Source organism: Streptomyces cellostaticus, assembly GCF_001513965.1.
GTDB lineage: Bacteria > Actinomycetota > Actinomycetes > Streptomycetales > Streptomycetaceae > Streptomyces > Streptomyces cellostaticus.
On sequence record NZ_KQ948018.1, the window covers coordinates 1 to 54,943 of the forward strand.

Below are 54,943 nucleotides of genomic sequence, written 5' to 3' on the forward strand. Positions count from 1 at the left end.
GGGTCCTTTAGGGTCGAGGCATGCGCTATGACCTGATCATCTTCGACAACGACGGCGTCCTGGTGGACAGCGAGCCGATCTCCAACCGGCTGCTGGCCGCCTATCTGACCGAGCTGGGGCACCCGACGTCGTACGAGGAATCGATCCGGGACTACATGGGCTCGGCGATGCACCGGATCCACGACCTCGTCCTGGAGCGGACCGGGCAGCGGCTGCCCGAGGACTTCGACGACGTCTTCCATGCGCGGGTCTTCGCCGCGTTCGAGCGGGAGTTGAAGCCCGTGGCAGGCGTAGGTGACGTGCTGGAGAAGCTGGCCGCGGACGGGGTGCCGTACTGCGTGGCCTCCTCCGGGAGTCATGAGCGGATCCGGGTGGGGCACCGGACGACGGGACTCGACCGCTGGTTCGCGGCGGAGAAGGTCTTCAGTTCGCAGGATGTGGGGCGGGGCAAGCCGGCGCCCGATCTCTTCCTGTACGCGGCCGAGCGGATGGATGTCGCTCCGGAGCGGTGCGCGGTCGTAGAGGACTCGCCCTTGGGCGTGCAGGCGGCCGTGGCGGCCGGGATGGACGTGTACGGGTTCACCGCGATGACGCCGGCGGAGCGGCTCGCGGGGGCCAGCCAACTCTTCTGTGGCATGGAGGAGTTGGCTGACCTGCTGGTATGACCCGCGCCATCCGGGTGGGGCTGACATTTGTCATGCGGACCACCGGACGATCGTTTCTGGTGGCCGACCCCGCCCGGCGGCGAAGCTAAGGGCATGACGAAGAACACGGGGATCCAGGGCCGCAGCAACGACCAGAAGCAGAACCCGAGCGTGCTGGACAACTTCAAGCCGCTGCTCGTGGATGTGGCGGTGCCGCTCGGCTCGTACTACCTCTTCAAGGACGCCTTCGGGATGAGCACCTTCGCGGCGCTCGCCTGGAGCAGCGTGGTGCCGGCGGTGCGGACCGTGTGGGGGCTGGTCAAGGAGCGGAAGACCAACGCCCTGGCCGGGCTCATCCTGGTCGTCAACCTCGTCTCGCTGCTGCTGAGCTTCGTCTCCGGGGACCCGCGGCTCATGCTCGCCAAGGACGGCGGGGTCAGCAGCACGGTCGCCATCGGGATCCTGGTCTCCGTCGTACTCGGCAAGCCGATGATGACCGCGGGTATGAAGCCCTTCCTGGTGAAGGGGGACGCGGCCAAGGAGGCCGCCTGGCAGCGGCTGACGTCCGGGGCGGCGGCCGGGTCCGCGGCCTTCCTGCGCAAGGAGCGGGCGTTCTCCGTCGTGTGGGGTGTGGCGCTGCTCGCCGAGTGCATCGCGCGGGTCGTGGGCGCGTACACCATTCCCCTGGACACCATGGTGTGGCTCGGCACGGTCTTCCTGATCGGGGCGATGGGGATCGGCTTCGTCGTCGGCGGTGGCCTGGCCGTCGAGCCGATGGAGAAGATGCTCGCCGCCGAGGTCGAGGCCGAGGCCGGCAAGGCCGAGACGCCCTCGGCCGCCGCCGTCGCTGCCTGAGTCGTCGCTCGGTGAAGCTGAAGGAAATTCATCTTTGGCTGGATCTACCCACAGGTACCCCGGGGCCCTACGCTCGCCGCCATGACTGATGTGCTGCGGCGCGGTAGGGCCTCGTTGGCGTTCAGCTTCTTCGCCCAGGGCGCCGCCTTCGCGCTGCTCGTGACGCGCATCCCGGCCATCCAGGACCGGTACGGCATCTCGGACGCGCTGCTGCCGGTCTTCCTGGCCGCCGTGCCGATCCTCGCCGGGGCCGGCAGTGTGACGACCGAGCAGCTGGTCAAGCGGGTACGGCCCAGCCGGCTGTTGCGCTGGTCCCAGCCGGTGGTCCTGCTGGCGCTGCTGGGCGTGGGGGCGGGCGGGCAGCTGGCCGAGCTGGCCGTGGCCCTTGGTGTGTTCGGCCTTGCGGTCGGTGCGCTGGACGCCTCGATGAACATGCTCGGGGTGAGCCTGCAGCGGACGTACCGGCGCAGCATCATGCTGAGCTTCCACGCCGCCTACAGCCTGGGCGGGATCGTGGGGGCCTCGCTGGCGTGGGTGGGGGCGCACTGGCATCTGGCGCTGTGGGTGTCGTATCTGCCGGTGGCGGCCGTACTGCTGCCCGCGGTGCTGGTGGGGAGCCGGTGGTACGTCGACGGGGATCCGGCGCCGGTGGCCGAGGAGCAGGGGGCGGGCGGGGCCGTCGTCTTCAGGCTGCTGCTGCCGCTGTGTCTGGTGATGACCTTCGCCTACATCGGGGACTCGACGGTCTCCAACTGGAGCGCGAAGTATCTGAAGGACGTGCTGGGCAGTTCCGAGCAGCTGGCGACCGTGCCGTACAACGTGTACATGGTGACCACGCTGGTGGGGCGGGCCATCGGGGACTTCGGGGTACGGCGGTTCGGGGCGGCCGCGGTCGTACGGCTCGGGGCGCTGGTGGCGGCCGGCGGGTTCGCGGTGGTGAGCGTGGCGCCGGACGCGTGGGTCGGGATGCTCGGGTTCACCCTGCTGGGGCTGGGGCTGTGTGTGCTGGTGCCGCAGACGTTCGCGGCGGCGGGGCGGTTGTTCCCAGGGGCTTCGGATGCGGCGATCGCGCGGCTCAACATCTTCAACTACGTGGGTTTCCTGGTCGGTTCGCCGTTGGTGGGGGCGCTCGGGGATGCGTGGAGCTATCGGGGGGCCATGCTGGTGCCGATGGTGTTGGTGCTGGTGACGCTGGTGTACGCCAGGTCGTTCGCGGCTCAACCGGACCGATACGGTGGCGGGCATGAGCGGCCGCGCACAGCTGATGTGGGACGAGGCAGTAACGGGCTATGACTTCGGGCCGGACCATCCGATGGATCCGGTTCGGCTGGAGCTGACCCGGAAGCTGGTGGGTGCCTTCGGGCTCGACCGGGAGATGGAGGTCGTCGCGGCGAAACCGGCCGGGGAGTCGACGCTGCGGCTGGTCCACCGGGAGGACTACATCGACGCCGTGAAGGCCGCGTCGGCGGATCCGCGGTCGGCCGACGGGTCGTACGGGCTCGGTACGGTGGACGATCCCGCGTTCGCCGGGATGCACGAGGTGTCCGCGCTGATCGCGGGGCAGTCGGTGGGGGCGGCGGAGGCGGTGTGGCGGGGGGACGCCGATCACGCCGTGAACTTCGCGGGCGGGCTGCATCATGCGATGCCCGGCGGTGCGTCGGGGTTCTGTATCTACAACGACGCGTCCCTGGCCATCGCGCGGCTGTTGGAGCTGGGCGCCGAGCGGGTCGCGTACGTGGACGTCGACGTGCATCACGGGGACGGGGTGCAGGCCGCGTTCTGGGAGGATCCGCGGGTTCTGACGATTTCGCTGCACGAGCATCCTCGTACGTTGTTCCCGCAGACCGGGTGGCCGCAGGAGACCGGGGCCGGGGCGGGCGAGGGGGCGGCCGTGAACGTGGCGTTGCCTGCGGGGACCGGGGATGCGGGGTGGCTGCGGGCGTTTCACGCGGTGGTGCCGGAGCTGCTCGCCGAGTTCCGGCCGCAGGTGGTGGTTTCGCAGCATGGGGCCGATACGCACTTCGAGGATCCGCTGGCGCATCTTGCGGTGTCGTTGGATGCGCAGCGGGCTGTGCAGGTGGCGTGTCATGAGCTGGCGCATGAGCATGCGGGTGGGAAGTGGGTCGCGTTGGGCGGCGGCGGATATGCCGTGGTGGATGTGGTGCCGCGGTCGTGGACGCACCTGGTGGGGATTGCCGCGGGGCGGGAGGTCGCTCCCGAGGCGGTGATTCCTGAGGGGTGGCGGCGGGACGTGTTCGCCCGGACTCGGCAGTTGGCTCCTCAGCGGATGACTGATGGGCGGTGGCCGGTGTCCTTTGCTTCCTGGGAGTCGGGGTACGACCCCGCTGATCGCTTGGATCAGGCTGTGCTGGCTGCTCGGCGGGCTGTGTTTCCGATGCGAGGTCTGCTGCCGTGAGCGTCAGGGGGCTCCGCCCCCTGTACCCCCGTTTCCCACTGGCCCACCCGTCTCGGTCGGCTTGAGAAGGCGCCCCATTAGGCCAACCGTGCGGTGTTCCCCCGTTCTCGCCCCGGCCCCGCCCCCAATGCGTCACCATCGCAACCGTGTTGACCGCCGATGCCCTGCGAGCGCATCTGCTGGCTGTCGGGCTGGCCGGGGAGGTGGCTACCTCTCGGGAGGACAGTCTTCGTAGCTATCGGCTGTTCGCGGCTCGGGATCCCCGGGTGCTGATCGGGATTGATCCCGAGTGGCGCTGGGGGCAGCGGGATCTGCTTGAGCTGATGGCGGAGAAGTGCGGGGTTTCGGCCGATCCTCGGCACACTTCGGGGCCGGATGTGATCGATCCGGAGCGGACGCTGGCCGCGCTGGACGCGTTCGCGGAGCGGATCCGGAGTGCGGCCCGGCGGGGTGCGCCCGTGCTGTTCGGCACCGGGCATCCGCATCGGCTGCTCGGGTTCTACGGCGGCTTGGCGGACGCGCTGTCGGCGGTGGGGTGTGAGGTGCTCACCCCGGCGCAGGGTCGCTGTGTCGACATATTGACCCGGTTCGGTCTACGCACGCACCGCCTCGACTACGTACGAGGTGTTGCCTTGGTGCGAGAACCGGGGGTCGAGCGCCCCGGTTGTGAGCCGGGTGTGCACAGCCATTCGCCGCTGCCGGTTCGGGTCGCTCTGGCGGCTGCGGCCGAGGCCGGCGGGCCGCTGCCCGAGCTGGTGATCGGTGACCATGGCTGGGTCTGCGGTGCAGGTCAGCTGGGGTTCGAGGCGATCGGTCTGGCAGATACGGATGATCCCGCGGTGTTCGTGGGGGAGGCGGAGGGGGTCGTGTCCGTCGCCGTTCCGGTTGATGATGGCGTGCGGTCTGCTTACTACCGGCCGATGACCCGCTACGTACTCAATCGAGCGTGTCTGTCACAGTAGGCCGCCGATGGGTGCACCTCTTCCCCACTCGCATCACCCGCCCCTACATTGGGGAGTGAGCACGCAACGACGAAGAGTCACCGGAAGGGGAAGCCGGTGTCCCGTCGAGTGCGGAAGGTTCAGGTGTGTCATGGCTGCTGACGAGAGGCCTCTGAACGAGGTTGTGTTCCTTACCGTGGCGGAGGTCGCTGCGGTGATGCGAGTGTCGAAGATGACCGTGTACCGGCTGGTGCACAGCGGTCATCTGCCCGCGATCCGGGTGGGGCGGTCCTTCCGCGTCCCCGAGCAAGCGGTACACGAGTACCTCCGTGAGAGCTATGTGGGGGTGGAGACGGCCTGACGAACGTCCTCGATTACAACCTCAGCGCTCGGGCGGGTAGGCTGGCCCCTCGTAGGTCGTATGGGCCCATGGCGCCCAAACACCGAGTGATGAGAAGTGAGCGAGGGTAGTCGTGGGCTCTGTTATCAAGAAGCGGCGCAAGCGGATGGCCAAGAAGAAGCACCGCAAGCTGCTCAAGCGCACGCGCGTTCAGCGCCGTAACAAGAAGTAAGCGGCGCCGCGAGAGCGTGTTCCTGTGGCCTCCCATCCAAAAGGGTGGGGGGCCACAGGTATGTCCGGGGGTACCTGGCATATTCCGATCAGGGAATTTCTGTCGCCTCGTGCATCAGGCGGTCATCACAGCGCAACAGCGAACCGCTAGGTTGGCCGTACACGGGGACCGCGGGAAGGAAGGCGCTGATCTTGGGGAAGGTCGTGCTCGTCACCGGAGTGGCCCGGCAACTGGGCGGCCGGTTCGTGCGGCGGATCCAGCGGGACCCGGAAGTCGACCGGGTGATCGCCGTGGACGCGGTGCCTCCGGCGCACCATCTGGGCGGGGCCGACTTCATCCAGGCCGACATACGGCAGCCCACGATCGCCCGGGTGCTCGCCGAGACGGGCGCCGACACGGTCGTCCACCTGGATGTGACCGGCACCGCGCTGGGCGGCGGCAGCCGGGCCACGGTCAAGGAGACCAACGTCATCGGCACCATGCAGCTGCTCGGCGCCTGTCAGAAGTCGCCGACCGTGCAGCGGCTGGTGATCAAGTCCAGTACGAATGTGTACGGGTCCGCGCCGCGGGATCCCGCCGTGTTCACCGAGACGACCCCGCCCAAGTCGCTGCCCAGCGGCGGCTTCGCGAAGGACGCGGTGGAGGTCGAGGGGTATGTGCGCGGGTTCGCCCGGCGGCGGCCGGACGTCGCCGTGTGCGTGCTGCGGTTCGCCAACATCCTCGGGCCGACCGCGGACACCCCGCTCGCCTCGTACTTCGCGTTGCCCGTCCTGCCGACCGTGTTCGGCTACGACCCCCGGCTGCAGTTCGTGCACGAGGACGACGTCATCGAGGTGCTGCGGATCGCCTCGCACGAGCCGCGCCGGGGCACCCTCAACAGCGGCACCTTCAACATCGCCGGGGACGGCGTCCTGCTGCTCTCGCAGTGCTCGCGGCGGCTCGGGCGGCCCACCGTGCCGCTGCTGCTGCCCGCGGTCACCTGGGCCGGTTCGCTGGTGCGTACGCTGGGCATGACGGACTTCTCCCCGGAGCAGATCCGGCTGCTCACGCACGGCCGGGTGGTGGCCACGGACCAGATGCGCGAGACGCTGGGATTCACGCCCAAGTACACGACGGCGGAGACGTTCGCGGACTTCGCGCGCAGCGAAGGACCCGGGCTGCTGCCGCCGGAGGCCCTCGCAGGGGCCGTGGACCGGATCGCCGCGCTTGCCGCGAAGGGCGGCGGGCACCTCCCGACGCACAGCGCCAACTGAGGAGCGCAGCAACGATGGCGGACGCCAAGGTCATTCCGTTCGACGACGACCGGTCCCGCGGGGGTGCCGCGCAGCGGCCGTCGCGGCGCCGGAGCGCGGGCCGGCGCGGCGCGGCCGGTGAGTCCGCGCCGGTCGGCGAGGTCCAGCCCCTGCCCACCAGGACCGTCCCGCAGGACGATGTCTCCGTGACCCGGGAGGAACAGCCGTTCGCCGAGCCACCCGGCGACGGCGGCCTCGAACGGCGCATCGCGGGCGGCCTGGCCTTCCTGCGCCGCCGGCTGACCGGGGAGTACGAGGTCGACGACTTCGGCTACGACGAGGAGCTGACCGACCAGGTCCTGATGTCGCTGCTGCGGCCGGTGTACGAGAAGTACTTCCGGGTCGAGGTGAAGGGCGTCGAGAACATCCCGGCCAAGGGCGGGGCGCTGATCGTCGCCAACCACTCCGGGACGTTGCCGCTGGACGGCCTGATGATGCAGGTCGCCGTGCACGACCACCACCCCGCCGACCGGCATCTACGCCTCCTCGCGGCCGACCTGGTCTTCGTCCTCCCGGTGGTCAACGAACTCGCCCGCAAGCTGGGGCACACCCTCGCCTGTGCGGAGGACGCCGAGCGGCTGCTGGGGCAGGGAGAGCTGGTCGGGGTGATGCCGGAGGGCTTCAAGGGCATCGGGAAACCGTTCGGCGAGCGCTACAAACTCCAGCGGTTCGGCCGGGGCGGTTTCGTCTCCACCGCACTGCGCCAGGGCGCGCCGATCATCCCCTGCTCGATCGTCGGGGCCGAGGAGATCTACCCGATGATCGGCAACTCCAAGACCCTGGCCCGGGTGCTGGGTTTCCCGTACTTCCCGCTGACGCCGACGTTCCCGTGGCTCGGGCCGCTCGGGGCGATCCCGCTCCCCACCAAGTGGACGATCCAGTTCGGCGAGCCGATCCCGACGGACGGCTATCCGCCGGAGGCGGCCGAGGACCCGATGCTGATGTTCAACCTGACGGACCAGGTCAGGGAGCAGATCCAGCACACGCTGTACAAGCTGCTGGTGCAGCGGCGGTCCGTGTTCTTCTGAGTTCTTCCGAGTACTTCCGACCGTCCGGGTACGGCGACGGGGGCGCCCCAGCTCGGAAAGGGCGCCCCCGCTGTCGTAGGCGTGTGGTGGCTAGTTGGTGTCCTCGCTGTTGATGCCCAGGCCGGGCAGCAGGCCCGGGAGGAGCGGTGGGACGGTGACGTCCGGTGCGCTCGTGGGCGGTTTGCTGGCGGACGGGGAGCCGCTGGTGGAGCCGATCTTCGGCGGGTCGAGCAGACCGCCCGTGTTGCCCCCGATCAGGCCGCCCCCGCTGTCGCCGGAGGCCGAGCCGCTGGGGCTGCCGGAGCCCGTGTGCTTACCGGCGGACGGCGTGCCGCCGGTGCTGGGCGCGGTCGCACGGTGGGTGCCGGAGGAGCCGGTGGATGCCGAGCCGGAACCCTGCCGCTTGCCGTCGCCGGTCTGGGCGGGCTGCTGCGGCAGCAGGGACTGCAGCGGGGCGACCTCTTGGTCTATGGCGTCAAAGACCGACGAGACCTGTTTGGTGACGTCTCTGAGCTGCACCGGCAGCTTGTCGCTCAGTGCGCTCCAGGCCTCGCGGTGGACCCGGGAGAACGTGGAGAGGGCCTGGATGGGGCCCAGGGACTCGGGGTCGCGCTCATAGGCCGCGTGCAGCAGGCGATGGCCTTCGGTCACGTCGTGCTGCATGCCGGACAGGGTGCGGCGGATCTCGCCGATGGACTCGTGGTCGAGGTGGCCGCTGCGGCCGCGCTCCATCAGCCGACGGGCCTCGCTCAGCCGGGTGGAGGCCTGGTCGAGGTACGTCTGGCCGCGCTCGTCGTCCCCATCGCTCAGGTAGTTGAGTCTGAAGTCCTCGATGCCGCGCTTGAGGCCGTACAGCGAGTCGCCGGGCAGGGCGTCGGAGCTGGCGGCGGCGACCCCGCCGAAGGCCCCGGCGGCCACACCGACGCTGAGCCCGCCCGCGGCGAGCCCCTTGGTCAGGCGGGAACGCGGTCGCAGCTTGCCCAGCGGGCTCGCCCGGTGCGCACCCCGGCCCTTCGAACGCTGCTCGGGCACCGAGGTGTCCGTCGCCCCGCCCGCCGTGCCCTCCTGGAGCATGGCCTCCATCGCCGCCACCAGTTGGGCGCGCTGGACGACCTTGACCTCGGGGTCGAGCTGCGGCCTGGGCAGCGCGTCGAGATCCGCGGTGAGGGCCAACAACCGGCCCTGCTCGGTGCGCTCCTCGGTGGTCGGCGGTGCTTCCGCCGGTGCTGCGGACTGCTCGGCCGCCGTGTCCCGGTCGGACTGCTCCTCCAGAGCCTGGGCGAAGGCGTTCGCCCGCCGGTGCGCCGATACGTTCGCGATCACTGGCGGCACCTCCTCTCGTCATGACGGTCGACTCCCCAGGGGGTCCTGAGGGTTGCACGCCCACGACCACTTCACACGATCGAGCGATCGGGGGCGGCCAGGACGTGACCACAGGGAGCCTGTATCCCGCACAACGACTGGCGCGGCACTTGGGTTACGGACGGCGGATGATCGGGTCAGAAAGGCAACAGGCTCTCACGGAACGTGAGTTGGATGTCGCCCACGGTGGCGCACGGTCAGCGTGCGTCGTCCGGGAGGAGCCGGGCGAGGGTGCGCACGGCCCGGTACTGGAGGGTCTTGATGGCGCCCTCGTTCTTGCCCATCACGCGGGCGGTCTCGGCGACCGAGAGGCCCTGGAGGAAGCGGAGCGTCACACACTCCTGCTGCTGGGGGTTGAGCCGGCGTACGGCGTCGAGCAGCGCGGCGTTGGAGAGGGACTCCAGGACGGAGTCCTCCGGGGAGCGCTCGACCTCGTTGGCGTCGAGCATCTCACCGGTGGTGACCTCCAGTCGGAAACGGCTGGACTTGAAGTGGTCGGCGACGAGGTTGCGGGCGATCGTCACCAGCCAGGCGCCGAAGTCGCGGCCCTGCCAGGTGAAGGTGCCGATCCTGCGGAGCGCCCGCAGAAAGGTCTCACTCGTCAGGTCCTCGGCGGTCGCCTTGCCGCCCACCCGGTAGTAGATGTAGCGGTACACGGTGTCGCTGTATTGGTCGTAGAGGCGGCCGAAGGCCTCGGCCTCGCCGGACTGGGCGCGCTCCACGAGGTCCATCATCCGGGCGCTGTCACTGTCGGCGGCCGGCCGACGGGCGGTGGGCGCGCCGGCCGCGCGGCTGCGTCTGCCGACGGCCGCGCTGCCCTCGGCCAGTGCGTAGCACGGGCCGACGGGCGCGGCGGCGGCGAAGGCGGGGACGGCGTACGCGGTGGGGACGAAGCCACGCAGCGTCTCTTTGACCGTTGCGACCGTTGCGCGCAGCGTAGCCAGGCCCGAGGCGTCAACCCCGACGTGTGGGTACACGGGACTCCCAGAGGCAGAGCTTCCATCACGTGCAGTGCGGGACCATTCACCCGTCGTAGCGACGGAGAGGTACCGGTTTGCGTCTGAGGAGAATAACGCTTCGTGCAGGCACTGCTACACCCAGTTGCTCAAATCATCGATTACGTCGCTTCTGTAACCGATTGATGCCCCTTCAAGTGCCTTAGGCTGACCGGTTGTTGATCGGAAAAGGGCGGGTTTCGGTGAAGTGTGGGGCGTGTTGGGGGGAGGCAGGCATAATCCGGCGGCAGGCGACACGTTTCGGCATCGGTGGGCACATGACAGATGCGGGGTCGGTGACAAGTGGCCCGTGCTGTTGCCGGGCGGGGACGGGGACGCTTGCCGGCGCCGGCAGGGTGCCGCTGCGCCCACCCGTGCCGCCCCAGCGGCACGACTGCCCGCAGCGGGGGCGGGACTATCGCCGACGCCGGCTCAGTGCGATCGCTGCCGCAGTGCCACCGGCGACCGCGCCCACGCCTGCCGCTGCCGGGATGCCGACCTTCGCTGCCTTGCGGCCCGTGCGGTAGTCCCGCAGGCGCCAGTCCTTTTCGCGGGCGTGTTTGCGGAGCTTGGCGTCCGGGTTGATCGCGTAGGGGTGGCCGACCAGGGAGAGCATCGGGATGTCGTTGTGGCTGTCGCTGTACGCGGCGCACCGGGAGAGGTCCAGTCCTTCGGCCGCGGTCAGCGCCCGTACCGCCTCCGCCTTCGCCGGGCCGTGCAGCGGCTCGCCGACCAGCTTGCCCGTGTAGACGCCGTCGACGGACTCCGCCACCGTGCCGAGCGCGCCCGTCAGGCCGAGGCGGCGGGCGATGACCTGGGCGATCTCGACCGGGGCGGCCGTGACCAGCCACACCTTCTGGCCCGCGTCCAGGTGGGCCTGGGCGAGGGCCCGGGTGCCCGGCCAGATGCGGTCGGCCATGTACTCGTCGTAGATCTCCTCGCCGATCGTCTCCAGCTCGGCGACGCGGTGGCCCTTGACGATGGAGAGTGCGGAGTCGCGGGCGTCCTGCATGTGTTCCGGGTCCTCGACGCCGGCCAGCCGGAACCAGGCCTGCTGCCAGGCGAACCTGGCCAGGTCGCGCGTCTCGAAGAACTTCCGCTTGTACAGGCCCCGCCCGAAGTGGAACAGGGCGGCACCCTGCATCACGGTGTTGTCGAGGTCGAAGAAGGCGGCCGCCTTGTCGTCGCCGATGACGGGGAACTGCGGTTCCTGCTCGGCGACCTCAGGGGTCTCCTGTGCTTCCTGTGCTTCCTGCGAGGATTTGCGGGCAGCCTCCGCCGAGGCCTCGCCTGCCAACACGCTCCGCGCCGTGGCGGAGCGCCTACGGGGAGTGAGCCATCCGAGAGCGGCCATGGCGTGAGCATAGCCAGTTTGTTCGGGGGTTCCGGAGTCGAGAGGTTGGAAGGGTGTGAACTCTGCGCGGCCGCGTCGTTAAAGAGGCGCGAGAATGGCCGACATGAGTCCCCTCTTCCGGCGTAGGGCCGCCCCTCAGGAGCGGCTGGTGACCCTGATCCGCAAGCCCGGCTGTCATCTGTGTGACGACGCCGAGGCCGTGATCGAAAAGGTCTGTGGCGAGCTCGGTGTTCCCTGGGAGCGCAAGGACATCACCGAGGACAAGGAACTGCACGACCAGTACTGGGAGCAGATTCCCGTCGTCCTCGTCGACGGCAGGCAGCACACCTTCTGGCGGGTGGACGAGGGTCGCCTCCGCAAGGAACTGACCGAGTAGTACAACGCGATGCCGAACGTCCCTTAGGATCGACGGCGGTTTGGTCTCGGGGGCGGGATTCGCGAGGAGTGTGTCGGTTTTGCCCCTAGGAAGGGCCCAGGAATGACGCGCGTGACCCCGGTCACGTTGGCCGGGCAAATCGGACACCATCTTTGTGCACGCGTTCACAAAGACATAGCCTGCTGTCGACGGGGCGGTCTGGGGACGTATGACCGCCTGCAGCCCCGCTCTACCCGCAGGAGCACCGTGGCAACTGGCCGAACACACCGACCGGCGACCCGTAGCCGAGGGATTCCCGAGGCCACCGTCGCCCGGCTTCCGCTGTACCTCCGAGCCCTGACCGCACTGTCGGAGCGCTCGGTACCCACGGTCTCCTCCGAGGAACTGGCCGCGGCGGCGGGGGTCAACTCCGCCAAGCTGCGCAAGGACTTCTCGTACCTGGGCTCCTACGGAACGCGCGGTGTCGGCTACGACGTGGAGTATCTCGTCTACCAGATCTCCCGTGAACTCGGCCTCACCCAGGACTGGCCGGTTGTCATCGTCGGTATCGGTAACCTCGGCGCCGCCCTGGCCAACTACGGCGGCTTCGCCTCCCGTGGCTTCCGGGTGGCCGCGCTGATCGACGCCGACCCGGCGATGGCCGGAAAGCCGGTGGCGGGCATCCCCGTCCAGCACACCGACGACCTCGAGAAGATCATCAAGGACAACGGGGTCTCCATCGGCGTCATCGCCACCCCGGCCGGTGCCGCCCAGCAGGTCTGCGACCGGCTCGTGGCCGCCGGTGTGACCTCCATCCTGAACTTCGCGCCGACCGTGCTGTCCGTCCCGGACGGCGTCGACGTGCGCAAGGTCGACCTCTCCATCGAGCTGCAGATCCTCGCCTTCCACGAGCAGCGCAAGGCCGGCGAGGAGACCGCCGCGGGCGACGGCGCGCTGACCGCGGCCGCTCCCCGTGGCGCAGCCGCCGACCATTCCGCCGACCAGGGGCCCGACGGGGACGTACCCGCCGTGATGCCGGCATGAGTCTCCTCGTCGTCGGGCTGAGCCACCGCAGCGCACCCGTGAGCGTGCTGGAGCGGGCCGCGCTGAGCGCGGACGCCCAGGTCAAGCTGGTCCAGGACACGGTCGCCGCCGAGCCGGCCACCGAGGCCGCGGTGCTCGCCACCTGCAACCGCATCGAGCTGTACGCCGACGTGGACAAGTTCCACGCCGGTGTCGCCGAGCTGTCCACGCTGCTCGCCCAGCACAGCGGGGTCGGCCTGGAAGAGCTGACTCCCTACCTCTACGTGCACTACGAGGACCGGGCCGTCCACCACCTGTTCTCGGTGGCCTGCGGTCTGGACTCGATGGTCGTCGGCGAGGGACAGATCCTCGGCCAGATCAAGGACTCCCTGGCCCTGGCCCAGGAGCTGCACAGCGCCGGCAAGCTGCTGAACGACCTGTTCCAGCAGGCTCTGCGGGTCGGCAAGCGCGCCCACTCCGAGACCGGTATCGACCGGGCCGGCCAGTCGCTGGTCACCTTCGGTCTGGAGCAGCTGGCCGCGGGCGGCGACGTCCAGGACTGGGCCGCGGGGCGGAAGGCGCTGGTCATCGGCGCCGGGTCCATGTCCTCGCTGGCTGCTGCCACGCTGGCGCGTGCGGGGGTGGCCGAGGTCGTCGTCGCCAACCGCACCTTCGAGCGCGCCGAGCGCCTCGCCCAGATACTGACGGAGGGCGACGAGACGGCGGTGGCCGCCCGCGCGGTACGGATGGATGCCGTGCCGGGCGAGCTGACACGTGCCGACGTCGTCGTCTCCTGCACCGGGGCGACGGGCCTGGTGCTGACGGCGGGGGCGGTCGCCCAGGCGGTCGAGGGCCGCACCGGGGAGCCTGCCGCCGAGACCGGTCCCACGGCCGTGGAGCCGGCGACCGCGCTGCCGCCCACCAGCGTCGGCACCGAGGACAGCTGCCCGCTGGACCTGGCCGCCGTGCAGGGTGCGACCGGCTTCTCCGTGCTCGGCGAGGCCGCCGTGGCCGGCATGGACGCGGCCACCCTGGAGCAGCACGCGGCCTGGGTGGACAACGGCACCGTGGACCGCCGTGAGGCCGCCCGGCGCAGCCCCGAGGCCGACGCCGAGCTGATTACCGCGCTCGCCGCGACCGCCGCCACGGTCGGCCGCATCCCCGAGCGCCGCAAGCCCGAGCCGGTCGCCGTGATCCCACGTCCGGCTCCGGCCCTGTTCCTCCTCGACCTTGCCATGCCCCGCGACATCGACGCGGCCGTGCACCGGCTGGCCGGGGTGCGGCTGGTGGACATCGAGTCCCTGGCCGAGGCCTCCGCGGGCGCTCCGATGGCGGCCGATGTGGACCTGGTCCGGCGTATCGTCTCCGACGAGGTCGCGGCCTTCGGCGCGGCGCAGCGGGCGGCGCACATCACGCCTACCGTGGTCGCGCTGCGCACCATGGCCGCCGACGTCGTCGCCAGTGAGATCGCGCGGCTCGACGGCCGCCTGCCCGACCTGGACGAACGCCAGCGCGGCGAGATCCGCCAGGCCGTGCACCGGGTCGTCGACAAGCTGCTGCACGCGCCGACCGTACGCGTCAAGCAGCTCGCGGCCGAGCCCGGCGGCGCCGGGTACGCGGACGCGCTGCGCACCCTGTTCGACCTCGACCCCGAGACGGTGGCCGCCGTCTCCCGGGCCGGGGACAGCACAGACAAGAAGGACCGACCGGCATGACTGAGAGAGCACTGAGACTGGGGACCAGGCGAAGCAAGCTCGCCATGGCCCAGTCCGGGCAGGTGGCGGAAGCCGTGAGCCGGGTGACCGGCCGGCCCGTCGAGCTGGTCGAGATCACCACGTACGGCGATGTGTCCCGCGAGGCCCTCGCGCAGATCGGCGGCACCGGCGTGTTCGTCACGGCGCTGCGCGACGCGCTGCTGAAGGGCGAGGTGGACTTCGCGGTTCATTCGCTCAAGGACCTGCCGACCACGCAGCCCGAGGAGCTGGTCCTGGCCGCCGTACCGGTGCGCGAGGACCCGCGGGACGTGATCGTCGCCCGGGACGCGCTGAAGTTCACGGACCTGCCGCGGGGCGCCCGCATAGGCACCGGCTCCCCGCGCCGCATGGCGCAGCTGAACGCGTACGCGCGCGCCCACGGCCTGGACATCGAGACGGTCCCGATCCGCGGCAACGTCGACACGCGGATCCGATACGTCCGCGACGGCGAACTGGACGCCGTCGTGCTGGCCGCCGCCGGACTGAACCGGATCGGCCGCAGCGACGAGGTCACCGACTTCCTGTCGGTCGACACGGTTTTGCCCGCCCCCGGTCAGGGGGCCCTGGCGATCGAGTGTGCCGCGGACCACGCGGACCTCATCGCGGCGCTCGGTGAGCTCGACGACCCGTTCACGCGGGCCGCCGTCACCGCCGAGCGATCACTGCTCGCCGCCCTGGAGGCCGGCTGCAGCGCCCCTGTGGGCGCGCTGGCCGACCTTCTGGCCGACGGGCAGATTGTCAAGGAAATGCGCCTGCGCGGCGTCGTCGGCACGACCGACGGCACTCGCATGGTGCAGCTGTCCACCACCGGTCCCGTGCCCCAGACGCACGAGCAGGCGATGGCACTCGGGCGCGAACTCGCCACCGAGATGCTCGCCCAGGGCGCGGCCGGTCTGATGGGGGAGCGAGCACATTGAGCCCCACCACCCTTCCCACCGGCCTCGAACACGGGCACGTCACCTTCCTCGGTGCCGGACCCGGGGATCCGGGACTGCTGACTCTGCGCGCCGTGGAGGCGCTGTCGAAGGCGGACGTCCTGGTCGCCGAGCACGACGTGCTCGACGTGATCCGGACGCACGCCCGACAGGGTGTCTCCGTCGTGCCGATGGACGCGGTCTCCTCCTCGGATCCGCTTCCGGGCACGGGCACGCCCCAGCTGACGGTCGTTGACGGCACGTCAAAAACCACTGCTGTCCCGCCCGTGCGGGATGCCGCTCATCTTGTCATGGAGGCTGCGCGGAGCGGCAGGCGGGTCGTCCGTGCGGTGTCCGGGGACCCGGGACTTGATACGTACGCGGGCGAGGAAATGCTCGCCTGCGCCGCCGCCGGTGTGCCCTTCGAGGTCGTACCGGGTGTGGCCGCCGCGGTCGGCGTGCCCGCGTACGCGGGTGTGCCGCTGCGGGACGCACAGGGCGCGGACGTCCGGTTCGTGGACGCCCGTACCGCCTCCGACCGCTGCTGGACGGAGGTGGGCGCGTCCGACGGCACGGTGGTGGTGTCGACGACGCTGGACTCCGTGGCGGCGGCCGCGGGCGAACTCGTCTCCGCGGGCCGCAAGCCGGACACCCCGTTGACGGTCACCGTCGCCGGTACGACGACCCGTCAGCGGACCTGGACGGCGACGCTCGGCACGATCGCGCAGACGCTGAAGCAGGCGAAGGTGCTGCCGTCGCCGGACGGCGGCCGGCCGGTGATAGCCGTGGTCGGTGAGCGTTCCGCCGCCGCCCAGCGCGACCAGTTGTCGTGGTTCGAGTCCAAGCCGCTGTTCGGCTGGAAGGTGCTCGTGCCGCGTACGAAGGAGCAGGCGGCGTCGCTCTCCGACCAGCTGCGGTCCTACGGTGCCGTGCCGCACGAGGTCCCGACGATCGCCGTCGAACCGCCGCGTACGCCCCAGCAGATGGAACGTGCGGTCAAGGGGCTGGTCACGGGCCGGTACGAGTGGATCGCCTTCACGTCGGTGAACGCGGTGAAGGCGGTACGGGAGAAGTTCGAGGAGTACGGCCTCGATGCGCGGGCCTTTGCCGGCATCAAGGTCGCGGCCGTGGGCGAGCAGACGGCCAAGGCGCTGGTCGCCTTCGGTGTGAAGCCGGATCTGGTGCCTTCGGGTGAGCAGTCGGCCGCGGGTCTGCTGGAGGACTGGCCGCCCTACGACCCCGTCTTCGACCCGATCGACCGGGTGTTCCTGCCCCGTGCCGACATCGCGACCGAGACGCTGGTCGCCGGGCTCATCGAGCTGGGCTGGGAGGTCGACGACGTCACGGCCTACCGGACCGTGCGGGCCTCGCCGCCGCCGGCGGAGACGCGGGAGGCGATCAAGGGTGGTGGCTTCGATGCCGTGCTCTTCACGTCGTCTTCCACTGTCCGGAACCTGGTGGGTATCGCGGGCAAGCCGCACAACGTGACGGTGATCGCCTGTATCGGCCCGGCTACGGCGAAGACTGCCGAGGAGCACGGCCTGCGGGTGGACGTGATGGCTCCGGAGCCGTCGGTGCACAAGCTGGCGGAGGCGCTGGCGGACTTCGGGCTGAAGAGGCGGGCTGCCGCCCTGGAGAACGGGGATCCGGTGACTCGGCCGAGCGAGCGTCGGCCGGGCGCTCGTCGGCGCCGTACGACGACTTGATGTGTGGCGGAGCGTTCCCTGCCGGGGCACTCCGCCGGACTGTCGTTGACGATCTCTTGCCGGACAACTGGGCACCGGTGCGAAGCGGCCGGGTGCCGTCTCCGGCGAAGCCTGGTATGTGCTGCACAGTGACGGGTTCACCCGGCCGAGTGATGGCCGGGTGAACGTGCGGTGGAGTGTCATACGTGTGTGTACGTTGGGTGATCGTGAAGCTGGTGGTGCAGATCAGGCTGCTGCCGACGCCCGTGCAGGCGGCGGCACTTGAGGCGACCCTGAGCGCCTGCAACGAGGCGGCCACTTGGGCCAGCGGCGTGGCTTTCGAGAAGGATGTGAAGAAGAACTTCGCGCTGCGCGAGCACACCTACGGCGAGATCAAGGCCCGGTGGCGGCTGGGTGCCCAGGCTGCCCAGCACGTGATCAAGAAGACCTGCGACGCCTATGTCGTGCTGAAGGCGAACCTCAGGGCCGGGAGCCTGGGCGCGCCCAGCTCGAAGCGGTACCGGAAGGCCACTGGGAAGCCGATCGCCTTCCGGACGCAGAGCGCGCAGCCGTACGACGACCGGATGCTGTCCTGGCAGATCACCGAGCGTCGGATCTCGATCTGGACGGTCTCCGGGCGGATGAAGGACGTGGCGTTCACCGCCTCCCCGGAGCAACTGGCGACGCTGGCGCTGTACCGCAAGGGCGAGTCCGATCTCGTGTGCCGGGACGGCATGTGGTTCCTGTTGGCCACCTGTGAGGTGCCCGAGGCGCGGCTGAACACGGATCCAGTGGACTTCCTTGGCATTGACCTGGGCATCGTGAACATCGCTACCACCAGTGACGGCGAGATCATGGCCGGGCAGGCGCTGAACCGTATCCGGGTACGCGAGCGGAAGCTGCGCGCCAAACTCCAGAAGAAGAACACTCCGTCAGCCAAGCGCCGCCTGAAGAAGCGGCGGCTCAAGGAGGCACGGCGGGCCAGAGACATCAACCACAAGATCGCGAAGCATGTGGTGGCCGAGGCTGAACGCACCGGTCGCGGGATCGCCCTGGAGGATCTGACGGGCATCCGCGAGCGGGTACGGCTTCGTAAGCCCCAACGGGCCACCCACTCCAGCTGGTCCTTCGCCCAGCTGGGGATGTTCATCGCGTACAAGGCCCGCCGGGCCGGAGTGCCGGTGGTGTACGTCGATCCGGCGTACACCTCCTGCACCTGCGCCGAGTGCGGGCACATCGACAGGGCGAACCGGGTCAGTCAGGCCTTGTTCGCGTGCCGGTCCTGCGGATTCGTTGATCACGCAGATCGGAACGGCTCCCGCAACATCCGCGCCCGTGCGTGGGAGTTGTGGCGATGCGGGGCCCCGTCAACGGCCCCTGCCTTGCCACCGCGCCAGCGGGGTGGGGTTGGACGCAAACGCAGCGCCACAGCCAGTGGTGCCCGTTGTGCAAGCCCGGGACTTCCAGCCCCGGGTAGTTGACGGCTATGAGGTCGTTGTGTCCTCCAACTCGTACATGGTCATGCTGAGCGTGCTGGTGGCCGAGTCGATGAAGTCGTAGATCGTGGGCTGGCCGCCGGTCGGGGCGAAGGTGGCGCGTGCATGGCACCACGCGTAGAACGCTGGGAGGCGGGCGGATTCAGGGATCGCCAGGGGAGCGCAAAGACTTTGTATGACGGCGTCGCTATGCCCGTGAATGGCGCGAATGAGCTGTCTGTGGGCCGCCTGTAATCCGGTCAGCGGGCCGACAGGGCGTCGGCAAAGGCGGGGGCCGGGCGGGCGTAGCGTAGAGGGATGACGAAGTACGGATCATTCCCCGGTACGCGTCCCCGGCGGCTGCGGACCTCGCCCGTCATGCGGCGGATGGTCGCCGAGACGCGGTTGCATCCCGCCGACTTCATCCTTCCGGCGTTCATCCGGGAGGGCGTCAGCGAGCCCGTGCCGATCGCGGCCATGCCCGGCGTCGTCCAGCACACCCGGGACAGCCTGAAGAAGGCCGCTGCGGAGGCGGTGGAGGCCGGGATCTCCGGGATCATGCTCTTCGGTGTGCCGGAGGAGTCGAAGAAGGACGCGTTCGGGACCCCGGGTACCGATCCGGACGGGATCCTTCAGGTCGCCATCCGGGATGTGCGGGCCGAGGTCGGCGACGACCTGCTCGTCATGTCCGACCTGTGTCTCGACGAGACCACCGACCACGGGCACTGCGGAGTGCTCGACGCGCAGGGGCGGGTCGACAACGACGCCACCCTGGAGCGGTACGCCGAGATGGCCCAGGTGCAGGCCGATGCGGGGGCCCATGTGGTGGGGCCCAGCGGGATGATGGACGGTCAGATCGGCGTCGTCCGCGATGCGCTGGACCAGATCGGCCGCGAGGACGTCGCCATCCTCGCCTACACCGCCAAGTATTCCTCCGCCTTCTACGGCCCCTTCCGCGAGGCCGTCGCCTCCTCCCTCCAGGGTGACCGGAAGACCTACCAGCAGGATCCGGCCAACTGGCGGGAGTCCCTGCGGGAGCTGGAGCTGGACCTGGCCGAGGGTGCGGACATGGTGATGGTCAAGCCGGCCGGACCGTACCTCGACATCCTGGCCAGGGTCGCCGACAGCGTGGACGTGCCCGTCGTCGCCTACCAGATCTCGGGCGAGTACTCGATGGTCGAGGCCGCCGCCGAGAAGGGCTGGGTGGACCGGGACCGGGCCATCTTCGAGACGCTGACCGGCATCAAGCGGGCCGGGGCGCGCACCGTCCTCACGTACTGGGCGACCGAAGTGGCGCGGAAGCTGCGCTGAGGAACACGGTTCGAGATCGGTCCGGTACCGAAAGGGTGCCGGACCGGCTTCTGTGTGCCTTCGGTTCGGAAACGGAATGAACTCGGTTTCGGGAACGTCCGGTAGCTGCCCCCGGAACACCCTGTGATCATGGGCGGATCTGTCCTGAAAACGATGTTTGGCGCCTGCCACAACGGGAATGACGTGCTCTCACCAAACCCCTAATCTCTGCGCCTGGCCTGATCCGTTCCGGAGGGTCTGGACGTCGATCCCTGGGGGGTTGCCATGAGCTGGTTCATCGAGGCACTCAAGAAGTACGCGGTCTTCAGCGGGCGTGCGCGCCGCAAGGAGTACTGGCTGTTCACGCTGTTCGCGTCGATCATCTACGTCGTGCTGGCGGCCGCCGGCGCCGCGGCCCACGCGCCCTACATCGTCGGCATCGCCGTGCTCGGCCTCCTGCTGCCGGCCTGGGCCGTGACGGTGCGCCGGCTGCACGACACGGGCCGCTCGGGCTGGTGGATCCTCTTCGGGATCATCCCGCTGATCGGCTCCATCGTCCTGCTGGTCTTCTACTGCACGGACGGCCAGGCGGGCACGAACAAGTACGGCCCGAACCCGAAGGAAGCCCCGGCGGTCGCGTAACACCGCGCTCGCGCAGCTGCTGTACCGAGGCCGCCCGGCCGTCGTCCGGGCGGCCTCTGCTCGGTGGGGGCCCGTCCCTGGCGGTGTCCGGATCCCGGAATTACGCATGTAGGCGGCACTTACCTTTCCTAGGCTGCGGGCAGCACAGATGGTCCCCGCAGTTGAAGGAGCCGTGTCATGACCGTCGCCGAGCCCGCGCCGCCCCGCGCCCCCGTTCCGCCGCTCGCGGCCCGCGCCCGCAGCGTGGGAGGTTCGCCCGTACGGGACATCCTCGCGGTCACCGCACGCCCCGAGGTGATCAACTTCGCGGGCGGTCTGCCTGCTCCCGAGCTGTTCGACCGGGACGGCATAGCGGCCGCGTTCCGGGACGTGCTGGCCGAGACCCCGGCGCAGGCGCTCCAGTACTCCACCACGGAGGGCGAACCGGCGCTCCGCTCCGGGCTGGCGGCCCGCATCACCGCGTCCGGTCTGCCCACCGCCCCCGACGACCTGCTCGTCACCACCGGCTCCCAGCAGGCCCTGTCCCTGCTGGCGACCGCGCTGATCGAGCCAGGCGACACAGTCCTGGTCGAAAGCCCCTGCTATCTGGCGGCCCTTCAGGTCTTCGGGCTGGCAGGGGCCAGAGTGGTGCCCGTGCCGGGAGACGAGGCGGGAGTCGACCCGGCGGCCCTGGAAGAGGCGGTGCGGCGCGAGCATCCGAAGCTGCTCTACCTCGTCCCCACCTTCCAGAACCCCACCGGCCGCACGATGCCGACCCCGCGCCGGGAGGCCGTCGCCGCCGTGGCCGCCCGCCAGGGGCTGTGGGTCATCGAGGACGACCCGTACGGCGAACTCCGCTACGACGGCACCCGCGCACCCTGGATCGCCGCCTGCCCCGGCGCCGAGGACCGTGTCGTCCTGCTCGGCTCCTTCTCCAAGGTCATGGCCCCCGGTCTGCGTCTGGGCTGGCTGCGCGCCCCCGCGGACCTGCGGCGGGCGTGCGCGGTGGCCAAGCAGGCGGTGGACCTGCACACCCCGACCCTCAACCAGCTCGCCGCGGCCCGCTACCTGGACGTCCTGGACGCCCACGTCGCCCGCGTCCGGGCCGTCTACGGCGAACGCCGGGACGCCATGCTGGCCGGCCTTCCCGAGGCCCTCCCGGAGGGCTCCGCCTGGAGCCGGCCCGAGGGCGGCATGTTCCTGTGGGTCCGCCTGCCGGACTCGTACGACACCACGGCCCTGCTCCCGCGCGTGGTGGAGCAGGACGTGGCCTACGTCCCCGGCGCCCCCTTCTACGCCGCCGACCCCGACCCCGCCACCCTGCGGCTGTGCTTCGTGACACAGACGCCCAAGGAGATCGCGGAGGGGCTGCGCAGACTGGGCCGGGGACTGAGCCGCTGAGCGCACTGGGACCGGCCCTAGGGGGTCAGTCCCACCAGAAGTACCAGGTGTGGTCGCCGACGAGGTCCTTGGCGTAGGCCTGAAGGCCGCCCGAGCCCTGGGTGATGTTGTCCGGGCAGAAGGCGAAGTGTTCTGCGGCGAGGGCCTCGGCGTCGGTGAGGGTGGTGGGCGGGGCCGCGACGGACACGACCAGGGTGTCGAAGCCGAGGCCCACCACGCGTATCCCGAAGCGGTCCTCCCAGGAGCGGAGGATCGTGCAGAGACGGGCCACGTCGTTGTCGTAGTTCAGCGGGCCGGTCCACCCGATCGCCGCGGGGATGTCGGCGGACCGGCGGGCCGGTACCAGGGCGAGCCGCGGCTCCTTGAACCAGCTCTCGGTGCCCTCCGCCAGCGAGTCCGCGACCTGCGCCGCACGGGTGTCCGGGTCGGCGGTCGCGGAGCCGGCGGGCGCGAGGCCGGGCCACTCGAACCCGAACGGCTCGATCTCCTCCGCCAGTTCCTCCTCCGCGCTGTCCTCCCAGTACTCCGCGAGGAGCTCTTCGACGTCGTGATCACCCGGATACGACATCAACTCGGGCATCAACCGCCAGTCCACCGGCCCGCCCTGGGCCCCGCCCACGTCCACGAGCACCGGCAGCAGCCCGGCCCGAGCGGCCGGCGTGCCCAGCGCCTTCCACGTGCCGCCGGCGGCCGCCTTGTCCGCGTGCCACAGCAGCGGCTCGTGCCAGGGGCCGTCGTCCGTCACGTCGATCAGTCGGCCCGGCGGGAGCTGAAGCCCGAGGGTACGGCCGCTGGGGTCGGTGGCCAGCTTCGGCAGTGGGTTGGGAAGAGTCGCCATGACGCCGACTGTAAGGGACCCCACTGACAACGCCGTTGGCCCTGTACACCGACGATCGCTACCGGAGGATCAACCGGGCCCCCTCCGGTGCGTCCTCGACCCGATAGCGGGCAGCCAGCTCGGCCAAGGGCTCCCCGACGCACTCGCCCGGCACCGTCAGTTCGGCGAGCTTGCGGTCGGCGCAGGGCACCAGACGCACACCGAGCCGGTCGTCCCCCTCCGCCACGATCTCCGCCAGCGCGATGATGTGTCCGTCCTCGTCGAATGCCGCCTGTACGCGCATGGTTGTACCGTCCGTTCCGTTCAGGGGGTGACGAGGACCATCGAGAAGAAGAAGTCGGAGTTCCCGGTCGCCCGGAGCGTCAGGCCCCCGTACGGCGGAACGGGGTCGTCGCTGTCCGTGAACGCGTACTCGGACACGTACTCCAGGGTGGCTTTCGTGTCGCTGAAGGAGATCTGGTTCACGCACGGCCGGATCCAGGAGCCGGCGGCCACGGTCTTGCGGAAGTCGTAGGCGAAGCCGCTCTGTTGCCCGTTGGCCAGGAACAACTCGCCGCTGTACTTGATCTCCAGCCCTGCCATGAAGCGCCGCCTCCCGAAATCCCGCGTCCTGTCCCGGAGTTCCCGGCAACAGGGTGGGGCGGCACGGTGGAGGCGGTGAAGGGCCGGTGCGCGGAGGTCACCCATATGGCCCTGGATGTTGGGGCGGGTGGGACCCGGGTGACAGGGCTGGATCGGTCAGACGAGCGTCGTGATGCAGAACGGGTGGCCGGCGGGGTCGAGCAGAACCCGCCACCGGTCGGGAGCCGGCTGGAACTCGGGCTTGGTGGCGCCCAGGTCGAGCAGCCGCTTCTCGGCGATGTCCAGGTCGTCCACGCCCAGTTCGATGTGCGCCTGCTTCTCCTGGGCCGGGTCCGGCCAGGTCGGCGGGCGGTAGTCGGCCAGGCGGTTGAAGCCGAGGCCGGCCGCGCCCTGCCGGCCGAGCAGGACGAAGTCGTCGGTGGAGAAGAGGGCCGGGAAGCCGAGCAACTCGCCGTAGAAGCGGGCCATTTCGGCGGGGTCGGCGCAGTCGAAGGTGACGGCGGCGTAGCGGAACGCGGGTGCGGAAGTGGTGTCCGTGCTCATGGGGACGACGTTAGGACATGACCAGGACAGTTCCGGTCCTGGTTGTGCCACACTTCTGCGTGTGATCAGCGCCTCCGCCCGCCTGCTGCGGCTGCTGTCCCTGCTGTCCTCCCGGCCGTCCTGGACCTGCGCCGAACTGGCCGAGCGCATGGAGGTCACCGACCGCACGGTCCGCCGGGACATCGCCCGGCTCCGGGAACTCGGCTACACCGTCGACTCCGACGCCGGCCCCTGGGGCGGATACCGCCTCCGCGCCGGATCCCGGGTGCCCCCGCTCATCCTCGATGACGAGGAAGCGCTGGCCGTGGCGGTCGGGCTGCGCGAGGCGGCCCTGAGCGACGCGCTCGGCGGAGACCAGGCGGCCCTGTCCGCACTGCTGAAGCTGCGTCAGGTGCTGCCCCGGCGGATCGCGGACCGCCTGGGGGAGATGGACGACGCCTTCGTACGCCTCCCCGGAGCCGACGGGGCGCAGATCAGGCCCGGCCTGCTGCTGGAGCTGGCAGCCGCGTGCCGGCGAGGGGAGCGGGCCCGGCTGTCGTACACCGACGGGGAGGGACGAACCACGGCCCGGGACGTCGACCCGTACCGCCTCGTCCACACCGGACGGCGCTGGTACTTCGTCGCGCGGGACGTGACCCGAGGGCAGTGGCGGACGTTCCGGGCCGACCGGGTCGACCGCCTCCAGTCCACCGGACGGCCGGTGCAGATCACCGACCCACCCGACCCGGCACTGCTGGTCTCCCGCAACATCGCGAACGGCCCCTACCCCCTGTCCGCGACCATCCGCCTCCCCCTCCCCGTGGAGGAGGCGCTACGGATCATCCCGGCAACGGTCGGCACCCACCGCCCCGACGGCCCGGACGCGACCCTGGTCGACATCGGCGGCCCCGACCCGGACGGCCTGGCCCGCTACCTCCTGGGCCTGGGGACGCCCCTACGGGTCCTCGCCCCGAACGAGGTACGACAGGCCCTGCTGTGCCGTACCCGGGAACTGCTCCGGGAGAACGACGACGGCCCGCCCTCGTAGTGAGGGCGGGCCGTCCCGGTACGGCTTCGTCAGAGCTTCTCAGGCGTCCTGATGCCCAGCAGCGCCATGCCCCGGTGCAGCGTGCGGGCCGTGACGTCGCACAGGAAGAGGCGGTTCTCCACCTGCTCCGGCGTCTCAGCCTTCAGCACCGGGCACTTGTCGTAGAACGACGTGTACAGGGACGCCAGCTGGTACAGGTACGCCGCCAGCTTGTGCGGGGCGTACTCCGACGCCGCCTCCGCCACCGTCTCCGCGAAGGCGTCGACGTGCAGGCCGAGGGCGCGCTCGGCCTGAGCCAGCGCCAGCTCCGGGTGGGCCGCCGGGCGGACCTCGCCCGCCTTGCGGAGGATGGACTGGATACGGGCGTACGCGTACTGGAGGTAGACGGACGTGTCGCCGTTCAGCGAGACCATCTGGTCCAGGTCGAACTTGTAGTCCCGGATCGCCGACGTGGACAGGTCCGCGTACTTCACCGCACCGATGCCCACCTGGGCACCCCGCTCGGCGATCTCCTCCTCGGACAGGTCCTGGGCCTTCTCCCGGACCACGGCCGACGCGCGCTCGATCGCCTCGTCCAGCAGGTCGACCAGGCGGACCGTCTCGCCCTCACGCGTCTTGAACGGCTTGCCGTCCTTGCCAAGGACCGTGCCGAAGGCCAGCTGGAAGGCCTTGACGTCGTCGTTCAGCCAGCCCGCCCGCCGCGCGGTCTCGAAGACCATCTTGAAGTGCAGGCCCTGACGGGCGTCCACCACGTACAGGAGCGTGTTCGCCTTCAGGTTGAAGACGCGGTCACGGATCGCCGACAGGTCGGTCGCCGCATAGCCGTAGCCGCCGTCCGACTTCTGCACGATCAGCGGGACCGGATTGCCGTCCGGGCCCTTGACGTCCTCGAAGAAGACGCACAGGGCGCCCTCGGAGCGGACCGCGACGCCCGACTCCTCCAGCAGGCGGCAGGTCTCGGCCAGCATGTCGTTGTAGCCGGACTCGCCGACGATGTCGGGGTCCCGGATCTCCATGTCCAGCTTCTCGAAGACCGAGAAGAAGTAGATCTTCGACTCGTCCACGAACTTCTGCCACATGGCGAGCGTGTGCGGGTCGCCGGACTGGAGGTCCACCACCCGGCGCCGGGCCCGCGTCTTGAACTCCTCGTCGGAGTCGAACAGCTTGCGCGCGGCCTTGTAGAGGCGGTCGAGGTTCGACATCGCCTCCTCACCGGTCACCTGGGCAGCCTTGTGGTCCAGCTCGTGCGGGTGCTCGTCCAGGTATTGGATGAGCATGCCGAACTGGGTGCCCCAGTCGCCGATGTGGTGCCTGCGGACCACGTTCTCACCGGTGAACTCGAGGAGCTGGACGGCCGAGTCGCCGATGACCGCGGAGCGCAGGTGGCCTACGTGCATCTCCTTCGCCACGTTCGGCTGCGCGTAGTCGATCACCGTCGTGCCCGGGTTCGCGGCGGACGGCACGCCGAGGCGGCCCGTCTCGTCCGCGTACCGCGCGGCCAGGTTCTCGGTGATCGCCTTGTCCGTGATCGTGATGTTCAGGAAGCCGGGGCCGGAGACCTCGACCTCCTTGATCACGTCACCGGTCACCACCTGGGAGACGACCTGGGTGGCCAGCTCCCGCGGGTTCGCCTTCGCCTTCTTGGCGAGCGCCAGGATCCCGTTGGCCTGGAAGTCGGCCCGGTCGCTTCGTCGCAGCAGCGGGTCGGCACCGGCGGCCTCCGGCACAGTGGCCGAGAGGGCGGACGCGAGCTGCTGCTGGACGGAGTCGCTGAGGGACGTGACCGAGGCCATAGGAAGGGGTGCCGTTCTCCTCGTGGGGATGGATAGACCCGGCCAGTATCCCACGGGGGGTAAAGCGAATTTTCCCGTCCGTGAGTGAACGCGGGCGAGGGGCGCGCCGTCCAACGCGTTGAAAAGGCGTTTTCGTGGTTGTGGTCCCAACTGGGACAATGGAGCGTCAGCCGTGTGACCGTACCGGCTGCCCATGGAGAAAGAAGGACGTGCCGATCGTGGCTCAGAGCACCGAGACCACCGACTGGGTCTCCCGTTTCGCGGATGACGTCATCGAAGAGTCGGAGCGCCGGGCCCCGGGCAAACCGGTCGTGGTCGCGTCCGGCCTGTCCCCCTCCGGCCCCATCCACCTGGGCAACCTCCGCGAGGTCATGACCCCGCACCTGGTCGCCGACGAGGTCCGCCGGCGCGGGTACCAGGTCCGGCACCTGATCTCGTGGGACGACTACGACCGGTACCGCAAGGTCCCGGCCGGAATCGCCGGCATCGACGAGTCGTGGGCCGAGCACATCGGCAAGCCGCTGACCTCCGTCCCGGCCCCGAAGGGCTCCGCGTACCCGAACTGGGCCGAGCACTTCAAGGCCGCGATGATCGAGTCGCTCGCCGAGCTCGGCGTGGAGTTCGACGGGATCAGCCAGACCGCGCAGTACACCTCCGGCGTCTACCGCGAGCAGATCCTGCACGCCATGAAGCACCGCGGTGACATCGACGCGATCCTCGCCCAGTACCGGACCAAGCCGAAGGCCAAGAAGCCCCAGCAGAAGGCCGTGGACGAGGCCGAGCTGGAGGCCGAGGAGGGCTCGGGCGCCGCGGCCGAGGACGACGGCAGCTCCGGCTCCGCCGGGTACTTCCCGTACAAGCCGTACTGCGGCAACTGCGACAAGGACCTGACGACCGTCATCTCCTACGACGACGACACCACCGAGCTGGCGTACACCTGCACCGCCTGCGGTTTCGCCGAGACCGTCCGGCTCAGCGAGTTCAACCGCGGCAAGCTGGTCTGGAAGGTCGACTGGCCGATGCGCTGGGCGTACGAAGGCGTCGTCTTCGAGCCCAGCGGTGTCGACCACTCGTCTCCGGGGTCCAGCTTCCAGGTCGGCGGGCAGATCGTCGGCATCTTCGGCGGCAAGCAGCCCATCGGCCCGATGTACGCCTTCGTGGGCATCTCCGGGATGGCGAAGATGTCGTCCTCGCGCGGTGGCGTACCCACCCCGGCCGACGCGCTGAAGATCATGGAGCCGCAGATCCTGCGCTGGCTCTACGCCCGCCGCAGGCCCAACCAGTCCTTCAAGATCGCCTTCGACCAGGAGATCCAGCGCCTCTACGACGAGTGGGACAAGCTGGCGGGGAAGGTCGCCGACGGCTCCGCGCTCCCGGCGGACGTGGCCGCGTACACGCGCGCCGTCGGCACCGCCGCCGCCGAGCTGCCGAAGACGTCACGTCCGCTGCCCTACCGCACGCTCGCGTCCGTCGCCGACATCACCGCCGGGCACGAGGACCAGGCCCTGCGCATCCTCTCCGAGCTGGACCCGGAGCAGCCGCTCTCCTCGCTGGACGAGGCGCGGCCCCGCTACGACAAGGCGGAGGCGTGGATCAACACCCACGTCCCCGCCGACCAGCGCACCATCGTGCGCGAGGAGCCCGACGCCGACCTGCTGAAGTCCCTCGACGAGGCGTCCCAGCAGTCGGTACGGCTGCTGCTCGACGGGCTCGCCGAGCACTGGTCCCTCGACGGGCTGACCCACCTCGTGTACGGCGTGCCCAAGGTGCAGGCCGGCTTCCCGGCCGACGCGACGCCCAAGGAGCTGCCGCCGGAGATCAAGACGGCTCAGCGGACCTTCTTCGCCCTGCTGTACCACCTGCTGGTCGGGCGGGACACCGGGCCGCGGCTGCCCACGCTGCTGCTCGCCGTGGGGCAGGAGCGGGTACGAGCCCTGCTCGGGGAGTAAGCCGTAGAAAAAGCAGAAAAAAAGAGGGGCCCTCAGCAGAGGGCCCCTCTTTTTGCCTGCTTTATGCGATGTGGTCGTCCTGCAGTTCCGCCGAGTGGCGGCTGGTGAAGCGGTTGACCATGCGCTCGGCCTCACGCTGCGGCAGGGAGATGCCGTACGTCGCCTCCACGTCGCCGCGGAACTGGCCGGCGGTCGGGTAGCTGCCGTCTATCGACTGGCGGAAGACCTGGTAGTAGGCCTCCTCGTCCGGCTCCACCGGCGCAGTGCCGCCGCCCTCGCCGAGCTCGCGGGTGCGGTTCGGGCCCACCGGAATGGGAAAGCTGCCCGTGTCCTCCGGGGAGGGCTGCTGGAACTGCTCCGGCGGCTGCTCCTCGTACCACTCCTCGTACTGTTCCTCAGGGACGTACTGAGGGTCCGGGGGCGGCTCGTAGGTGGGGTCGTAGCCGCCGTGGTAGTCGATCTCGCGCGGGGCCTGGAACCAGGGACTCTCGTCCTCGGCCTGGGCGTTCTGCGGTTCCCCGGTGCGCTGGCCGGGCAACTGGGGGCGCTGCTCGCCGATAGGCGCGCTCTTCTGCGGCACGGGAGCCGCCCCAGCGGTACGACTGACCGCAGCCACCGGCGGTATGAGCACCGGCTCTATCCCCGCCGCCGCCAAGCCCGCCGGAGCCGTCTCCGCCAGGGGGACGCCGTAGCGGGCCAGCCGCAGCGGCATCAGGGACTCCACCGGGGCCTTGCGGCGCCAGGCCCGGCCGAAACGGGCGTGCAGCCTCGCCTGGTAGACGAGACGTTCCTGCTCCAGCTTGATCACCTGGTCGTAGGAGCGCAGCTCCCACAGCTTCATACGACGCCACAGCAGGAACGTGGGGAGCGGGGAGAGCAGCCAGCGCGTCAGCCGGACGCCCTCCATGTGCTTGTCGGCAGTGATGTCCGCGATACGGCCGATGGCATGCCGGGCCGCCTCGACGGCGACCACGAACAGAATCGGGATCACCGCGTGCATGCCCACACCCAGCGGATCCGGCCAGGCGGCGGCCCCGTTGAAGGCGATCGTCGCCGCCGTCAGGAGCCAGGCCGTCTGACGCAGCAGCGGGAACGGGATGCGGATCCAGGTCAGGAGCAGGTCGAGGGCGAGGAGGACACAGATGCCTGCGTCGATGCCGACCGGGAACACATAGGAGAAGTTCCCGAAGCCCTTCTTGATGGCCAGCGCTCGGACGGCCGCGTACGAACCGGCGAAGCCGATACCGGCGATGATCAATGCGCCGGACACGACCACGCCGATGAGTATGCGGTGCATCCGAGTCAGCTGCAGTGGCGCGGCCACTCGTACTCCCCTCCCCTTGCGTGTTGTTGCGCGCAACAGGGTGGCACACGTGTACGGCGAACGTGGACCCGGTCGGCCCTTCTCAGTTCTTCTTCGTGGCCGACTTGGACGGAGAAGCGCTGGAGGACGGGGACTTGGACGCAGACTTGGAAGGGGAAGCCGGGGCCGTCGTGGACGAACCGGACGACGAACCCCCGCCGTTGGCAGCCGAGACCGACGCAACCGCCTCCTTGACAGCCTTCTCCGCAGCCTTGGTCAGGTCGTCGGCGCTCGGCGTCTTCTCGCCCGCGAGACCGGCGCCGTTGTAGTCGAGCGTGATGACGACGTTCTCGACCCGGGCGACCACCGTCTGCTGCTTGAAGGTCCCCTCCTTCTTCTTCAGGTCGTAACGCACCGCCGTCGCCTCTTCACCCGCGCCCGCGACCGGCTCCGACTTGGCGTTCTTCGCACCGGACACCGCCTGGGCATCCTTGACCTGCTGGGCGTAGTACGCATGCGCCTGCTCGTTGCCGGAACCGCGGCTGGTGTCCGAGTCGAAGCGCAGCAGGGAGACGTTCAGCCAGCGGAACTGGGAGCCCTTGACGCCGTTGTTGTCCAGGCTGCTCCAGGAGCAGGAGGAACGGGTCTTGACGTCGTCGGAGCTGCCCTGCTTGCCCGAGGTGTCCTTCGGGACCAGGTCGGACAGCGTCTTCTTCGACACCACCGCGCACGGCTCGGGAAGCTTCTGGTACGCGGCCGCCTGGACCGTCGGGGACGCACTGGCCGAGGGCTGCTGCGACGACGAGCTGCCGCCGGCGGTCTGCTGGGCGCCGGCGCCACCCTTGTCCTTGGAGTCGCCGCTGTCCGACGAGCAGGCGGCGGTGATCAGGACCGCGGGAACGGCTGCCGCGCAGACAAGAGCGCGGCGCAGGCGCTCGGCTCGCTGGCTTCGCTGGGCACGGTCGTCTCGCTGAGCTGCTCGCTGCATGGTTCCTTCACTCGTGACGCTCGGTGTTCGTTCGGGTTCCTGCGGGGCCACGGTACGCGGTGAAGGAGCTGTGCGGTTTCCGTTCACACGCTTTGCGGGTGGCGGCCGAAGGGGCCTCGGCGGGTGTCAGCCGTTGAGCGCGTCGGCCAGTTGGGAGGCCAGATTACGGGCCCTGTCCTGCAATTCCTTGCTGTCCGGGACCGTTCCGGTGGCCATCGGCTGCTCCTCGTACTCGATGGTGACGACGACGTTCGACGTGCGGAAGACCACAGTCACCGTGCGCTGTTGCGCCGTCGAACCGGAGGAGTCGAGCTGGTCGTCCAGATACGCCTCGTCACCGAGATCGGTCAGGACGCGGGGCTGGAGATCGGCCGGGGTGGCACCCGAGGCGGAGCCGGAGGGCGAGTCGGAGGGCGAGTCGGACGGGGAGCCCGAGGCGGTGGCCGACGAGGTCGGCGAGGCCGCTGAGGCGGAGGGGGACGCCGTGCCGCTCGCCGTGGCCGTGGGGGTGGGCGTGGCCGTGGTGGCGCTCGGCTCGGGGAGGTCGGCGGCCGTCTCCATCCCCTGGAACAGCTTCGTCGCCTGATCGTCGTCGCTGACCGTGTTGTCGTACGACACCACGCGCTCGAAGTCGACCGAGAGGCGGTCGGTGGCGTCGGCGGACTCCACCTTCCAGCGGCAGCCCACCTTGCGGTCGGTGTTGTAGGTGAGCGCGGCGTCGCCCTGGTAGGCCTTGTCCCGCTGGTCCGGGTCGGCGATCTGCTTGATGCCCGGCAGCAGGGAGTCGAGCGTGTCGTGGTCGACCGCGCCGCAGGGCTCGGGGAGGCTGCGGTACTTGCCGGGCTGGGCCGCCACCGTCGCCGTACCGGCGTCGCCCGGGTTGGCGTTGTCCGTCGGGCCGTCGCCCCCGGACCCGCTCGTGCAGCCCGCCAACAGCGCCGCGAGGAGGGCGGCGGTGCCGGTTACGTACGCCTTCCGCTGCACGGTCGGGCTCCTCTCGACGGTGTGCGCTCGCTCGGTGCTTCAGTGTCCCCGCTGGTTATTCGCTTGCCGCGGCGGGGCGACCCCTGGAGACAATGTGTATCGCACGCACTGCTGTGGACGCCGGTCCTCTGTCCCTTTTCATAGACCTTGGCACCGCTTTTGCGTTTTGTTGCTCTTAAGCCTTTTGTTGTTGTTTCCGGGGGAATGAGGAAGACATGTCGTACGTAGAGATGCCGGGCGCGAAGGTCCCGATCCGCCTGTGGACCGACCCCGCGACGGTGGAGGACGTGGCCCTGCACCAGCTCCAGAACGTGGCCACCCTCCCGTGGATCAAGGGCCTGGCGGTCATGCCGGACGTCCACTACGGGAAGGGTGCGACGGTCGGGTCGGTCATCGCCATGCAGGGGGCTGTATGCCCTGCGGCGGTGGGCGTCGACATCGGCTGCGGGATGTCGGCGGTGAAGACGTCACTGACGGCGAATGATCTTCCGGGGGATCTGTCGCGACTGCGGTCGAAGATCGAGCAGGCTATTCCGGTGGGGCGAGGGATGCATGAGGATCCCGTCGAGCCGGGGGACTTCCATGGGCTGGCTACGGCTGGGTGGGAGGACTTCTGGGGGCGGTTCGACGGGGTTGCCGAAGCGGTGCACTTTCGTAAGGGCCGGGCAATTGGGCAAATAGGGACACTTGGGTCAGGCAACCACTTTATTGAAGTTTGTACGAGTGTGGATGGTTCAGTCTGGCTCATGCTCCACTCCGGCTCCCGCAATATCGGCAAGGAACTCGCCGAGCACCACATCGGCGTGGCTCAGAAGCTCCCGCACAACCAGGGCCTGGTCGACCGCGACCTCGCTGTGTTCGTCGCAGACACCCCGCAGATGGCGACCTACCGCAATGACCTCTTCTGGGCGCAGGAGTACGCCAAGTACAACCGCACGCTGATGATGGCGCTGCTGAAGGACGTGATCCGCAAGGAGTTCAAGAAGGCCAAGCCGACGTTCGAGCCGGAGATCTCCTGCCACCACAACTACGTGGCGGAGGAGCGGTACGAGGGTATGGACCTGCTGGTCACCCGTAAGGGAGCGATCCGGGCCGGCTCCGGCGAGTACGGGATCATCCCGGGTTCGATGGGCACGGGTTCGTACATTGTGAAGGGCCTCGGGAACGAGAAGGCCTTCAACTCCGCTTCGCACGGCGCGGGTCGGCGGATGAGCCGTAACGCGGCCAAGAAGCGCTTCTCGACCAAGGATCTGGAGGAGCAGACCCGGGGCGTGGAGTGCCGCAAGGACTCCGGCGTCGTGGACGAGATCCCGGGCGCCTACAAGTCCATCGACCAGGTCATCGACCAGCAGCGGGACTTGGTGCAGGTCGTGGCGAAGCTGAAGCAGGTCGTCTGCGTGAAGGGCTGACGAAAGAGACCCCCGGCCTTTGGGCCGGGGGTCTCTTTTGCTTGGTTGCTCACTTCGCGTGCCGTACCGCGTAGATCATCACGAACGCCACGAAGTGGATGCCGAAGAGGAAGTAGGCGAGGAAGTACCAGACCTGGCGTTCGTTCTTCGTTTCCTGCTCCAGGCGGCGCTTCTCCAGGCGGCGCTCCTCCAGGGGGTCCTCGTCCGCCATCACAGCTCCCGGTGCACCTTGGTGTTGGAGGCCTGGGCGCGGGGGCGCAGGACCAGGAGGTCGACGTTGACGTGGCTGGGGCGGGTGACCGCCCAGGTGATCGTCTCTGCGACGTCGTCGGCGGTGAGGGGTTCGGCCACGCCCGCGTAGACCTTCTCGGCCTTGTCGGTGTCGCCGCCGAAGCGGGTCAGGGCGAATTCGTCGGTCTTGACCATGCCGGGGGCGATCTCGATGACGCGGACCGGTCGGCCGACGATCTCCAGGCGGAGGGTCTCGGCGAGGACGTGGGTGCCGTGCTTGGCGGCTACGTAGCCTCCGCCGCCCTCGTACGTGCCGTGGCCGGCGGTGGAGGAGACCACGACCACCACGCCGTCGCCGCTCGCCTCCAGCTTCGGCAGCAGGGCCTGGGTGACGTTGAGGGTGCCGAGGACGTTCGTCTCGTACATCGTGCGCCAGTCGGCCGGGTCGCCGGTGGCCACCGGGTCGGCGCCGAGGGCTCCGCCGGCGTTGTTGACCAGGACGCCGATCGTCTTGAAGGCCGTTGCGAACTCGTCGACGGCCGCGCGGTCCGTCACGTCCAGCTGGTAAGCCGTCGCCGAGTGGCCCGCCGTGCCGAGTTCCTCGGCCAGGGCCTCGATGCGGTCCTTGCGGCGGGCGGTGAGGACGACGCGGTAGCCGGCCGCGGCGAGCCGGCGGGCCGTGGCGGCGCCGATGCCGCTGCTCGCACCCGTGACGACGGCGATGCGGGAGGCGGCGGACGGGGCGGCGGTGGCCATGGGCTGCTCCTGGGCGAGAGGGGTGGGCGCTGCGTCCAGGGTAGGTGAGCCTCAGGTGCCGTTCCTCGGCGCCCACATGATCACGGCCATGCCGGCGAGGCAGATCAGGGCTCCGGTGATGTCCCAGCGGTCGGGGCGGTAGCCGTCGGCGATCACGCCCCACAGGATCGAGCCGGCCACGAAGATCCCGCCGTAGGCGGCCAGGATGCGGCCGAAGTGGGCGTCCGGCTGGAAGGTGGCGATGAAGCCGTACGCGCCGAGGGAGAGGACGCCGCCGACCGCCCACAGCCAGCCGCGGTGCTCGCGTACGCCCTGCCAGATCAGCCAGGCGCCGCCGATCTCGAACAGGGCGGCGACGACGAACAGGGCGGCGGAGCGGAGGACCGGCATGGGGGCAGCTTCGCACGCGGGGGTGGTGTCACCTGTTGGAGGGCGCCTGGCGGTCGGCTCGCGTGGCATACATCCGTACGGCATACGGACGGAAGGCGGAGGCGGATGAGGTCGTGGGTGCTGGGTGTGTGCTGTGCCGTGGTGGTGGCAGCGGGCGGGGCCGGGCCGGCCGGGGCCGCTCCCGTGCCCGAGGCCGATCTGGTTTTTCATGGGAGCGCCGTGATGGACGGGGACCGGGTGGAGGTCCGGCTGACGCCGGGCGACAACGGGCCTTCGGCCGTGCCGGACGCGAGTGTGCTGCTGCGCTGGTCGGTGCCGTTGGCCGAGGCGCAGCGGCTGCCGGCCGGGTGTGCGCGGACGGACGAGCGGACGGTGGTGTGCGGGACCGGGCCGCTGGCCGTGGACGAGGCGGGGGAGCAGATCAAGGTGGCGGTGCGGCTGAAGGAGAAGCCGGCGGAGGTGACGCTGGAGGTGGACACCGCCTGGAACGGGGGCGTGGCGGACAAGAACCGCGCGAACGACCAGCTGAAGGTGCTGGTCCTGGGCACCGGGGACGCGTACGCCTTCTGAGGTGCCGGGAGCGTCGTACGATCTCTGCACCACGCAGACGAAGGGGAGTGCGGCATGGCCGGGAAGGGGACCGGGCGGTCCGGGCTGCTGGCGGAGCTGTCCGTGGTGTCCCGGCGGTACATGGCTTCGTACGCCTTGTTCAATCAGGCGGTCGCCGACCGGATCGGGCTGCATCCCACCGACTTGCAGTGTCTGAACCTGCTCACGCTGGAGGAGGAGCCGGTCACCACGGGCCGGGTCGCGGAGCTGACGGGGCTGACGACGGGGTCGGCGACGCGGCTGGTGGACCGGCTGGAGCGGGCCGGGTATGTCGTACGGCGGCGTGATGCGGTGGACCGGCGGCGGGTGCTGGTGGCGACCGTGCCGGAGAAGATCGCCGAGTTCGGCCGGATGTGGGACTCGCTGGCCGGTGACTGGTCGCGGATCTTCGATGAGCTGGACGACGCCGAGCTGGCCGTGATCGTCCGCCACATGGAGCGCACGGTGGAGTTCGGCGGGGAGCAGATCGCCCGGTTGCGGGAGGGGCGGGTCTAGGCCGGTCTGGGCCTGGTCCGAGGGCCGGGTCTAGGCGGGGTTCTCCCGGTCGTACGCCTCGCGGGCTGTCCGTACCTCCTCGAAGTGGGTTTCCGCCCAGTCCTTCACCGCGGTGAGCAGGCCGGCGAGGCTGCGGCCGAGCGGGGTGAGTTCGTAGTCGACCCGGACCGGGACGGACGGGGTGACGGTGCGGGAGACGATGCCGTCGCGTTCGAGGGTGCGCACGGTCTGGGTGAGCATTTTGGGGCTGACTCCGGGGATCCGGCGGCCGAGGTCGCTGTAGCGCTCGGGGCCGGTGGAGAGCGCGGCGATGACCAGGCTGACCCACTTGTCGCTGAGGCGGCCGAGGAGCTGGTGGCTCGGGCAGCTCCTGAGGAAGGCGTCGTAGTCGATACGGGCCTGCTCGCGGCGCTGGGCCGCGGTCTTGGTCGCCATGGGCTCTCCTCGGGGTCTCCTACGCACTTTCAGGTAACTGCTTACTGAAAGATAGTGCCTCTCCCTAGGGTTGTCACTGCGGCCGGGAAAGCGTCCTGGGTCCGTCAAGTGACTTGTGTTCTGGGAGAGTTGACATGCGTGCTGCTGTGGTGACGACGTTCGGCGGTCCGGAGGCCGTGGAGATCGTGGACGTGGAGGTGCCCGAGCCGGGGGCTGGGCAGGTGCGGATCAAGGTGGCTGCCGGTGCGGTGAACCCGGTGGACCTGGCGGTGCGGGCCGGTTTCTTCGGTGGTGCGGGCAAGGTGATCGGGCTCGGCTGGGATGTCGCCGGGACGGTGGACGCGGTCGGGGTGGCCGCCGCTTGGCAGGTCGGTGACGAGGTGGTCGCGCTGGTGCCGGGGGTGGCCGATCCGCTGGGCGCGCACGCCGAGTACGTCGTCGTGCCGACGGATGCGGTGGCCAAGGGGCCGGCCACGGTGGACGCGGTGCACGCCGGCACCCTGCCGCTGAACGGGCTGACCGCGGTCCAGGCCCTCGGTCTGCTGGATCTGACGCCGGGTTCCTCGCTGCTGGTCACGGGGGCCGCGGGTGCGGTCGGCGGGTTCGCCGTCCAGCTGGCCGCGCACCGGGGGATCGCGGTGACCGGGCACGCCCGGGCCGGTGACGAGGAGCTGGTGCGGTCCCTGGGGGCGACGGGCTTCACGGCCGAGGGGGTCGCGCCGGGGAGTGTGGACGCGGTGCTGGATGCGGCGGTGCTCGGCGAGCCGGCTCTGGAGTGGGTGCGGGACGGGGGCGCGTACGTCGGTGTCATGCCGGGCCGGCACCCCGAGTCGGTGCGCGGGGTGCGGACGGACTCCGTCTCGGTGCGTGCGGACGGGGCCGGGCTGGCGGAGCTGGCGGGGCTGGTGGACGAGGGGGTGCTGAGCCTGCGGGTGGCCGAGACGTACGGCCTGGCGGAGGCGGCGAAGGCGCATGCGCGGCTGGCCGAGGGCGGGGTGCGCGGGCGGCTGGTGCTGGTGCCCTGAGGGGGGAATGCCGCCGGGTGGGTGACCGTTGGACGGGTATGGTTGAACGGTCAACAACCTGGAGGGTGAGTGACCATGCAGTTCGGGATCTTCACGGTCGGCGACGTCACGCCGGACCCCACCACGGGGCGTACGCCGACCGAGCGCGAGCGGATCAAGGCCATGGTTGCCATCGCGCTCAAGGCCGAGGAGGTCGGCCTCGACGTGTTCGCCACCGGTGAGCACCACAACCCGCCGTTCGTGCCGTCGTCCCCGACCACGATGCTCGGCTACATAGCGGCGCGCACCGAGAAGCTGGTCCTCTCCACCTCCACCACCCTGATCACCACCAACGACCCGGTGAAGATCGCGGAGGACTTCGCGATGCTCCAGCACCTGGCCGACGGGCGGGTGGACCTGATGATGGGGCGCGGCAACACCGGGCCGGTGTATCCGTGGTTCGGGCAGGACATCCGGCAGGGCATCAACCTGGCCCTCGAGAACTACGCCCTTCTCCACCGGCTGTGGCGTGAGGACGTCGTCGACTGGGAGGGGAAGTTCCGCACACCGCTGCAGGGCTTCACCTCCACGCCCCGGCCGCTGGACGGGGTCGCGCCGTTCGTCTGGCACGGGTCGATCCGCTCGCCGGAGATCGCCGAGCAGGCCGCGTACTACGGCGACGGCTTCTTCCACAACAACATCTTCTGGCCCGCCGACCACACCCGGCGGATGGTCGAGCTGTACCGGTCCCGGTACGCCCACCACGGGCACGGCACGCCCGAGCAGGCGATCGTGGGGCTGGGCGGCCAGGTGTTCATGCGCCGCAACTCGCAGGACGCGGTACGTGAGTTCCGGCCGTACTTCGACAACGCGCCGGTGTACGGGCACGGACCCTCACTGGAGGAGTTCACCGCGCAGACCCCGCTGACGGTCGGCTCCCCGCAGCAGGTGATCGAGAAGACGCTGGGCTTTCGCGAGTACGCCGGTGACTACCAGCGCCAGCTGTTCCTGATGGACCACGCGGGGCTGCCGCTGAAGACCGTGCTGGAGCAGATCGACATGCTCGGCGAGGAGGTCGTGCCGGTGCTGCGCAAGGAGTTCGCGAAGGGCCGTCCGGCGGATGTGCCGGAGGCGCCGACCCACACTGGGTTGCTGGCCGCGTCGAAGGCTTAGTGCTGGCTTAGTGCGTTTCCCACCCGCCCACCCTGTCTCGGTAGGCCGCCTGGGTGCCGTCTCGGTTCGGTGGGCCAGTCCGTGGGCGGCGCACGGTGAGAAGACGGTAGGCCGGTGCTCCCGGTTGCCTGTGTGACGGTGAGAGGGCGGTAAAAAGGGTGATCGTAGGTCCATCCGGCCCGGGCCAACTGCCGGAGGCCTTGGCAGACTGGGGGACGTGCCCCAGACTGTGCTGCTCGCCGAAGACGATCGTGCCATCCGTCATGCCCTGGAGCGTGCCCTGAGCCTGGAGGGGTATGAGGTCACGGCGGTCGCCGACGGCGTGGAAGCGCTGGCGCAGGCCCACAAGAACCCGCCGGACGTCCTCCTGCTCGACGTCATGATGCCAGGCATCGACGGGCTCCAGGTCTGCCGGGTGCTGCGTGCCGAGGGCGACCGTACCCCGATCCTCATGCTCACCGCCCTCGTGGAGACCGCCGACCGCATCGCGGGCCTGGACGCCGGTGCCGATGACTACGTGGTCAAGCCGTTCGACGTCGAGGAGGTCTTCGCCCGGCTGCGGGCGCTGCTCAGGCGGACCAGCCCGGTGCCCGCGGGCAGTGGCAGCGGGGTCTTGGGCGGCGACGGCGGGCGGGACGTACAGGTCTCCGACCGGCAGGTGGAGGCCGCGGGGATTCGTATGGACCTCCAGGCCCGGCGGGCCTGGCGCGGCAAGCGTGAGCTGGAGCTGACCCGCACCGAGTTCGAGCTGCTGGAGCTGCTGGTGCGCAACGCCGGCATCGTGCTCGACCACTCCACCATCTACGACCGCATCTGGGGCTACGACTTCGGCCCCGGCTCCAAGAACCTCGCCGTCTACGTCGGCTACCTGCGCCGCAAGCTGGACGAGCCCGGTGCTCCGCAGCTGATCCACACCGTGCGGGGCGTGGGTTACGTGCTGCGGGAGGACTAGTGCTGCGCCGGTGGCGGCTGCCGGGCGGGCCCCGGCCCAGGCTGGTCTCCCTGCGCACCACCTTCGTGGTGTCCTTCGCGGCCGTCACCGCCGCTGTCACGATCCTCGTCGGCATCCTGTCGTACGGCTCCGCCGCGCGTCTGGTCCGGGTCGACCAGCAGTCGGTGTTCACGCAGGTCGTGCAGGACGTGCGGGACGAGGTGCGGACGCATGAGATGGTCCCGGACGACTTCTCCTCCTCCCGTCCGGGGCACGATCTGGTCCGGCCCGCCCGGACCGATGTGCAGGTGCTCGGGGCGCAGGGGCAGATCATCGACCACGGCAGTCCGGTGCTGCCCGTCACCGCCCGGGACAAGGCCGTGGCGCGCGCGCAGGCGGCCGGCAAGGTGGTCCAGCACAAGGACGTCCGGGTCGACCAGGACCTGTTCCGCATCGCCACCGTCTCGCTCGGCGACGGGAAGGGCGCCGTACAGGTCGCTCAGGAGTTCAGCGACACCGAGGATCTGCTGCGGGCCCTGCAGCAGCGGACGCTGATCCTGATGGCCGCCGTGGTGGTGGGCGCGGGGCTGTTCGGGTGGTGGCTGGCGCGCCGGATCACCCGGCGCCTGGTGATCCTCACCTCCGCCGCCGAGGACGTGGCCCGTACCCGGCAGCTGGGTATCGAGGTGCCCGTCACGGGGCTGGACGAGGTGGGCCGGCTCGGGCGTGCCTTCGACCGGATGCTGGGGCGGCTCGCGCAGTCGGAGGAGGACCAGCGGCGGCTGGTCCAGGACGCGGGGCACGAGCTGCGGACGCCTCTGACGTCGTTGCGTACGAACATCTCGCTGCTGCGGCGGATCGACGAGCTTCCCCCGGCGACTCGGGAGGAACTCGTCGCCGATCTCACGCAGGAGGCCCGCGAGCTGACCGATCTGGTCAACGAGCTGGTCGATCTCGCGGCCGGGCAGTCCGATACGGAGCCGCCGCAGCGGGTGGATCTCGCCGACATCGCCGAGGACGTGGTGGGGCTGGCCAAGCGGCGTACGGGGCGGGAGATCGTGCTGCGCACGAGCGGGGACACGAGTACCGACGGGCGGCCGGGGATGCTGCAGCGGGCGATCTCCAACCTGGTCGAGAACGCGGCGAAGTTCGACCGTGGCGGCAAGGCGCCGATCGAGATCAACATCAGTGGGCCGGTGCGGGCGGGGATGGTGCGGGTCGAGGTGCTCGACCGGGGGCCCGGTATCGCCGAGGGGGATCTCATCCGGATCTTCGACCGGTTCTACCGGGCTGCCGATGCGCGGTCGCTGCCGGGGTCGGGGCTCGGCCTGTCGATCGTGCGGGAGGTGGCCATGGCGCATGGTGGGGCGCCGTTCGCCTTCCGGCGGGAGGGGGGCGGGGCGGTCATCGGGTTCACGGTGGGTGGGGGCTGAGGGCTTGCGTTTCCCACCCGCACCACCCGCACCACCCGCACCACCTGTGCGGGTTTCGTCGTCGGGTGCGGGTGGCCCCCGCGGGGCTTGATCGCCGTCGGCGGCTTGCGGTGCGTGCGACGCCTGCGCCGATGCCAACGGCCGGGCCATCCGGCTCCGGGAGCGCGAGGCACCCTGCAGGAGCGGACTGCGGCTGTACACCGTCCCCGGGATTCCGACGTGTAGTGCGGTCCCGGGGACGTGCGGGTGGTGCGCAGCCGTTGGTGCTCAGCGTGCTGCGGTCGGCCGGGGGACGTCCTGGGTGGTCGCCTGCCTGCGGCGGGTGAAGGCCGGCAGGGTGGGCGGGGTGAGGAAGCCCTCCGCGCGGGCGCTGGCCAGGCCGATGCGGGGGATGTCGCTGCTCTTGGCGAAGAGGAGGAAGCGGGGCTCCCAGACCGGGCGGTACTTGGCGTTGGCGCGGTACAGGGACTCGATCTGCCACCAGCGTGAGAAGAAGGTGAGGATCGAGCGCCACAGACGCAGCACCGGGCCGGCGCCGAGGCGGGAGCCGCGCTCGAAGACCGAGCGGAACATGGCGAAGTTCAGCGACACCCGTCGTACATCCAGCTTCCCGGCCTGGAGCAGCAGCTCCACGACCATGTACTCCATCAGGCCGTTCTCGCAGGCGCGGTCGCGGCGCATCAGGTCCAGGGAGAGGCCGTGCTCGCCCCAGGGGACGAAGCTGAGCAGGGCGCGCGGCACATCGTCCGCGTCCCGGCACTCCAGCATCATGCAGCGGCCGTCGCCGGAGTCTCCGAGGCGGCCCAGGGCCATGGAGAAGCCGCGCTCGGTGGTGCCGTCGCGCCACTGGTCGGCGCGGTCGATGAGCAGGGCCATCTCCTCGTCGGGGATGTCCTCGTGGCGGCGGATGCGGACCGTGTAGCCGGCTCGGCGGACACGGTTGTGAGCCTGGCGGACGACGCGCATCGCCCGGCCGTCGAGGGTGAAGTCGGCGAGGTCGACGATCGCCTCGTCGCCGAGTTCCAGGGCGTCCAGGCCGTGGCGGGCGTAGATCGTGCCCGCTTCCTCGCTCGCGCCCATGACGGCCGGGGTCCAGGCGTGGCGGCGGGCCTCCGCCAGCCAGGCGTCGATGGCGCCGGGCCAGGCCTCGGGGTCGCCGATGGGGTCGCCGGAGGCCAGGCTGACGCCGCCGATGACGCGGTAGGCGACGGCCGCCTTGCCGCTGGGGGAGAAGATGACGGCCTTGTCGCGGCGCAGCGCGAAGTAGCCGAGCGAGTCGCGTTCGCCGTGCTTGTCGAGGAGGCTGCGGAGCTGGTGCTCGTCCTCCTCGCCGAGCAGGCACTCGCCGCGCGGGGAGCGGAAGCAGGCGTACAGCACCAGGAGGAAGGTCGCCGCGATCAGGATGTTGACGACGATGTCGGCCCAGCGGGGGGCGTGGACGGCGGCCACGCGGTCGGCGAGCGGGCCGACGCTGACGCCGCGCAGCAGGGTGTAGGCGATCTCGTCCTTGAGGGTGGCGCCGGGGAGCTTGTTCGTCGCGTGCACCAGGAACGTGCCGAGGGTGCCGCTGATCAGTGCACCGCCCGCGCCGACGCCGAGCGCGAGGCGCGGGTTGGAACGGTCGCCGATGGCTTCGAACTCACGTCGGCCGATCAGCAGGGCCGCCACGAACAGGCCGGTGAGGGCCGCGGAGAGCCAGTTGAAGACGTGCTCGCGGTACGGGTCGCGGGTGAGCGCGAGGGCGTAGAGGCAGAACAGGGGGCCGGCCAGGAGGAGGTTGAAGACCCACGCGGCCCGCTTGCGGCGGCGCATCACCACCGCGAGGAACAGGGCGAGCGCCGCCGAGACGAGGCCCGCGGTGGCCAGGTACGGCGTGAAGAACTCGCCCGCGTTGTGCTCGTGCACCTCCTCGCGGAACGGCAGCGAGAGGACGGCGACGATGTTGAACAGGGCCTGCAGCCGCAGGTACCAGACGGTGGCCGCCGCCGCGCGCCCGCGCAGCCGGTCGTTGCCGGCGGGCAGAGAGGGGATGCTGAGGCGGGGCCCCCGCTGAGCGGGAACCTGTGGGGAGATCGGGCTCGACTGTCGTGCGGGCATGGTGACGGGCACCTTGGGAGAGGGGACGGGGCAACGCTGACCCTACAGCTCGTAGGGTAGCGTGGGCACGGGCTTGCACATACCCGGCGCACAGGGTCTCATCCCGAACCCTGGGGGCGGCGCCGGGCGGCCGCCAGCAGCCAGGCCAGGTTGCCCGCCGCCGCCCCGGCCGCCACCGCGGCGACGATCACCCCACCGGTCGCGAGGCCGTCGCTGAACAGATGCGGGCGCCGGTCGAGGCTGTGCAGCCCGAAGCCGCACAGCTCGTAGACGCCGACGGCGGCGATGATCAGGCTGACGGCCAGCAGGGTCAGTGTCGGGGCGAGACTGCGCAGGCCGAGGTCCGCCGATGGGCTCGGTTCCGTTTCCGTGTCCTGCATGGTGTCCCCCGATGAACAGACGTGTGGCCGTTGGCGGTTGGGAACCTACATTACGTAGGGTCGGGTTAGGGTCGGTGCCGTGCGGATCTACATCAGCGTGGACATGGAAGGCATCACCGGGCTCGTGGACGCGGATGACGTCCAGCCCGGCGGGCGGGACTACGAGCGGGGCCGCTCCATGATGGCCGAGGACGTGAACGCGGCCGTACGAGGCGCGCTGGCGGCCGGCGCGACGGACATCCTCGTGAACGACGCCCACGGCCCGATGCGCAACCTGCTGCCCGAGGCGCTGCACCCGGCCGCCCGACTGGTCCGCGGCAAGCCCAAGCAGATGGGCATGCTGGAGGGGCTCGGCCCCGAGTACGACGCCGCGCTGTGCGTCGGCTACCACTCCCGGGCCGGTGCCCTCGGCGTGCTCAGCCACAGCTTCATGGGCCACGAGATCGAGGACATCTGGCTGGACGGCCGCCCCGTCGGGGAGATCGGCCTCGCCCACGCCACCGCCGCGGCCCTCGGCGTCCCCGTGGTGGCCCTCACGGGTGACGACGCGGCGTGCGCGGAGATGACGGCGTGGGACGCGTCGGTCGTCACCGTCCCCGTGAAGTACGCCCACGACCGCTTCGCGGCCCGGCTGCGGCCGGCGGGCGAGGCGCGCGAGGCCATCGAGGAGGAGGTCGCGCGGGCCCTTTCCGTGCCGCCCGCGCGCCCGTCGGCCCCCGCCGCCGAGGCCACCCTCGCCGTCCGCTGGCAGTCCGCCTCGGTCCCGGCGACCCTGCTCGGCATACCCGGCGTGACGGCTGAAGACAGCCGCACGGTCCGGTCGACGGGCCCGCTTCCGGCGCTGTACCGGCTGTTCGGGGTATGGATGCGGGTGGCGGCCTCCCTCACCGACCAGCGGCCGTACTGCTAGGGCCTGGCCGCACGAGTGGGGGACCCTCATGCGCGGGGGGGGCACCCCCATGACCCCGCTCACCGGCGCCGATCAGGCGCCGCGTATGTCCTCCGGCCTGATCCGCCGGACAGGCCCTGGAGCAGCCGCCACGCCTCAGCCGTCTTCGCCGGTGGGTGGCTGTGTGGTGCGGCGGGCGTAGGCGCGGGCCGCGCGGGCGCGGTCGCCGCAGCGGGTGGAGCACCAGTGGCGGCGGCCGTGCCGGAGCAGGTAGCGGTTGCAGGGGGTGGAGCCGCAGGCGGTGAGGCGGTCGGCGTCGGGGCCGGTGAGCAGGTCGGCGGCGTCGGCGGCGAGGGTCGCCAGGGCGTGCTCGACGATCTGCGTGGTGGGGTGGGAGGCCGCCCGGTACAGGCCGTGCTCGGGATGCCAGTGCAGCAGGGCGGCCGCGGGGGCGCGGGTGAGCGCGTCGTTGAGGGCGTTCAGAGCGCCGGCCGGGGCGGGGTGGCCGCCGACCCGGGAGGCGAGCAGGGAGCGGGTCTCCTCGCGCAGGGACCGGAGCCGGGCCGCGCAGGTCTCCTGGAGGTCCGCGTCGGCCGGGGCCAGGCCGTGTTCCACGAGCCAGCGGTTCGCCGCCGCGGGCGTACCGAGCAGGTCGATGAAGTGGCCGCCGGGCAGGGCGACGGCACTGTTGGCGAGGTCGAGGGCCGGGTACTGCTCCGCGCCCGGCGCCGGCGGCGGCGCCTGCTCGTCTCTCACGCTCCCAGTCATGAATCTCATGGTACGGCTTGCGCGCATCCGTGAGGAACGACTAACGTCACTTCACGGATAGATAATCAGTCATCCGTGAGACGATCCCGTGAGGTGCTCATCATGGCCGCTGCCGGTCCGACCCCCGACACCACGAGCGAGCAGATACCCGTCCGCGTCCTCGGCGGCCCGACCGTCCTCATCGAGTACGGCGGACTCCGCTTCCTCACCGACCCGACCTTCGACGCCCCCGGCGACTACCCCGCGCCCAGCGGCCGGGTCCTGACCAAGACCGCCCCGCCCCGGACCAGCCCCGCCGAACTGGGCCCCGTCGACGTCGTCCTGCTCTCCCACGACCAGCACGCCGACAACCTCGACCACTTGGGCCGCGCCCTGCTCGCCGACGTGCCGCACACCTTCACCACGGCGAGCGCCGCGGGCCGCCTCGGCGGCGCCACCCGGGCCCTCGCCCCCTGGGAGTCCGTCGAACTGCCCCGCCCCGACGGCGGCACCGTCACCGTCACCGGCGCGCCCGGCCTGCACGGCCCCAAGGGCTCCGAGCCGATCGTGGGCGAGGTCATGGGCTTCGTCCTGACCTCCGCCGACCTGCCGAGCGTCTACGTCAGCGGCGACAACGCCTCCCTGGAGCTGGTCCAGGAGATCGCCGACCGGTACGCCCCCGTCGACACCGCCGTCCTCTTCGCCGGCGCACCCCGCCTGCCCGTCCTCGACAACGCCCTCCTCGTCCTCGACGGCGCCGGCACCGCGAGCGCCGCACGCCTCCTGGACGCCCGCCGCGTGGTCCCGGCCCACTGCGACAGCTGGGCTCACTTCACGGAGACCAGGGATGACGTGGTGACGGCGTTCACCGCGGCGGGGCTGGCCGACCGGCTGCAACTGGACTGAGCGGCGGGCGGCACCGTAGTACCGCAGAACGACCCGCACGCTCGCCGACGCCGGCGCCTACGCCACCGACACCGCGCCGGAACTCCTCGCCGGCATCCGCGCCGTCGCCCACGGCGACGCCGTGATCGCCCCCGCACTCACCCGGCGCCTCCTGGACGAGTTCACCCAGCACCTGCCGCGGCAGGCCGGCGACCCGGCCGAGGACGCCCGCCTGAACTCCCTCACCGACCGCGAACGCGAGATCCTCCTCGCCATCGGCAAGGGCTGGACCAACGGCGAGATCGCCGCCCGCTTCGTCCTGTCCGAGTCCACGGTCAAGACCCACGTGGGGCGAGTCCTCGCCAAGATCGGCGCACGCGACCGTATCCAGGCGGTGATCTTCGCCTACGACCTCGGGCTCGCCCGGCCGAACAGCGGCGGTCAGTAGCGCAGGGCCGAGCCGACGACCGCGCGCACCTCACCGCTCAGCTTCCGGTTGCTGCGGGCCGTGCCCTCGCCGGAGGCACCCGCGGCCACGTCCTTGACCGTCACCACGACCACGTCCTGCAGATTGCCGTCCTTGTCCGTGAAGTTGACCTGGACGGCGAAGGACCTGGCAGAACCGTCGGTGTTCTTGGCGGTCACCTTGACCGAGGCCCGACCGTCGCTGTCGGTGGTGACGCTGCCGAGCGACACGTCGTCCTTGGCCTTCACCCCGCCCTTGACCTCGTCCAGCTTGTGCCGGGCCTCCGCCGAGGCCGAGGCCAGCGCCTCGGACGCCTGGGAGGCCAGGGAAGAGGCGGCGGACGAGGCCGCCGAAGCGGCCTTGCTGGCGGTGCCGGACGGGCTGCCGGAGCCGCCGCACCCGGTGGCGCCGACCGCGACCACCACGGCCAGGACCGCGCCTGCCGTACCTCGTGTCCAGTGGCCTGCCATATGACGCCTCCAGCGATTCCCGAGCGGCTGTTCCTCTCAGTTCAGTGAAGGGGGTGCTGCCCTGGCCCGCATGCCGAGCGAGGTACCCGGGCGGCACGGGTACCCGAACGGGTTGCGCTCGCCAGGCGCCGAAGACGACACGGACGGATAGTGGTGCCGGTACGACGTTTCGACGGCCCTGCCCCGGTACAGGAGGCTCGATGCGCGTTTCACGGCCACTGGCCGCGCTCACCGGCATCGCGTTGCTCGGCATCGCGCTGACCGCCTGCCAGGACCAGGCGTCCGGAACGATCGTGGCGCGCAACGACGGCAGGTACGTGGAGACCTTCTCGAACCCGTCGATCCACGGATGCCACCGTTTCCGCCAGGACGTGACCCATGTCAACAACCACACGTTGAGCAGCATGCTTCTGTACACGACACCCGACTGCACCGTGCCGCCCGGCGGGGCAGGCATCTACCTGAACATGCAGTCGTCCGACGAGGTGGTCAGATCCACCGGCTTGTGGCGCAGCTTCACCTTCGCTCCCGAGTGACCCCGAGGACGTCGAGCATCGCCCGAGTGGCCGGGCTGGGGTTGAACCGGCTCCACGCCAGATACTCGATGCGATGCGGTCCGTCGACCACCGGGACCAGCGCCAGTCCGGGGTCGTCGGCGGCCAGCGGCCGGATGAACGCCGACGGCAGCAGCGCGATGCCGAGCCCGCGCGCGATCAGCCGGGTGATCAGCTCGACGACGCCGGCCTCGTACGCGACGTCGCGGACCAGTCCCGCGGCGGCGAACGCCTGATCGGACTGGGCCCGGGCGGGTGTCCCGGCCACGAAGTCCACGAACGTCTCCGCGGCGATCTCGTGCAGCGTGACCCGGGAGGCGCCCGCCAGCCGATGCCCGGCCTGCACCACGAGTACGTGCTGGTCGTGATCGAGTACGACGGTTTCCACGCCGGACGGCCGTTCGCTCTCCGGCAGGCCGAGAAAAGCGATGTCGAGGTCGCCGCTGCGGACCGCCGCCGCCAGTTCGTCGCTGCGTCCGGAACGGAGGGCGACGCGGACGTCCGGGTGCTGGGCGCGGTACCGCTGGAGCAGTTCGGGTACGTCGACGGCGGCCGTGGTCACGATCACGCCGACAGCGAGCCGGCCGCGCACCACGCCGGTCGCGGCGGCGGCGTCGGCGGCCGCGCGGTCGGCAGCGGCCAGGCACTCGCGCGCGCCGGCGAGAAACGCCGCCCCTGCACTGGTCAGCTCGACCCGGCGGCTGGACCGGGCGAACAGCTTGACCCCGAGCTCCCGTTCCAGGCTCGCGATCCGGTGACTGAGTGACGACTGCACCACGAAACAGCGCTCCGCCGCACGCGTGAAGTTGCGGGTTTCGGCGACGGCGACGACGTAACGCATCTGCTGGAGATCCACGCGTCAATCGTTCTCGTTCATTATTGGCATCGCAAGCATGCGTTGGACTCATGACGCGTCGTGCTGAGACTTGAGCACATGCATTCCTCGACCGAGCGATCACCGGGCCGGCTGCGGACCTCGTACCCGCAGCAGGTGGCAACCGTCGCACTGACCGCACTCGCTCCCGCGTCCTGGGGCACCACGTACGTCGTGACCACGCGGTTGCTGCCGCCCGGGCATCCGCTGTTCGCCGGGCTGATGCGCGCCCTGCCCGCCGGGCTGCTCGCGCTGGCGATCACCCGGGTGCTCCCGCGCGGGGACTGGTGGTGGAAGGCCACCGTCCTCGGCGTGCTCAACATCGGCGGGATGCCCCTGCTGTTCCTGGCGGCCGAACGACTCCCCGGCGGTGTCGCCGCCACCCTCAGCGCCGTCCAGCCGCTGCTGGTGGCGGGCTTGGCCATCGCGGTGCTCCGCGAGCGGCCGACGGCCTGGCGACTGGCCTGGGGCGTGATCGGCGTGATGGGCGTCGGACTCGTCGTGCTCGGTCCCGAGGCCCGGCTGGACGCCGTCGGGGTGCTCGCCGGCCTCGGCCATACGGCCACCATGGCCGGCGGGGTCGTCCTCACCAAGCGCTGGGGCCGTCCGGCGGGGGTCGGTCCACTGGCCCTGACCGGCTGGCAACTGACCGTCGGCGGCCTGCTGTTGCTCCCGCTCACCCTCGCGATCGAGGGGGTGCCGCAGCGGATCGACGCCGGAGCGGTCGGGGGCTACCTGTGGCTCGGCAGCATGGGTGGGCTGATCGCATACACGCTGTGGTTCCGCGGGATCGGAAGGCTGCCGGTCGGCGCGTCCGCACCGCTGGTGCTGCTGTCCCCGCTGGTCGCGACCGCCATCGGCATCGCGCTGGGCGAGTCACTGAGCCTGCTCCAGACCCTTGGTTTCGCCCTGGCCCTGGCCGCATTGCTGGCCGCGCAGCTCAATGCCCCGAAGACCCTGAAGAGCCCGAACACTTCGAAGAGAAGGCTGGATTCAGTGAAGACAGGTTCGATGAGATCAGGCATGACGATCGCCGTGCTGGGCGCCACCGGGATGGTCGGCAGCCGGGTGATCACCGAGGCCGGTACACGCGGACACCAGGTGCTCGCCCTGTCCCGGAAGCCCGCGAGCGAGAACCCGAACGTGACACCGATCGCGGTCGATGCGAACGACCCGCACGCCGTACGCGCGGCGCTGGCGGGCTCCGCCTCGAACGGCACCGCGGACGCCGTCGTGCTGACTGTGCGGACCATGCCGGTCGACCAGGACTTCTTGGTCGGCGCTACCCGTACCGTGCTGGACGCCGCCGCACAGCTCGGCATCCGCGTCCTCGTGGTCGGCGGCGCCGGTGCTCTGCGCAGCCCCGACGACCACGATCTGCTCGTCGCCGACAACCCCGCGTATGTGCCCGCCGAAGTGAAGACCGTCGCCGCCGCCGGGATAGCCCAGCTGCGGACCTGCCAGGCTCATGCCGACGCCGACTGGGTCTACCTGAGCCCGCCGGCCCTGCTCGAACCCGGCGAACGAACCGGCCGCTATCGGCGCGGCACCGACACCTTGCTCACCGCCGCCGACGGGCAATCACGGATCAGCGCCGAGGACCTGGCCGTCGCCGTGCTCGACGAACTCGAAAGCCCTGGCTCCGAACGCCTCATCACGGTCGTCCACCGAACTCCCGGCGACTGATCAGGTTCGCGTACCGGCGGCGGGGGATCCCGCCTCAGGGCCACACAAGGCAGTACGGCTGATGCCCCGCCTCATGAGCCGGTGCGAGAGCCGAGACCGCGTGGGAGCTGACACCCGAAGGTCACATGGGCACCCGTCAAGCCCCGGACTTCATCAACGCGATCCTGCTGCACGGCGCGGCCGCCCGACCATCGCCCCGGAACCGCCTGGTCCCGGGGCCCTGGCCGACTGGGCACGTGAGCTCGGCGGTGCGTTCGCGCGCCTGCTCTGCGACCCGCCGGACCGAAGCCGCGGTGACCGGCCCGTCGACGTCGCGCCGTAAGCTGCGCCGGGGTTCTGACTCAGGGGAGGCGTGAGTGGGGCGGCATATGGTCCTCGGTGGCCGGTACGAGCTGGTCGAGAAGCTCGGTCAAGGTGGCATGGGAACGGTCCATCGCGGGGTGGACCGCCGGCTGCGCCGCACTGTCGCGGTGAAACTGCTCTCCTCGGCGCTGGCCCACGATCCGCAGTCGCGAGCCCGTTTCCAGCGCGAGGCGCACGCGGCTGCCGCGCTGAACCATCCAGCGGTGGCCACCATCCATGACGTCGGCGAGGAGCCGCATCCGGATGATGACCCACGGCCCTATCTGGTCATGGAGTACGTGCAAGGCGCTACGCTCGCCGAGGTCCTGCGGGGCGGCCCACTGCCTGTCGCCGACGCCGTCAACGCGGCATGCGCGGTGCTGGACGCGCTGCGGCACAGCCACGAGTGCGGGATCGTGCACAGGGACATCAAGCCCTCGAACATCATGCTCACCGGACCCGACACCGTGAAGGTCCTCGACTTCGGCATCGCCAAGGCTTTCGCCGAGACCGCCACCCGCATCACGGGTAGCGGTGCGGCGATCGGCACTCCCGCCTACCTTTCCCCCGAGCAGATCAACGGGGCGGAGATCGACCATCGGGCCGATCTGTACGCGATGGGGTGTCTGCTGCACGAACTGCTGACCGGGCAGCCCCCGTTCCGTGGCGAATCACCCTTCGCCGTCATGCATCAGCACCTGTTCGCCGCACCCGAGCCGGTCTCCCGGCTGAGACCGCAGGTACCACCGGCGGTGGAGGCGGTGATCCTGCGCGCCCTCGGCAAGGACCCGAAGGAACGGTTCGCCGATGCCGGGCAGATGCGCGAAGCTCTCGCCGACGCCCTGACACAGACGTCCATGCCGACGGTCCAGGCCACCACGCCCGGGCCCCCGGCGACCCGCCCCGGCGGCCGAACCGCTCTCCGGCACACGTTCCGCATCTCACTGCGCCCTTCCACCGACAGCGCTCTGGCCCTGCTCGGATGCCTCCTTTCGCTGCTGTGCGCACGTGGCCGACTGGTGGACACCGCTCACTTCGGCTGGCTCGCCATCGCGGCCGGCGTGTTGGGCCTGGTGACGCTGCCGTGGTCGGCACGCCTGTCGTGCGCGGTGAGTTGGGGGCCGGTGGCCGAGGCCGTGGCGGTCAACTCCGAACTGCGGCGCGCCTACATAGGGTGGTACCACTCGTACGTCGCCATCGCCGCCCTGCTGGCCATGGCAGCCGCCTGCTGCCTCGTCAGCGCGGCACGCAGCCAGGAGCGCGGCGCCGGCTCACTGATCGCCTTCTGGTTCAGTGCCACGGCCTCGATCTGGTACTTCCTCGACGACCTGCACAAGCTCTACGTCTTCTACCTGCTGCTGTCGCTGGTGGTCGTTGCCACCGTGTCGTGGGAGACCGTCGAACGCGTGCGGCACCGGGCCGGGACAGGCGGGCAGCACTGGAAGGGCCGTCCGCCGAGGTGACGCCGCCTGGCCGCCGGCTCACGGGCACGTTGACCCGAAACCTCAAGGATGACGAGGCCGGCGAACGGCCCGGAGGTCAGCACGTGCGCCGAGACGATCTTCACCCGGGCCGCCGGGCTTGCCCGACGCGGCCGGTGACCTCGGTCCACAAGGTGCCGAGCGGCTGATCGAGGTCGAGGGTGCCGTCCTCCCACAGGGCGCCGACGGAGGACCGGACGGCGAGGATCTTGGTGAGGCTGTCACGGGTGCGCGGCGCAGAGCATCGCGGAAGGACATCACGTACCCCCTTGAGACTGCCGGCCGGTGCCCGCGCTGAAGGAACGCGCGGGGGTCGGCGACGGCCTGGTGGAGCGGACCACGATCAGGCGGGTGCTCATCGGCTGCCTCGACGGGCTTGTGCGAGATCGCCTGCCACTCGCGTAGTGATGGGGAGGGGTGGCCGCTGACCCGGTAGTTCTCATGGGTCAACGATGTTTCCCAGGCTTATGCGCCCTGGACGTGCCCTCGGGGGCGCGCCCGGGCTCATCCCGGGCTTCGTGCCCACCCGGCCTTGGTCAGAGCGGCGTCGAGAGCCGGCGGCGGTCGGGTGAGGGATCCCACAAGAGGGTCGATCGGTGGCGTGCGGACGGTGAGAGGGTTATCGTCGAGAGGTAGAACGACCGGTCTTCCTACCTCTTGAAGGGTGGCCGGTATCGGCCTTCCCGGCTGGGCTGCCTCCAGGCGGAGAGCTGCCACAGGCCGCCGGTGCACATCGAAGAGAGATCAAGAGGTCCCATGAAGCCAATCCGCGCCCCGGCCCGGCCGGGGCCCTGCACAGAGCCGCTGCTTCACACGGTGCCGACGGGGTCATCCTCCCGATCGGATCAGTCGGACCGCGTCCAGCAGGGTCTTGTGGGCGGCCGTCGAGTCGTCCAGGTAGCCGGCTGCCATCGCGCCGTCGTAGAGCATCAGCAGCGCACCGGCGGCCGACTCCGGGTCGGCGTGACCGAGCCGGGTGAGCAGATCCTGGAAGAGGGTTCGGATCCAGTCCCGGTGGGACGTCACCAGGCCGCGCACCGGATGGCCGGCGTCCGGGTACTCGGCGGCCGCGTTCAGGAACGGCGATCCGCGAAAGCCGCGCTCGCGGGCGTGTTCGGCGATTGCCTCGAAGATCAGGTCGATCGCCTCCGCGGGCGGGTGCCCGGCGGCCAGCGGTTCGGCCACCTCCTTGTAGTAGGCGTCCTTGGTCAGCAGGTAGGCCACAACCAGGTCGTCCTTGGAGGCGAAGTGCCGGTAGAAGGTCGCCTTCGTCACTCCGGCCTCGGCGATCAGCCGCTCCACGCCGATCGCGCGCACGCCCTCGTAGTAGAACAGCCGCGACGCGGCCCGGACCAGGCGTTCGCGAGGCGGCAGCTCTCCCTCGGGCTTGCTCCCCTGACGTGCGGTGTCGTTGGTCTTTTGCCCAGTGATGCTCACTTGCCCATTGTGCCCACGGCCCGGCCCTGAGCGGCCTCTACCCCCGTACGGCCCCCACCACCAGGGCCGTCACCCATCTGTCTCGTACGGCCCGCAGAAGCGTGGCCGTTCATCGAAAGGCTTGAAACCATGACTCGTCGTCTTGAAGGAACCGTCGCCCTGGTCACCGGAGCCTCCAGCGGCATCGGCCACGCCACCGCCCTGGAGCTTGCCCGCGAGGGTGCCTCCGTGGCTCTGGTCGGCCGGCGTGAGGACCGGCTCACCGACCTCGCCGCCGAAATCTCCGACGCCGGCGGCAAGGCCCTGGTCGTGCCCGCCGACATCACCACCGCCCAGGCCGCCACGGAAGCGGTCGAGCGGACCGTCGAGGATCTGGGTCGCCTGGACACGCTGGTCAACAACGCCGGCCTCATGCTGCTCGGCCCCGCCCCCGGCGCGGACCTGAACGACTGGAAGCGCATGATCGACATCAACCTCATGGGCCTGATGTACACCGCCCACGCGGCCGTCCCCCACCTGGTCAAGGCAGCCGCCGAGGAACCGCGCCAGGTCGCCGACATCGTCAACATCGGCTCGCTCGCCGGCCGCAACGCCTACGCCATGTCCGCCGTGTACAGCGCCACCAAGTTCGGCGTCGGCGCCTTCAGTGAGGCACTGCGCCAGGAACTGGCACGCCAGCACGTCCGCGTGTCCGTCATCGAGCCGGGAAGCGTCGACACCGAACTTCGCACCCACAACCCCGATGTCATCCAGCAGCACATCGTCGCCGCCCTGGGCGACATCGACCGGCTGCAGAGCCAGGACATCGCCGACACCGTCGGCTACATCGTCACTCGCCCACGGCACGTGGCCGTCGCTGAACTGCTCGTACGCCCGACCGAGCAGGTCTGAACACCATCCCCGTAGCCAACTCCGAGGCAGGCAAGGAGGCATGGTGGCGGCTCACGCCCCTCCCACACCGGCCGACACCATCGTCCGTGTCTGCCTGCTGCCGGCCACTGCCATCGCGATCGGAGGCGGCCTGCAGCAGTGGGCGCAGGGAGCTCCGGCGGGCGGGGCGGACGCGGACAACGTGCACCGCTTCGTGGCAGGCGTCTCCATCGGCTGGGCTCCCCTGTTCTTCTGGGCGGCGGCAACGATCCACCGGCAGGGAGTACTCGTCTACTTCCTGGCCGTCCCGATCTTCCTCGGAGGCGTCGGCCGGCTGGTCTCCTTCGCCCAGGACGGCATGCCCACCCCGGCGGGAGTCTTCCTCACCTCCGCCCTCCCGGAGTTCGCCGGCCCCGAGCAGCGAGTGGACCTTCCCGTCTCCAGCGGCCGGGTTGACCATGAGGGTGACGTGCGGCTCATCGCGGTTGCCCGACGCGGCGCCGAACAGGCTCCGGCCTCGGAGTCCACCGCTGGGTCGTAGAGGGCGCCATCGCGCTGCTGCACTGGTTCCGGGGCCTGCGCGTCCGCTGGGAGATCCGTGACGACATCCACCAAGCCTTCATCTCCCTCGGCTGCGCCGTCATCTGCTGGCGACGGCTGAAGACCTCAGTCAGTCCTTAGTGCTGGGCGTCGTTGTTGCTGCCGAGGTCGGGTACGTCGGTGGACAGCAGGTGTTCGGCGCCGCCTTCGAGGGCCTTGGCCGTCTCGGTGGAGCGGGGGAGCATGGTCTTCTCGTAGGTGCGGATCGCGTCGGCGACGGTGGCGGCGTTCGCGAGAGCGAGGGCGATTTCGCTGGCGTCGAGCATGGCGAGGTTGACGCCGACGCCGAGCGGGGGCATGAGGTGGGCGGCATCT

The 54,943-nt window shown here is 70.4% G+C and carries 56 protein-coding genes and 3 pseudogenes (1 of these 59 cut by a window edge); 36 read left to right on the plus strand and 23 right to left on the minus strand.

Annotated features, from left to right (window positions below):
• Positions 1–20: 20 nt before the first annotated feature.
• The 9 genes from AQI88_RS09505 to AQI88_RS09540 all read left to right on the plus strand — a co-directional run bounded on the left by AQI88_RS09505 (position 21) and on the right by AQI88_RS09540 (position 7,748).
• Positions 21–665: an HAD family hydrolase gene (locus AQI88_RS09505; RefSeq protein WP_066995089.1), complete on the plus strand. Its 645-nt coding sequence runs from the start codon at positions 21–23 to the stop codon at positions 663–665.
• A 93-nt stretch (positions 666–758) separates the two neighbouring features.
• On the plus strand, positions 759–1,499 hold the full coding sequence (locus AQI88_RS09510; RefSeq protein ID WP_066995092.1) for a VC0807 family protein: 741 nt from the start codon (positions 759–761) through the stop codon (positions 1,497–1,499).
• A gap of 81 nt (positions 1,500–1,580) precedes the next feature.
• Positions 1,581–2,792, plus strand: a complete 1,212-nt coding sequence (locus AQI88_RS09515; RefSeq protein ID WP_066995095.1) for an MFS transporter — start codon at positions 1,581–1,583, stop codon at positions 2,790–2,792.
• Positions 2,743–3,915, plus strand: coding sequence for an acetoin utilization protein AcuC (locus AQI88_RS09520; protein WP_066995099.1), 1,173 nt, complete (start codon positions 2,743–2,745; stop codon positions 3,913–3,915). Before AQI88_RS09515 ends, AQI88_RS09520 begins: the two co-directional genes overlap by 50 nt.
• Before the next feature lie 146 nt (positions 3,916–4,061).
• Positions 4,062–4,877: a phosphatase gene (locus AQI88_RS09525; RefSeq protein WP_066995102.1), complete on the plus strand. Its 816-nt coding sequence runs from the start codon at positions 4,062–4,064 to the stop codon at positions 4,875–4,877.
• A 130-nt stretch (positions 4,878–5,007) separates the two neighbouring features.
• Positions 5,008–5,217 carry a helix-turn-helix domain-containing protein gene (locus AQI88_RS09530; protein WP_066995105.1) on the plus strand — a complete coding sequence of 70 codons (210 nt, stop codon included), beginning with the start codon at positions 5,008–5,010 and terminating at the stop codon, positions 5,215–5,217.
• A gap of 112 nt (positions 5,218–5,329) precedes the next feature.
• Positions 5,330–5,428, plus strand: coding sequence for a 30S ribosomal protein bS22 (locus tag AQI88_RS42860; RefSeq protein ID WP_003948845.1), 99 nt, complete (start codon positions 5,330–5,332; stop codon positions 5,426–5,428).
• Positions 5,429–5,619: 191 nt separating this feature from the next.
• On the plus strand, positions 5,620–6,681 hold the full coding sequence (locus AQI88_RS09535) for an NAD-dependent epimerase/dehydratase family protein (RefSeq protein WP_066995109.1): 1,062 nt from the start codon (positions 5,620–5,622) through the stop codon (positions 6,679–6,681).
• 14 nt (positions 6,682–6,695) lie between these two features.
• On the plus strand, positions 6,696–7,748 hold the full coding sequence (locus tag AQI88_RS09540; RefSeq protein WP_066995112.1) for a lysophospholipid acyltransferase family protein: 1,053 nt from the start codon (positions 6,696–6,698) through the stop codon (positions 7,746–7,748).
• Between the two features lie 90 nt (positions 7,749–7,838).
• On the opposite strand, the gene AQI88_RS09545 is transcribed toward AQI88_RS09540, so the two are convergent.
• From AQI88_RS09545 to AQI88_RS09555, 3 genes are all read right to left on the minus strand, one after another.
• Positions 7,839–9,071: a DUF5667 domain-containing protein gene (locus tag AQI88_RS09545; protein WP_066995116.1), complete on the minus strand. Its 1,233-nt coding sequence runs from the start codon at positions 9,069–9,071 to the stop codon at positions 7,839–7,841.
• A 236-nt stretch (positions 9,072–9,307) separates the two neighbouring features.
• On the minus strand, positions 9,308–10,087 hold the full coding sequence (locus AQI88_RS09550; RefSeq protein WP_066995119.1) for an ECF subfamily RNA polymerase sigma factor, BldN family: 780 nt from the start codon (positions 10,085–10,087) through the stop codon (positions 9,308–9,310).
• 433 nt (positions 10,088–10,520) lie between these two features.
• Positions 10,521–11,459, minus strand: coding sequence for an HAD family hydrolase (locus tag AQI88_RS09555; protein WP_079057494.1), 939 nt, complete (start codon positions 11,457–11,459; stop codon positions 10,521–10,523).
• 94 nt (positions 11,460–11,553) lie between these two features.
• On the opposite strand from AQI88_RS09555, the gene AQI88_RS09560 reads away from it, so the two are divergent.
• From AQI88_RS09560 to AQI88_RS09600, 9 genes are all read left to right on the plus strand, one after another.
• Positions 11,554–11,835, plus strand: coding sequence for a glutaredoxin family protein (locus AQI88_RS09560; protein ID WP_208615747.1), 282 nt, complete (start codon positions 11,554–11,556; stop codon positions 11,833–11,835).
• A 246-nt stretch (positions 11,836–12,081) separates the two neighbouring features.
• Complete coding sequence (locus tag AQI88_RS09565) at positions 12,082–12,858, plus strand: redox-sensing transcriptional repressor Rex (RefSeq protein WP_066995125.1); 777 nt, start codon at positions 12,082–12,084, stop codon at positions 12,856–12,858.
• A complete protein-coding gene (locus tag AQI88_RS09570; protein ID WP_066995128.1) occupies positions 12,855–14,552 on the plus strand; it encodes a glutamyl-tRNA reductase in 1,698 nt (565 codons plus the stop codon). The genes AQI88_RS09565 and AQI88_RS09570 overlap by 4 nt, the downstream gene beginning before the upstream one ends.
• Positions 14,549–15,508, plus strand: coding sequence for a hydroxymethylbilane synthase (hemC, locus tag AQI88_RS09575; protein WP_066995131.1), 960 nt, complete (start codon positions 14,549–14,551; stop codon positions 15,506–15,508). The genes AQI88_RS09570 and hemC overlap by 4 nt, the downstream gene beginning before the upstream one ends.
• Entirely contained in the window at positions 15,505–17,211 is a 1,707-nt protein-coding gene (locus tag AQI88_RS09580) for a bifunctional uroporphyrinogen-III C-methyltransferase/uroporphyrinogen-III synthase (RefSeq protein ID WP_066995135.1), read from the plus strand. Before hemC ends, AQI88_RS09580 begins: the two co-directional genes overlap by 4 nt.
• A 206-nt stretch (positions 17,212–17,417) precedes the next feature.
• On the plus strand, positions 17,418–18,671 hold the full coding sequence (locus AQI88_RS09585; RefSeq protein WP_066996040.1) for an RNA-guided endonuclease InsQ/TnpB family protein: 1,254 nt from the start codon (positions 17,418–17,420) through the stop codon (positions 18,669–18,671).
• Between the two features lie 312 nt (positions 18,672–18,983).
• Positions 18,984–19,976, plus strand: a complete 993-nt coding sequence (gene hemB, locus AQI88_RS09590) for a porphobilinogen synthase (RefSeq protein ID WP_066995138.1) — start codon at positions 18,984–18,986, stop codon at positions 19,974–19,976.
• 264 nt (positions 19,977–20,240) lie between these two features.
• Complete coding sequence (locus tag AQI88_RS09595; RefSeq protein WP_066995141.1) at positions 20,241–20,597, plus strand: DUF805 domain-containing protein; 357 nt, start codon at positions 20,241–20,243, stop codon at positions 20,595–20,597.
• A 177-nt stretch (positions 20,598–20,774) separates the two neighbouring features.
• Positions 20,775–21,977, plus strand: coding sequence for an aminotransferase-like domain-containing protein (locus tag AQI88_RS09600; protein WP_066995144.1), 1,203 nt, complete (start codon positions 20,775–20,777; stop codon positions 21,975–21,977).
• Positions 21,978–22,002: 25 nt separating this feature from the next.
• Here AQI88_RS09600 and AQI88_RS09605 read toward each other — a convergent pair whose 3' ends face one another.
• From AQI88_RS09605 to AQI88_RS09620, 4 genes are all read right to left on the minus strand, one after another.
• Entirely contained in the window at positions 22,003–22,815 is an 813-nt protein-coding gene (locus tag AQI88_RS09605) for a DUF4253 domain-containing protein (protein WP_066995147.1), read from the minus strand.
• 58 nt (positions 22,816–22,873) lie between these two features.
• The gene (locus AQI88_RS09610; RefSeq protein WP_066995150.1) at positions 22,874–23,098 is read right to left on the minus strand and encodes a hypothetical protein; all 225 of its coding nucleotides are present in this window, start codon (positions 23,096–23,098) and stop codon (positions 22,874–22,876) included.
• A gap of 20 nt (positions 23,099–23,118) precedes the next feature.
• The gene (locus tag AQI88_RS09615; RefSeq protein ID WP_066995153.1) at positions 23,119–23,397 is read right to left on the minus strand and encodes a hypothetical protein; all 279 of its coding nucleotides are present in this window, start codon (positions 23,395–23,397) and stop codon (positions 23,119–23,121) included.
• 156 nt (positions 23,398–23,553) lie between these two features.
• A complete protein-coding gene (locus AQI88_RS09620; protein WP_066995156.1) occupies positions 23,554–23,940 on the minus strand; it encodes a VOC family protein in 387 nt (128 codons plus the stop codon).
• Between the two features lie 61 nt (positions 23,941–24,001).
• Here AQI88_RS09620 and AQI88_RS09625 point away from each other — a divergent pair, with 61 nt between their 5' ends.
• Complete coding sequence (locus AQI88_RS09625; protein ID WP_066995158.1) at positions 24,002–24,967, plus strand: helix-turn-helix transcriptional regulator; 966 nt, start codon at positions 24,002–24,004, stop codon at positions 24,965–24,967.
• A 29-nt stretch (positions 24,968–24,996) separates the two neighbouring features.
• Here the strand turns inward: AQI88_RS09625 and argS are convergent, their stop codons facing one another.
• Complete coding sequence (gene argS / locus AQI88_RS09630) at positions 24,997–26,760, minus strand: arginine--tRNA ligase (protein WP_066995161.1); 1,764 nt, start codon at positions 26,758–26,760, stop codon at positions 24,997–24,999.
• A 209-nt stretch (positions 26,761–26,969) separates the two neighbouring features.
• Here argS and lysS point away from each other — a divergent pair, with 209 nt between their 5' ends.
• The gene (gene lysS / locus AQI88_RS09635) at positions 26,970–28,709 is read left to right on the plus strand and encodes a lysine--tRNA ligase (RefSeq protein WP_066995164.1); all 1,740 of its coding nucleotides are present in this window, start codon (positions 26,970–26,972) and stop codon (positions 28,707–28,709) included.
• A 61-nt stretch (positions 28,710–28,770) separates the two neighbouring features.
• Here the strand turns inward: lysS and AQI88_RS09640 are convergent, their stop codons facing one another.
• The 3 genes from AQI88_RS09640 to AQI88_RS09650 all read right to left on the minus strand — a co-directional run bounded on the left by AQI88_RS09640 (position 28,771) and on the right by AQI88_RS09650 (position 31,984).
• A complete protein-coding gene (locus tag AQI88_RS09640) occupies positions 28,771–30,006 on the minus strand; it encodes a DUF2637 domain-containing protein (protein WP_208615748.1) in 1,236 nt (411 codons plus the stop codon).
• A gap of 109 nt (positions 30,007–30,115) precedes the next feature.
• Positions 30,116–31,000: a DUF3558 family protein gene (locus AQI88_RS09645; protein ID WP_107118519.1), complete on the minus strand. Its 885-nt coding sequence runs from the start codon at positions 30,998–31,000 to the stop codon at positions 30,116–30,118.
• Positions 31,001–31,126: 126 nt separating this feature from the next.
• Positions 31,127–31,984 (minus strand): hypothetical protein, encoded by an 858-nt coding sequence (locus AQI88_RS09650; RefSeq protein WP_066995167.1) that lies wholly within the window; start codon positions 31,982–31,984, stop codon positions 31,127–31,129.
• Between the two features lie 215 nt (positions 31,985–32,199).
• On the opposite strand from AQI88_RS09650, the gene AQI88_RS09655 reads away from it, so the two are divergent.
• A complete protein-coding gene (locus tag AQI88_RS09655) occupies positions 32,200–33,393 on the plus strand; it encodes an RtcB family protein (protein WP_066995170.1) in 1,194 nt (397 codons plus the stop codon).
• Positions 33,394–33,442: 49 nt separating this feature from the next.
• Here AQI88_RS09655 and AQI88_RS46565 read toward each other — a convergent pair whose 3' ends face one another.
• The 3 genes from AQI88_RS46565 to AQI88_RS09665 are packed head-to-tail and all read right to left on the minus strand — an operon-like array spanning position 33,443 to position 34,770.
• Positions 33,443–33,604 (minus strand): hypothetical protein, encoded by a 162-nt coding sequence (locus AQI88_RS46565; RefSeq protein WP_167357452.1) that lies wholly within the window; start codon positions 33,602–33,604, stop codon positions 33,443–33,445.
• Positions 33,604–34,380 carry an SDR family NAD(P)-dependent oxidoreductase gene (locus AQI88_RS09660; protein ID WP_066995173.1) on the minus strand — a complete coding sequence of 259 codons (777 nt, stop codon included), beginning with the start codon at positions 34,378–34,380 and terminating at the stop codon, positions 33,604–33,606. The genes AQI88_RS46565 and AQI88_RS09660 overlap by 1 nt, the downstream gene beginning before the upstream one ends.
• 51 nt (positions 34,381–34,431) lie before the next feature.
• Positions 34,432–34,770, minus strand: a complete 339-nt coding sequence (locus AQI88_RS09665; RefSeq protein ID WP_066995176.1) for a YnfA family protein — start codon at positions 34,768–34,770, stop codon at positions 34,432–34,434.
• Between the two features lie 105 nt (positions 34,771–34,875).
• Here AQI88_RS09665 and AQI88_RS09670 point away from each other — a divergent pair, with 105 nt between their 5' ends.
• Complete coding sequence (locus AQI88_RS09670) at positions 34,876–35,340, plus strand: hypothetical protein (protein WP_066995192.1); 465 nt, start codon at positions 34,876–34,878, stop codon at positions 35,338–35,340.
• Between the two features lie 54 nt (positions 35,341–35,394).
• Positions 35,395–35,874: a MarR family winged helix-turn-helix transcriptional regulator gene (locus tag AQI88_RS09675; RefSeq protein WP_066995195.1), complete on the plus strand. Its 480-nt coding sequence runs from the start codon at positions 35,395–35,397 to the stop codon at positions 35,872–35,874.
• A gap of 30 nt (positions 35,875–35,904) precedes the next feature.
• On the opposite strand, the gene AQI88_RS09680 is transcribed toward AQI88_RS09675, so the two are convergent.
• A complete protein-coding gene (locus AQI88_RS09680; protein WP_066995198.1) occupies positions 35,905–36,309 on the minus strand; it encodes a winged helix-turn-helix transcriptional regulator in 405 nt (134 codons plus the stop codon).
• Between the two features lie 134 nt (positions 36,310–36,443).
• Here AQI88_RS09680 and AQI88_RS09685 point away from each other — a divergent pair, with 134 nt between their 5' ends.
• The 4 genes from AQI88_RS09685 (at position 36,444) to AQI88_RS09700 (ending at position 40,850) form a co-directional block, all read left to right on the plus strand.
• Positions 36,444–37,334 carry an NADP-dependent oxidoreductase gene (locus tag AQI88_RS09685; RefSeq protein WP_066995202.1) on the plus strand — a complete coding sequence of 297 codons (891 nt, stop codon included), beginning with the start codon at positions 36,444–36,446 and terminating at the stop codon, positions 37,332–37,334.
• A gap of 75 nt (positions 37,335–37,409) precedes the next feature.
• Entirely contained in the window at positions 37,410–38,486 is a 1,077-nt protein-coding gene (locus AQI88_RS09690) for an LLM class flavin-dependent oxidoreductase (RefSeq protein ID WP_066996049.1), read from the plus strand.
• Between the two features lie 217 nt (positions 38,487–38,703).
• Entirely contained in the window at positions 38,704–39,438 is a 735-nt protein-coding gene (locus AQI88_RS09695; RefSeq protein WP_079057495.1) for a response regulator transcription factor, read from the plus strand.
• Positions 39,438–40,850 carry a sensor histidine kinase gene (locus AQI88_RS09700; RefSeq protein WP_066995208.1) on the plus strand — a complete coding sequence of 471 codons (1,413 nt, stop codon included), beginning with the start codon at positions 39,438–39,440 and terminating at the stop codon, positions 40,848–40,850. Before AQI88_RS09695 ends, AQI88_RS09700 begins: the two co-directional genes overlap by 1 nt.
• 267 nt (positions 40,851–41,117) lie before the next feature.
• On the opposite strand, the gene AQI88_RS09705 is transcribed toward AQI88_RS09700, so the two are convergent.
• Both AQI88_RS09705 and AQI88_RS09710 read right to left on the minus strand, forming a co-directional pair.
• On the minus strand, positions 41,118–42,947 hold the full coding sequence (locus tag AQI88_RS09705; protein WP_066995211.1) for a phosphatidylglycerol lysyltransferase domain-containing protein: 1,830 nt from the start codon (positions 42,945–42,947) through the stop codon (positions 41,118–41,120).
• A gap of 98 nt (positions 42,948–43,045) precedes the next feature.
• Positions 43,046–43,327 (minus strand): hypothetical protein, encoded by a 282-nt coding sequence (locus AQI88_RS09710; RefSeq protein ID WP_066995214.1) that lies wholly within the window; start codon positions 43,325–43,327, stop codon positions 43,046–43,048.
• 79 nt (positions 43,328–43,406) lie between these two features.
• Here AQI88_RS09710 and AQI88_RS09715 point away from each other — a divergent pair, with 79 nt between their 5' ends.
• Positions 43,407–44,237 carry a M55 family metallopeptidase gene (locus AQI88_RS09715; protein ID WP_066995218.1) on the plus strand — a complete coding sequence of 277 codons (831 nt, stop codon included), beginning with the start codon at positions 43,407–43,409 and terminating at the stop codon, positions 44,235–44,237.
• Between the two features lie 135 nt (positions 44,238–44,372).
• Here the strand turns inward: AQI88_RS09715 and AQI88_RS09720 are convergent, their stop codons facing one another.
• Positions 44,373–44,984, minus strand: a complete 612-nt coding sequence (locus tag AQI88_RS09720; protein ID WP_066995221.1) for a CGNR zinc finger domain-containing protein — start codon at positions 44,982–44,984, stop codon at positions 44,373–44,375.
• A gap of 102 nt (positions 44,985–45,086) precedes the next feature.
• Here AQI88_RS09720 and AQI88_RS09725 point away from each other — a divergent pair, with 102 nt between their 5' ends.
• Positions 45,087–45,869, plus strand: a complete 783-nt coding sequence (locus AQI88_RS09725; protein WP_066996052.1) for an MBL fold metallo-hydrolase — start codon at positions 45,087–45,089, stop codon at positions 45,867–45,869.
• Between the two features lie 73 nt (positions 45,870–45,942).
• A pseudogene (locus AQI88_RS09730) lies at positions 45,943–46,296 on the plus strand (response regulator transcription factor); the annotation flags it as partial.
• On the opposite strand, the gene AQI88_RS09735 reads toward AQI88_RS09730, so the two are convergent.
• The gene (locus tag AQI88_RS09735) at positions 46,290–46,784 is read right to left on the minus strand and encodes a hypothetical protein (protein ID WP_066995223.1); all 495 of its coding nucleotides are present in this window, start codon (positions 46,782–46,784) and stop codon (positions 46,290–46,292) included. The pseudogene AQI88_RS09730 and the gene AQI88_RS09735 sit on opposite strands and share 7 nt — an antisense overlap.
• Before the next feature lie 200 nt (positions 46,785–46,984).
• Here AQI88_RS09735 and AQI88_RS09740 point away from each other — a divergent pair, with 200 nt between their 5' ends.
• Positions 46,985–47,320: a hypothetical protein gene (locus AQI88_RS09740; protein ID WP_066995226.1), complete on the plus strand. Its 336-nt coding sequence runs from the start codon at positions 46,985–46,987 to the stop codon at positions 47,318–47,320.
• On the opposite strand, the gene AQI88_RS09745 is transcribed toward AQI88_RS09740, so the two are convergent.
• Positions 47,301–48,194, minus strand: coding sequence for a LysR family transcriptional regulator (locus AQI88_RS09745; RefSeq protein ID WP_066995229.1), 894 nt, complete (start codon positions 48,192–48,194; stop codon positions 47,301–47,303). The two genes, AQI88_RS09740 and AQI88_RS09745, sit on opposite strands and share 20 nt — an antisense overlap.
• Before the next feature lie 78 nt (positions 48,195–48,272).
• Between AQI88_RS09745 and AQI88_RS49050 the strand changes: the two genes are divergently transcribed.
• Both AQI88_RS49050 and AQI88_RS09755 read left to right on the plus strand, forming a co-directional pair.
• Positions 48,273–49,898: an EamA family transporter gene (locus AQI88_RS49050; RefSeq protein WP_167357453.1), complete on the plus strand. Its 1,626-nt coding sequence runs from the start codon at positions 48,273–48,275 to the stop codon at positions 49,896–49,898.
• Between the two features lie 368 nt (positions 49,899–50,266).
• On the plus strand, positions 50,267–51,703 hold the full coding sequence (locus AQI88_RS09755) for a protein kinase domain-containing protein (RefSeq protein ID WP_066995232.1): 1,437 nt from the start codon (positions 50,267–50,269) through the stop codon (positions 51,701–51,703).
• Between the two features lie 130 nt (positions 51,704–51,833).
• Here the strand turns inward: AQI88_RS09755 and AQI88_RS47575 are convergent.
• Both AQI88_RS47575 and AQI88_RS09760 read right to left on the minus strand, forming a co-directional pair.
• A pseudogene (locus AQI88_RS47575) lies at positions 51,834–51,941 on the minus strand (serine hydrolase domain-containing protein); the annotation flags it as partial.
• A gap of 608 nt (positions 51,942–52,549) precedes the next feature.
• A complete protein-coding gene (locus AQI88_RS09760; protein WP_107118520.1) occupies positions 52,550–53,158 on the minus strand; it encodes a TetR/AcrR family transcriptional regulator in 609 nt (202 codons plus the stop codon).
• A gap of 129 nt (positions 53,159–53,287) precedes the next feature.
• On the opposite strand from AQI88_RS09760, the gene AQI88_RS09765 reads away from it, so the two are divergent.
• The 3 genes and pseudogenes from AQI88_RS09765 to AQI88_RS47580 form a co-directional block, all read left to right on the plus strand.
• The gene (locus tag AQI88_RS09765) at positions 53,288–54,049 is read left to right on the plus strand and encodes an SDR family NAD(P)-dependent oxidoreductase (protein ID WP_066995235.1); all 762 of its coding nucleotides are present in this window, start codon (positions 53,288–53,290) and stop codon (positions 54,047–54,049) included.
• 40 nt (positions 54,050–54,089) lie between these two features.
• A complete protein-coding gene (locus AQI88_RS49055) occupies positions 54,090–54,569 on the plus strand; it encodes a DUF4345 domain-containing protein (RefSeq protein WP_066995238.1) in 480 nt (159 codons plus the stop codon).
• Positions 54,524–54,709, plus strand: a pseudogene (locus tag AQI88_RS47580) (IS5/IS1182 family transposase); the annotation flags it as partial. The gene AQI88_RS49055 and the pseudogene AQI88_RS47580, both read left to right, overlap by 46 nt.
• Here the strand turns inward: AQI88_RS47580 and AQI88_RS09775 are convergent.
• A protein-coding gene (locus AQI88_RS09775; RefSeq protein ID WP_066995241.1) for an FAD-dependent oxidoreductase crosses the window boundary here: on the minus strand, positions 54,706–54,943 show its final stretch. The gene runs 908 nt beyond the window's last position; only the last 238 of its 1,146 coding nucleotides appear in the window; its start codon lies off the right edge, out of view; it ends in the stop codon at positions 54,706–54,708. The pseudogene AQI88_RS47580 and the gene AQI88_RS09775 sit on opposite strands and share 4 nt — an antisense overlap.

Excerpts from the sequence above, each read along its gene's own strand:
- AQI88_RS09505 (WP_066995089.1), top strand. The coding sequence starts at position 21 with ATGCGCTATGACCTGATCATCTTCGACAACGACGGCGTCCTGGTGGAC.
- AQI88_RS09510 (WP_066995092.1), top strand. The coding sequence starts at position 759 with ATGACGAAGAACACGGGGATCCAGGGCCGCAGCAACGACCAGAAGCAG.
- AQI88_RS09515 (WP_066995095.1), top strand. The coding sequence starts at position 1,581 with ATGACTGATGTGCTGCGGCGCGGTAGGGCCTCGTTGGCGTTCAGCTTC.
- AQI88_RS09520 (WP_066995099.1), top strand. The coding sequence starts at position 2,743 with ATGAGCGGCCGCGCACAGCTGATGTGGGACGAGGCAGTAACGGGCTAT.
- AQI88_RS09530 (WP_066995105.1), top strand. The coding sequence starts at position 5,008 with ATGGCTGCTGACGAGAGGCCTCTGAACGAGGTTGTGTTCCTTACCGTG.
- AQI88_RS09540 (WP_066995112.1), top strand. The coding sequence starts at position 6,696 with ATGGCGGACGCCAAGGTCATTCCGTTCGACGACGACCGGTCCCGCGGG.
- AQI88_RS09555 (WP_079057494.1), bottom strand. The coding sequence starts at position 11,459 with ATGGCCGCTCTCGGATGGCTCACTCCCCGTAGGCGCTCCGCCACGGCG.
- AQI88_RS09560 (WP_208615747.1), top strand. The coding sequence starts at position 11,554 with ATGGCCGACATGAGTCCCCTCTTCCGGCGTAGGGCCGCCCCTCAGGAG.
- AQI88_RS09570 (WP_066995128.1), top strand. The coding sequence starts at position 12,855 with ATGAGTCTCCTCGTCGTCGGGCTGAGCCACCGCAGCGCACCCGTGAGC.
- hemC (WP_066995131.1), top strand. The coding sequence starts at position 14,549 with ATGACTGAGAGAGCACTGAGACTGGGGACCAGGCGAAGCAAGCTCGCC.
- hemB (WP_066995138.1), top strand. The coding sequence starts at position 18,984 with ATGACGAAGTACGGATCATTCCCCGGTACGCGTCCCCGGCGGCTGCGG.
- AQI88_RS09595 (WP_066995141.1), top strand. The coding sequence starts at position 20,241 with ATGAGCTGGTTCATCGAGGCACTCAAGAAGTACGCGGTCTTCAGCGGG.
- AQI88_RS09600 (WP_066995144.1), top strand. The coding sequence starts at position 20,775 with ATGACCGTCGCCGAGCCCGCGCCGCCCCGCGCCCCCGTTCCGCCGCTC.
- AQI88_RS09605 (WP_066995147.1), bottom strand. The coding sequence starts at position 22,815 with ATGGCGACTCTTCCCAACCCACTGCCGAAGCTGGCCACCGACCCCAGC.
- AQI88_RS09610 (WP_066995150.1), bottom strand. The coding sequence starts at position 23,098 with ATGCGCGTACAGGCGGCATTCGACGAGGACGGACACATCATCGCGCTG.
- AQI88_RS09615 (WP_066995153.1), bottom strand. The coding sequence starts at position 23,397 with ATGGCAGGGCTGGAGATCAAGTACAGCGGCGAGTTGTTCCTGGCCAAC.
- AQI88_RS09620 (WP_066995156.1), bottom strand. The coding sequence starts at position 23,940 with ATGAGCACGGACACCACTTCCGCACCCGCGTTCCGCTACGCCGCCGTC.
- argS (WP_066995161.1), bottom strand. The coding sequence starts at position 26,760 with ATGGCCTCGGTCACGTCCCTCAGCGACTCCGTCCAGCAGCAGCTCGCG.
- AQI88_RS09640 (WP_208615748.1), bottom strand. The coding sequence starts at position 30,006 with ATGCACCGCATACTCATCGGCGTGGTCGTGTCCGGCGCATTGATCATC.
- AQI88_RS09645 (WP_107118519.1), bottom strand. The coding sequence starts at position 31,000 with ATGCAGCGAGCAGCTCAGCGAGACGACCGTGCCCAGCGAAGCCAGCGA.
- AQI88_RS09655 (WP_066995170.1), top strand. The coding sequence starts at position 32,200 with ATGTCGTACGTAGAGATGCCGGGCGCGAAGGTCCCGATCCGCCTGTGG.
- AQI88_RS46565 (WP_167357452.1), bottom strand. The coding sequence starts at position 33,604 with ATGGCGGACGAGGACCCCCTGGAGGAGCGCCGCCTGGAGAAGCGCCGC.
- AQI88_RS09660 (WP_066995173.1), bottom strand. The coding sequence starts at position 34,380 with ATGGCCACCGCCGCCCCGTCCGCCGCCTCCCGCATCGCCGTCGTCACG.
- AQI88_RS09665 (WP_066995176.1), bottom strand. The coding sequence starts at position 34,770 with ATGCCGGTCCTCCGCTCCGCCGCCCTGTTCGTCGTCGCCGCCCTGTTC.
- AQI88_RS09670 (WP_066995192.1), top strand. The coding sequence starts at position 34,876 with ATGAGGTCGTGGGTGCTGGGTGTGTGCTGTGCCGTGGTGGTGGCAGCG.
- AQI88_RS09675 (WP_066995195.1), top strand. The coding sequence starts at position 35,395 with ATGGCCGGGAAGGGGACCGGGCGGTCCGGGCTGCTGGCGGAGCTGTCC.
- AQI88_RS09680 (WP_066995198.1), bottom strand. The coding sequence starts at position 36,309 with ATGGCGACCAAGACCGCGGCCCAGCGCCGCGAGCAGGCCCGTATCGAC.
- AQI88_RS09685 (WP_066995202.1), top strand. The coding sequence starts at position 36,444 with ATGCGTGCTGCTGTGGTGACGACGTTCGGCGGTCCGGAGGCCGTGGAG.
- AQI88_RS09690 (WP_066996049.1), top strand. The coding sequence starts at position 37,410 with ATGCAGTTCGGGATCTTCACGGTCGGCGACGTCACGCCGGACCCCACC.
- AQI88_RS09705 (WP_066995211.1), bottom strand. The coding sequence starts at position 42,947 with ATGCCCGCACGACAGTCGAGCCCGATCTCCCCACAGGTTCCCGCTCAG.
- AQI88_RS09710 (WP_066995214.1), bottom strand. The coding sequence starts at position 43,327 with ATGCAGGACACGGAAACGGAACCGAGCCCATCGGCGGACCTCGGCCTG.
- AQI88_RS09720 (WP_066995221.1), bottom strand. The coding sequence starts at position 44,984 with ATGACTGGGAGCGTGAGAGACGAGCAGGCGCCGCCGCCGGCGCCGGGC.
- AQI88_RS09725 (WP_066996052.1), top strand. The coding sequence starts at position 45,087 with ATGGCCGCTGCCGGTCCGACCCCCGACACCACGAGCGAGCAGATACCC.
- AQI88_RS09735 (WP_066995223.1), bottom strand. The coding sequence starts at position 46,784 with ATGGCAGGCCACTGGACACGAGGTACGGCAGGCGCGGTCCTGGCCGTG.
- AQI88_RS09740 (WP_066995226.1), top strand. The coding sequence starts at position 46,985 with ATGCGCGTTTCACGGCCACTGGCCGCGCTCACCGGCATCGCGTTGCTC.
- AQI88_RS49050 (WP_167357453.1), top strand. The coding sequence starts at position 48,273 with ATGCATTCCTCGACCGAGCGATCACCGGGCCGGCTGCGGACCTCGTAC.
- AQI88_RS09755 (WP_066995232.1), top strand. The coding sequence starts at position 50,267 with ATGGTCCTCGGTGGCCGGTACGAGCTGGTCGAGAAGCTCGGTCAAGGT.
- AQI88_RS09765 (WP_066995235.1), top strand. The coding sequence starts at position 53,288 with ATGACTCGTCGTCTTGAAGGAACCGTCGCCCTGGTCACCGGAGCCTCC.
- AQI88_RS49055 (WP_066995238.1), top strand. The coding sequence starts at position 54,090 with ATGGTGGCGGCTCACGCCCCTCCCACACCGGCCGACACCATCGTCCGT.